Source organism: Pseudoalteromonas sp. SR41-7 (assembly GCF_014163935.1).
GTDB classification, from domain to species: Bacteria; Pseudomonadota; Gammaproteobacteria; order Enterobacterales; family Alteromonadaceae; genus Pseudoalteromonas; species Pseudoalteromonas distincta.
Genome location: NZ_JACJEF010000006.1, coordinates 26538 through 84208 on the forward strand (window position 1 = coordinate 26538; position 57671 = coordinate 84208).

Consider the following 57671-nt stretch of genomic DNA (forward strand, 5'->3'; position numbering starts at 1 on the left):
AGGACAACTGAATTTTTAGACTCGTTTCAGACGAGCTTTCTTAATAACACTACACTTCCCTATTAAAAATAAGTAAGTGGCGTCCCCAAGGGGATTCGAACCCCTGTTACCGCCGTGAAAGGGCGATGTCCTAGGCCTCTAGACGATGGGGACACATAAATGTGTCACTAGGACAGTTGATAAGTTTAACTCACATCATGAGCTTTAAGGTAAATGCGTTTAATACAAGTAAAGACTCGAGCTTTAATTGTGACGCTATTTTCTCGGTAAAACCGCCTTTAACTAATAAAAGTTAAGTGGCGTCCCCAAGGGGATTCGAACCCCTGTTACCGCCGTGAAAGGGCGGTGTCCTAGGCCTCTAGACGATGGGGACACAGAAAACTGCTACCCTAGGACAAAACACTAATTTTTGGTGGAGCCATGCGGGATCGAACCGCAGACCTCTTCACTGCCAGCGAAGCGCTCTCCCAGCTGAGCTATGGCCCCAACTTAATCAATACCCACCGTGATAAACACATCGTGTATCGCTTAGTGCGGGGCGCATTCTATGCACCACCCAAAATAAAGTCAACAGTTTTTTACCTAGCTTTATTTAAATGGTTTAATTTTCAACAAACTGGCTATCAAGCGTGCTAAAAAATACAATTTGAATAAGATTCAAGCCCTACTGCTTATAATAACATCACTATATTGCAGCGAATACTCAATAGCCCCCACTCCCCCATTTAATGAAACAAAATTGCATCAAAGCAAAGGTATACATTTATATGCAAATTAAACTTATCTATAAACTACCAATTAAGGCCCCGCCAATCGCCTTAATCTTTTAAAAGTTACAATTGCTTATAATAACCAAAACTTAAATGTGGGTTTGAGAGTACCCGCAGCCTTTACTTGCTTAATAACCAGCGTAACTCGTACTAAAAAATTCGATTATTGTTTGAAGAGCATTTTTAAAAGAGCACTGTTGCTTCGTAATTCTATGTATAAAACTTCAAGGCGCGTTGATCTTTGGTGGGTGAAGCGGAAGCTTTGCTCGGCTTTTACTTGGCCCACTAGGTTACAAACCTCGCGCCACGATTTAATCGTCCCTAGATTGAACAAATTTGAATCCACAAAGGTCAACACGCCCTAGTTATATGTGATCTATTTAGTCTTAACCCGAAGCTAGTAGCGAGGAATACGTATTTACGAGATGGCTAGGTTGGCTTATAAAAATAAAGTAAGTACAAAAATAGAGTTTAGAATGCTGAAATAGCATTTATTTTGGGAAGTTTAGATTAAATTCATTTTTAAAGGACCACTCTATTCACTAAATAACTCGCCCTAATATTAATCGATCTTGCTCATAATCATAAAAACGACTCCAGTAAAAAAACAATGAGTATCGTAAAACTAAATTTAAGGTTAATAAAATACAATTCCCTACTCACTTTTAGGTGCTTAATTGAACTGCAATATCAAATTTGATGATAAAATAGACTTCAACCATATCCTATTGTTTATAAAACCTTCATTCAGCACATTTTTATCATTCAAGTGTTGACACATTTCCAACTCTATCTATAATAGCGCCCCACAACAACGCAGCAATTCAATGTTGTTTAGATGTGGGTGATTAGCTCAGTTGGGAGAGCATCGCCCTTACAAGGCGAGGGTCACTGGTTCAAGTCCAGTATCACCCACCACTTTTTAGTTAAAGTGTTCACATCTAAATTCTATATGGGTCATAAGCTCAGTTAGAAAATAGAGAGCATTACCGCTACTAACAAGTAACGGCAAAGTTCACTGGTTAAAGTCCAGTACTATTTATTTAATAGTAGCGTTTTAAATTATATGTGGGTGATTAGCTCAGTTGGGAGAGCATCGCCCTTACAAGGCGAGGGTCACTGGTTCAAGTCCAGTATCACCCACCACATATAAAACCTATTACTATATTAATAGTCGTGTTTTAAAATTGTAATATGGGTCGTTAGCTCAGTTACAAGAAAAGAGAGCATCACCGCCTTTTATAAAAGATGGCGAGGTTCACTGGTTAAAGTCCAGTACTATCTATATCGGTAGTAGCATGTAATATGGGTCGTTAGCTCAGTTGGGAGAGCATCGCCCTTACAAGGCGAGGGTCACTGGTTCAAGTCCAGTACGACCCACCATTTTTTAAATGGTGCATATTACAAAAAATCTAAATGGGTCGTTAGCTCAGTTAGAAAAAGAGAGCATAACCGCTATTTACAAGTAACGGCGAGGTTCACTGGTTAAAGTCCAGTACTATTTATTTTAATAGTAGCGTTTTAATTTATATGTGGGTGATTAGCTCAGTTGGGAGAGCATCGCCCTTACAAGGCGAGGGTCACTGGTTCAAGTCCAGTATCACCCACCACATATAAACCTATTATTATATCAATAGTCGCGTTTTAAAATTTAATATGGGTCGTTAGCTCAGTTGGGAGAGCATCGCCCTTACAAGGCGAGGGTCACTGGTTCAAGTCCAGTACGACCCACCATTCCTAGAATGGTGCATATTAAAATGTAATTTGGGTGATTAGCTCAGTTGGGAGAGCATCGCCCTTACAAGGCGAGGGTCACTGGTTCAAGTCCAGTATCACCCACCAAATTACATCAAGCGGTTAATTGATAATAAAGAATTAAATAACAGGCATACCTATTATATGTGGGTGATTAGCTCAGTTGGGAGAGCATCGCCCTTACAAGGCGAGGGTCACTGGTTCAAGTCCAGTATCACCCACCACATATAAATACCATCAGATAACTTCTCTAGTAATAACTCTTTCTTTTCATATTAAATACATTTAAGAACTTTATAAAAACTCAATATAAAAATCGTATGTAATTAACTTAGTCGTAAGAAAAAGAGCATCACCACCCTTTACAAATAATGGCGAGGGTCACTGGTATCAAGCCAAGTAATCACCCACCACATATAAATACCATTAAACAATTTCTCTAGTAATAACTTTTTCCCATATTAAATACGTTTAACTCCTATTTTTACCTTAAATATATTTCATATTTTTATTAAAATCTAAATTTCCATATCAAAGCACTCATCAAATATAGCGTTTCCATTTTACTTATTTGGTTTTTAATTATGTTATTCGGCTCAGTACTTTCGTAGTTAGATAAACGTATTAGGCAAAGTTAAGTACCTAATAAATACAGCTATCATTTAAATTCCCTTGTAAGGAGTTAAACTGTTGATTATAGTCTGTGTTAAATACAATTACGCTTAAGCCAATGCCAACTAAGATCTATTCAAAAGCCAAAATACTTATAGTAGAGGAGCAGCCACTTGCTCAAAGCTATATGAAACAATCGTTAGAAAGGCTTGGCTTTCGGCAGTTGCGCTTTGCTGATCATGCAAACTCTGCAAAAGAGCAGTGTTTAAGTGAAGAATTTGATCTAATAGTTTGCTCATTCAACTTAAACAAACACCAAGATGGCTACCAGCTTTATGAAGAGCTACGTGTAAAGCAGCTCATAAAAAGTTCGACTGGCTTTATTTTTATCTCAGCAGAAACAAGTGGCTCACTCGTTCATAGTGTTCTTGAGCTGCAGCCAGATGACTTTTTAGTTAAGCCTTTTACAGTACAAGAGCTTAAAACACGCATTGAACGAATCTTAAAGCGTAAACACGACTTACAAACAGTGTATTCATTAATTGATGATGGTAACGATTCAAAAGCTATTAAATTTATTGATACCGCTCTGGATAAAAAAAATAATAATTACAGTCCTATCCTACTTCGCTTAAAAGGCGATGCCCTACTTCGCTTAAAGCGTGCTCAAGATGCAAAAGACTTTTTTAAGTCTGTTCTCGATATTCAAAAATTTGCTTGGGCAAAAGTAGGTTTAGTAGAGGCACTTATAGCGAATAACGAACATATTTTGGCGCAGCGAATGCTCAAGACAATGTTAGAGCGCCAAGAAACTCGTTTAGTAGCCCTTGATTTGTTGGGCAGATTAGAAATAAAGCTAAATCAGTTTGAACTAGCACAAAGCTTTTTAAGTCAAGCAGCAGACATTGCACCGCGAAACATCACACGCCAAAAATCGTTAAGTAATGTGTCGCTAATTAATCACGACTACGAAAAAAGCTATTTAACTCAAAAAGATATAGCCACCTTTGCAAAGCACTCAATACACGACCACCCCGATGTATATTTAAATGCAGCACGTGCCGGTATCGACTTTGCGTTAACGACTGATCAAACTGATCAAATTCAACGAATTTCTAGACAAACAAATCAGTACATTAATGATTTAAAAAAACAGTTTCCTAATAATGCAAATCAAGCGCAAATTGATGTACTTAATGCACGACTTCATTACTTAAAAGACGAGCATCAAAAAGCGAAAAAGCTAATTGAGCAGCTTGATGACGACGATACTCATATCCGATCGGTTGATGGAGCACTTGATAAAGCAAAAGCATTTCATGAACTGGGGTTTCATCAGAAGGCGCAAACCTTATTCACACAAATAATTAGCCACTGTGAAAGACACCCTGCAGTTAGCGACACAACTTACTTGCGTTATATTCAGCAGCAACAAAGTGAGCGACGCGATATTAAAATGGGTCCAAAAGAGCTTAATAACCATGCCGTTAATCAATTTAATAAAGGGCAGTTAAATACTGCGCTGGAAGCTTTTACGCAAGCATTTAGAGTAATGCCTCGCAATCAGAGTATTGCACTTAATTTATTACAGTGCCTATTTGATTCAACCAAGCAATCTGGCAGCTCATTTAATATGGATCTTGCTAGAAGATGCTACGCCCTTCTTGATAAAACTAAATTACAAGCAGATCAGACGCAGCGTTTAGATAAGATTTTACATATAGCAAAAGAAATGAATTTAGATATTCAAAGCGCTAGTAAATAAAATATTAGATCTTTTTCATTGCTGCGGCATTAACGCAATAACGTAAACCTGTTGGTAATGGGCCATCTGGAAAAATATGGCCTAAGTGCGAATCGCACACATTACAAACCACCTCTATGCGCTCCATACCATGACTTGTATCGTTTACATAACCAATCGCTTCAATTGTCGCAGGTTGCGTAAATGACGGCCAACCAGTGCCACTATCAAACTTTTCATCGGCATCAAACAATAGGTTATCACAGCAAATACACACATACTTGCCAGGTTCGAGTAATGTACAACTACCCGAGCTATCTGGGCGCTCTGTTCCTTTCTTACGTGTTACGTAATATTCATCTTCTGATAGTTGCATCCGCCACTGCTCGTCAGTTTTGACTACTTTTTTACTTGGGGTAGGATTGCCGTTGGTGGCAAAGTTAATAACATCATTCCACTTCAACATAATAGCCTCATTGAATAGTTGATTAACCGTACTTAATAAATTTATAAGAAGTACGGTTAATTATTACGTTATTTAATACACTAAAGATCAGCTAAAGAGTGTTGAGCGTTTAAAACTAAAACTCGTTCAATTTTAAAGGTAATCTCCTCAGCTAAAGGTAATATTTTGTTTTTCTGAGTCGGTAAGTATTCGTTTAATAAAACTATCTAGCTCTGCTTTTTTTACAGGTAAACTAACACTCATTTGGCGCTCGTTATTACTGTAAATAATTAGCTCATCATCCTTTGTTGTTATGCGTTCAATACTCTCAATAACTAACCAATTTGGACCATGCTTTTTATCAAAAAATCCCATCAAACTAAAAAGTAGTAAATGTTGGGCATCTCGCTGAATAAAATCCTCTAGCCTATTTCTTGATTTAAATAAGGGCGTTAGCCTATAAACGCTTGAGCAAAAAACAAATACCCACAACCCAAATAGCGCTTTAAACCACATAGACTCTAAAAGCTCAGTGCTAATCATTAAAATAATAAGCACTAAGCCTATTAACGATATAGCTATCGCTATTTTTTTATTTACAGCGTCCACAACTAATCCCTTTTAAGTCGCTTTTTTTCTTCTGATGCTTTTTCTGTCGGCTCAGGCCAATCATTAAAAAAAACGGTTAAATAACGGCTTTTCACCAAATACCACAATACCCATAAAACAATCATCATTTGTACTGCTAAAAATGATGAAAATCGATAATGGCTATGCGCTGCCTGAATACTTAACCATGTTAAATCAACAACAGCACATACAATAAGGGGCCAGCGCATATGCCGCCATATTTTTGCTAACTTATCGCTCGCACTGTGTGAATCTCGTGGTCTGCGTAAACAAAATAAAATAGTCGGTATTATTGCGATACTTCCAATTGCTATTGCAATAAAAAAATCATTTTTATTTTTAAAAAATAACGACATTAAATCAAGTTCAGGCCTGCGACTTAAAGCCGCAATCACCCAAATAAAATAGCCACGTAATAGCACAAGCAAACTTAAATTAAATGCAATAGGAGTTCGGTAACTTCCGTACTTATCCCAGTATTCTGGCCCATATCGGCTCATTGTTGCGTCCTAACCATTATGCTTTTTAAGCAGCTCAATTAATTCATCTTCCGTGAGTATGTCGATACCTAAATCTTGGGCTTTAGTCAGTTTTGAACCCGCTTTTTCACCCGCGACTAACGCATCAGTTTTCGCTGATACGCTACCAGATACTTTAGCACCTAGCTGCTGTAAGCGAGCTTTTGCGTCATTACGATTAAGCGTATTTAGCGTACCAGTAAGTACATAAGTAAGCCCAGCAAGCGGTTGTTCTTCTTCAGAAGGTGCACTCAACGCTGGCCAGTTTACGCCTTGCTCTATAAGCGCATTAACAACTGCTAAATTATGCTCTTCATCAAAAAAGCCACGAACATGCGTTGCAACTATTTCGCCTACATCACTTACCTGCGTTAAACTATCAATGCTAGCATTTATTATATTTTCAAGGGTAAGGAAGTGATTAGCTAAATTTTGTGCTGTTGCCTCACCTGCTTCGCGAATACCTAATGAATATAAAAACTTAGCAAGCGTAGTGCCTTTCGCCTCTTCAAGGGCTGTTACTAAATTTTTGGCTGACTTAGGTCCCATGCGTTCAAGTGACTCAAAATGTCCTTGTTTTAAAATAAACAAATCAGCGGGTGTTTTTATAAGCTCTCTGTCTACCAGCTGATCAACAATTTTATCGCCAAGGCCGTCTATATCCAGCGCTTTGCGTGACGCAAAGTGTTTAATTGCTTGTTTGCGTTGTGCAGGACATACAAGCCCACCCGTACAACGAGCGACAGCTTCGCCTTCAACCTTTTCAACATGAGAGTCACAAATAGGACAAGTTACTGGAAATTCGATATCGCTGGCATCATCAGGGCGGCGCTCAAGTACAACTTGCGTTATTTGTGGGATTACATCTCCTGCGCGGCGAATAATAACTGTATCGCCTACTTTTACGCCTAAACGTGCAACTTCATCACTGTTATGAAGCGTTGCATTTGATACGGTAACGCCACCCACAAAAACAGGCTTCAAACGTGCAACCGGTGTAATGGCGCCAGTACGACCGACTTGAAAATCAACATCAAGTAGTTGGGTTATTTCCTCTTGCGCCGGAAATTTATACGCAATAGCCCAGCGGGGAGCTCGTGCCACAAAGCCTAAACGCTCTTGTAAGGCCTTTTGGTTTATTTTTATTACTACGCCATCAATTTCATATTTAAGCTCGCCACGGCGCGTTAAAATATCGCTGTAGTACTCAAGCGCGGCTTTAGGACCTTCAACTAATTTTGTTTCTGGGCACAGTGGCAACCCCCAGTCAGTTAACTTTTCTAATTGCTGATAGTGATCCTCAGGAATACTGCCATCAGCTACAAGCCCGGTACTATAGGCATAAAACATGAGCGGGCGTTTAGCTGTAATTTTAGAATCGAGTTGACGCAAACTCCCCGCGGCTGCATTACGCGGGTTAACAAATACTTTTTCACCGCGTTTTTGCGCTTCAGTATTTAATTTATCAAAGCCAGCGCTGTCCATAAATACTTCGCCGCGCACTTCAAGCTCTTTTGGGTAATCACCACGTAACTTAAGCGGTACATTACGAATGGTTTTAACATTTTGAGTAATGTTTTCACCGGTAAAACCATCACCTCGCGTAGCCGCTTGTACAAGCACACCATCACGATAAATAATTGATACGGCTAATCCATCAAGTTTTGGCTCACAACAAAAAGTAAGCTCATCAGTACTCATTAAGCGCTCTTTTATACGACGATTAAACGCAGTGAATTCTTCTTCACTAAACGCGTTATCAAGCGATAACATGGGTACTTGGTGCGCTACTTGCTCAAATTTACTCAGTGCGGCACCGCCTACTTTTTGTGTCGGAGAGTCGGCGGTTAAAAATTCAGGGTGCTGCATCTCTAGTGCGCTTAATTCGCGTAATAACCTATCGTATTCAGAATCAGGAATACTGGGGGTGTCGAGCACATAATAGTTATAGTTGTGTTGCTCTAATGTAGTACGAAGATGATTAATTTGCTCACTAATGCTGCTAGACATTTAAACCTCAATAAACATAAAAAAAGCCACTTTGACGATTCACCGTCCAGTGGCTTATAAAAATATAATGTATGCGTTATTTACTCTGAAAAAGAACGAACCTGTTCAACATATTGCCTGATGCGCTCTACTGTCATTTCATTTCGCTCAGCATCTAAAATTTGTGCACCAAATTCATCCGCTAACTTTTTAGCTGCGCTGTGCAACATATTAAATGCCGCTAGACCATCGCCGTCGCACGGTAACGTCATAAATAAGCTTACCCCAGCGGTACTAAACTGTTCCATATTATCAATATCAAACGTACCTGGGTTATACATATTTACTAATCTAAATAAAACAGGGCCTTGGCCAGCCGGATCTAAGTGGCGATTAAAAAAACCTTCCTCAGAATATTTAAAACCTAAAGTATTAACTGCTGGTAATAATTTACTGCCCTGCATACTAAGCTCTTCTGGCATTTGAATATGCACAATAACAAAGTCAGACATTTGAGTAGGCGCTTCTTCAGCACTTTGATCTTTTGTTTCAAGATCATCAACTATCTCTAGGTCGTCTTCAATTGGTGTTTCTGGCACGCTTGTATCAATTTGCGGCTCATTTGCATCAAAGTTAAGCTCGCCAAATTGTGGCTCATCACGTTCGTCTTGCATTGGCTCTTTTGGCTCAGCCTCAGTACGAAACGGTTTAGATGAAGCTGGTGCGCTTTGTTGTAATGGCTCAACCCGTTTATTATCCGATACTTCTGGGCGGTCTTTTTTTCTGACTGACCACAATCCATGTATTAATAAACCACCAATGACAATTACACTGATAACGATTAAAACCCATCTTAATTGTTCGGCCATCCCCTCACCTTTTATTATTTGATATGCCTAAAACCTGTATATTAATGAAAAACTAATACACTTGTTATAAAAATTTATGCGTGTGCAAGTTGCACAGCTTGCTCTATATCTACAGCAACCATACGCGATACGCCAGGTTCTGCCATAGTAACACCTGTTAATCTACCTGCCATTTCCATCGCAATTTTATTATGACTAATATAAATAAACTGCACTGATTGTGACATTTCTTCAACCAAACGGCAAAAACGCACAACGTTGGCATCATCTAGTGGTGCATCTACTTCGTCCAGCATACAGAAAGGAGCTGGATTGAGCCTGAATATAGAAAACACTAATGATAATGCGGTCAGCGCTTTTTCTCCACCACTTAACAAATGAATTGTTGAATTTTTCTTACCCGGTGGTCGTGCCATTATACTAACACCACTTTCGAGTAAATCGTCACTGGTTAATTCTAAATACGCGCTCCCACCACCAAAAACTTTAGGAAATAGCTCAGCAAAGTCTTCGTTAACTTGATCGAACGTCGCTTTAAAGCGTGTTTTGGTCTCACTATCAATTTTACGAATTGCACCTTCAAGGGTACTTAACGCTTTTGTTAAATCATCTAATTGATTATCAAGATAATCACTACGTGCCTTGGCTAAATCAAACTCTTCTATTGCCGCTAAGTTTACTGCACCTAATTTATCTAACTGATTAGTAAATCCGGTTAACTGATTTTGTGCTGCACTTAAATTTAATGAATCTGGTAATTCATCAAGTATTGCTTTTAAGCTTTGTTTCAACTCTTCTAATGGCTCAAGCGCAACTTGCGCTTTTATTACTAAGCTTTGTTCTTCAATTGTTAGCTTTTGGTGCTGCTCTTGCAAGCCCACCAGCTCACCTTGTGAATTTTTAAGGCTTATTTGCTTAGTGTTTAAGCTCTCTTTCGCCTGAGCTAATTCTTTTTGTAGCAATACTAATGCCTGCTCACCTTTTTGATGCTGTGCTAAGAGCTGCGTAATTTTATCGCTAAGTTCTTGCTCTGGTATCAGCAGCTCTTCTATTTCATTTAGTAGTTCTTGCGCACCTTCTGATGCACTAACGTGCTCTTGCTCCGCATGGCTCAATTTGGTTTGGCTTAACTGCCATTCACTGCGTGCCTTTTGCTCTGAGAGCGTTGCCTTATGTGCTTGTGTTTTATATTGCTCAAGCATGCTTAATGCTTCGCTATAACTTTTATTACTTTGTAAGCGCAAGCTATTTGCAGCGTCTATTTCATCCGCTAAGTTAAGTTGCTGCTCATTTAACACTTCAAATTGCGCTACTTGCTCATCAAGCACGGTATTTAATTGTAAAAGCGCAGTGGTGAATTGCTGTTTTTGTTGCTGTAGCTTTTCTAGTTGTAACTTAAATTGTGCTACTTGCTGTTTGAGCATATCGCTGCGCGTACTGGCTACCGCTATATTTTGCGCAAGCTCATGTATGGCTTCTTTTAGCTCGCTTTGCTCGTTAACTAACTTTATTTGCTCAGCTGTATGTACGTCACGCGTGTGTGTTACTTGTTGTAGCTCGTCCTCGGTATTATTTAATTGCTGCGCTTTATCTTGCAATTGCTTATGCTTTAACAGTAATGAGTTTTCTGCATTACATTCGGCACTTACATGCCAGTTACGACCATATAAAGCACCGTTTTTATCCATAATGGCTGTATAAAAACTATCTTTTAGTATTTCTAAATCACCGCTTTCACTATAAGCAATACGTGCTAAATGCTCTGGATAAACACCGCTTGTTATATATGTAGCTAAGCTATTTGTTGGCATGCTTTTATCACTATTTGGCCACACACTGTTATCAGCTTGCTGCTCACTTACATTTAAATGCTCTAAAGATTTAAGTGCTTGCTCTATTAGAAGCTCAAAGCCTTCTTTAACACCTAGCTGATTAAACAAACCATTAGTACGTTCACTTTTCTCATCAAGCCCTAATGTACTTTTAAGCCCCGTTATACTGGCTTTTAACTCGTTTATTGTTTGAGTGAGCGTCGAATATTGTTTTTGTGAGTTATTAACAAGCTCATTTTGCACTTCAAGCTTAGCAGTGCACTTCGTATGTGCTGTTTGTGTAGCGGCAAGTTCTTGAGTTAAGGTTTGTGTTTGCTGTGTTTGCTGTATTAACTGCTGCTCTACATCACTACTTTGTAGCTCACTAAGCTGAACAGTTAACTGATCAATTTGCTCGTTAACATGATCAATTTGCTGATGAGTTTGTTTAATGTGACTACTATGTAGTTGCACGTTATTATTAAGCTGTTGCTGTTGCTCACACAAAGCTTGCCAATGAGTATGGTGGCGCTGCTTAAGTGCTAATAATTCCTCAAGTTCATGCGTTAACCCACTAACTTGCTCTTCACATATTAAGGCGTTTTCACTTACCTCTTGCAGGGCTTCATTAAGTTGCTCGCACACAATTTGCTGCTGCGATTTTACCTCAGCACTTTGAATTTGGCGTTGCTGTAATTTAATTAAACTTTGTTTAAGCGTTTGGGTTTGCTGCTTTACATTGATTTGTTGTTGCTCAGCGCGAGTAAGCTCGGTGTGTATTACATGTTGCTGATGCTGTGCATCGCTTAGTTTATCTTGCTGGGCTTGTACTTGCCCCTCTAGGCTTGCAAGTACATCGTCATGCCCTGAGTTAGCGGTTTTAAAAAACAAAATTTGATCATTAAGTTTTTTAATTTGGGCACTTTTTTCAAGTTGCTGCTGATGTAACTTTTGCCATTTTAAAACGGCAATTTGGCCTTTTAGCGTACGTTCTTGTACTTTTAATTCGCGGTATTTTTTTGCATCAACCGACTGCACAGCCAATTTATCGAGCTGGCTTTGTAATTCTTTACGCACATCTAACAAACGTTCAAGGTTTTCGCGAGTGCTCTTTATACGAGTTTGTGTTTCACGGCGACGCTCTTTGTATTTAGAAACGCCAGCGGCTTCTTCTAAAAATACGCGCAGCTCTTGTGGTTTACTTTCTATTAAGCGCGAGATCATCCCTTGCTCAATAATTGCGTAACTACGTGGACCAAGACCGGTGCCTAAAAATATATCGGTAATATCACGCTTACGGCATTTACTGCCATTTAAAAAATACAGTGACTGTCCGTCGCGCGTTACTAAACGCTTAATAGCAATTTGGTTTCGATCGGCAAATGTGTTTGAAGGACTTCCTTTATCGTTATCAAAAACAAGCTCTACAGAGGCTTGTGATATGGCTTTTCGATTAGTTGAGCCATTAAAAATAACGTCGGTCATGGCGTCGCCACGCAGGTTTTTAGCAGAGCTTTCACCTAGCACCCATCGTACTGCATCAATAACGTTAGATTTGCCACAGCCATTGGGGCCAACAACACACGTCATTTGATCAGGAAATGGAATTTTAGTGGGCTCTACAAAGGATTTAAAGCCCGCTAATTTAATAGTGCTTAAGCGCATCTTATTGTTATTACCGATTATTATTGTTATTGATTACAAACAATTTAACTCATTAACAGTTAAATTGTTAAGCTTGTCGTTTAAAATTATCTAAAATAATACCGGTCGCCATTGCAACATTAAGCGATTCTGCACCACCAAAAGCGGGGATGGTGATTTTATTAGTTACTAATTTTGCACATGTCTCGCGTATTCCATGCGACTCACTGCCCATTAGTAAAACGCCTGAGCCCGTAAATTGGGTTTTATGCACGCTTTGCCCATCTAAAAAAGCACCGTAAACAGGTAAATTTAAAGACTGTAGGTAATCAGGTAAATCTACTTGGCTTACCGATACCCTTACAAATGAGCCCATCGTGGCGCTAATTGTTTTTGGGTTGTAAGCGTCTGCGCTGTCGGTGCTAGTTACTATATGTTTAATACCGTACCAGTCTGCCACTCTTATTATTGTGCCTAAATTACCAGGGTCTGATACGCCATCAAGTGCGAGTGTTAAGCCATTTGCTTGTGGTAAAGCCGCCTTTGGCATATCAACAATAGCAATGGCTGCATTATTGCTAACTAGCGTGCTGGCTTTGGTGAGGGCTTCTTCATCAGCTTTAATAAAATTAGCGTGCTGATACTTACCTTGGTACGCATTTATAAATTCGTTTGTAGCAAAAATATTAACCACATTTAATGGGCTGTTTAATAACTCAAGTACGTTTTTCTCACCCTGTACAAGGTATTGATTATATTGCTTTCGGTACTTTTTTTGGCCAAGTTGGCGAATAAGTTTGAGTTGGTTTTTTGAAATCATAACAGCCCCATAAAATTATCCATCAAGTATAACAGATTTCGCTATAACATCTGAACTCGAAAAGCAGCGAATGGGGCTAATTTATCTTACTCGCACTTCTTTCAAAGGTCAGATTAATGCGAATAAACATGCCTTTTATTGCTTCTAATTGATTTGAATCGTCAACCGTCTGAGCCAATTCCCCATAAAGATTATCTGACGCTTGCTTAAACTTATTATTAAATTTGCCCTTGGTTGCCAACATAAATGCATCGGCTAATGTACGCTGCCACTCATTTAAATACTTTAGCTTTGTATTACCAGCCAAATTTTCACAAATTGAGTTTAATCGAACCGACGCATGCCCTAAATTTAGAGCGGTTAGTGCAAGATCAGTAATTACGCGTGAGTGTGAACCTTGATCGTAATTAGTTAGGCGAATTAACCTATCGGCCATGCGGCGGTTATACCAAATACTTGGGGTTGGATGGTTATTTATTTCGAGTAAATCTTTATAAGTGGCCTTAAAAACACGATGAACAAGTAATTGCACACTCGGGCCTGTGAATAACTGAAAAATCCAAAATAAAATACTCACCCCCGCAAAAATTGCCATTGCAGAGCTAAGTGTGTAATCGATTGAAAACGCAAGGCTCATATCGGTACTGGGTCTTACCAGAATCGTAAATGGGATACAAAACCCCAAGCCATATGGCAATGTTTGTTGATCAGCTAGCAGCAGTAAACCCAGAAAATAAGGCCCTGCTAATACAAGTAGCAATATTTCTAATTGCCCACCACTTTGTGATAATAAATTGAGTGCGTAAAAAATAGTTACAATAGCAGCAACCACCACGCCTACCAATAAACGCTTTATTACCACCTGTAAAATAGCTAACGGTATTCTCGCCAACATTATCGAAAATATGACCGGTAAAATCATAATTAATAATGCAGCAGAAGAGCCTGTATTAATCCAAATAAATGCGCCGATAGAAAATACCAAAGCAGTTCTAAATCCAACAATAATGCCAGCTAATGGGTCGCGATATGTAAGCATACTGGGTGCATTTAATAATGTTTTATCACGCTCTTCTAACGCTCTGTATGCGCGTAGTAAAATTGTTAAGTCGGCTGCTACTTCTAAGCTCACATTGAGCATGTGAGATTCAAATGGCGAATCACACACCGTATTTGCTCTATAGTCGGTTAGCTCTTTACGCAGCGTTTTAACTTGTTCGGCGCAGTAATCAAAATCGTCAGACTCTTTAATTTGCGCAAATACGTGCTTAAGTTTACTTATTAATTTATCTAAAGTAGGTGTAATAAGGTCTTCGTGGTTTCGCTGTAGACGGCCAATTATTTGAATTAAGGCCAATAAAGAAAGTACTTTTTGCGACAACTGATTTGCAGCACGCGAGCGTCCTGGACCTTTTGGTCCTTCGTACCTTACTGCGCTGGAATCTTCGTTTATTGATCCCAATGTTGCCATAATGCCATCTATTTGCTGATGACGGTTTTCGTGAGAGCCCTTAGAATCAAGCTCAATAACTAAATAATGTAACGTTTGATTTATAACCGACCGCGCTTGTGTTTGCAGTAAATGTTTAACCTTTACAGGCCAAAATAGATGACTCACAAGCCCAGCACATACAGAACCTATTATTATTTCGCTTACTCGCGCTTGTGCAATATCAAATATACTCTGGCTGCTCACCATTGCCGGAGTAACCATGACTAAAAGTACAATAATAGCGGCTGTTACACCTGCCATAGCAAACGCATAAACAAAGTTTGCTTGGCGTACCATTGCCGATAACGCAGAGTTCACCCCCAACCATAATGCCAGTGCACCGAGCGCTAAATAAGGGTAGAGAATTAACTGAGTTAAAAGCAATATGCCAAATAAACCGCCCACTATGGTGCCTATTATTTGGCAAATTGCTTTTTCAATAACCAATCCGCTTTGCGGGCGTAATTGCAAAAATATAGCCGAGACTAACGCCCAATAAGGCCTTTCAAGATTAAGCGACATAGCAATAGAGAGCGCCATCACCATGGCTATAACGCCCTTAGTCGCAAAAATAATTGCCTGTTTTTTAGGAAAAAACAAATTTTGTAATACTACGCCCACTGTATTCCCCTTAGCGCGTAGCGAGATGTATAGTGGCGGTCATTCCTGCGCTAAGCTGTGTATTTTCGGGCAATGAATCTAACTTAATATCAACAGGTATACGCTGAGATAAACGTACCCAATTAAATGTTTGTTGCACTTGCGGTAAAAGTTGTCCGTTACTTTGTGTATTCGTATTTGCAATGGCTTTACCTACACTCACTACATGCCCTGTTAATTGCTTACCACCACTTAAAAGGGCTATTTTAGCTTTTTGATCAGGATAAATAAGCGGTATTTTACTCTCTTCAAAGTAACCCGTTACATAAAATGAATCTGACTGAACAATAGCAAAGACAGGCGTGCCTTGAGCTACATAGTTGCCTTGGCGTAAATTCAAATTAATTATTTGCCCTGATGCAGGCGCAACAATTTTAGTTCTATCAACATTTAACTGCGCAATTGTTTGCTCTGTCTTGGCTAGGTTATAATTTGCCTCAGCAATTTTAGTATTGATACGTGTTGATTCTAAAGTTTCTTCACTTATTGCCTGTTGAGTGTTTAGCTCAACACGTCTTTCGTATTTATGTTTAGCAAGTTCCCATGTATACAATGCGTTTTCTGTGTTTGCTTTACTTTTATCAAGCGCTGCTTGATAACGCTTTTTATCAACATTAAAAAGTACTTCGCCTTTTTGTACGTTTTGACCATCTTTAATATTTAAAGCAGTTACCCAACCCGACACGTCTGGAGCAACCGTGACAATATCGGCTCGAATACGCCCGTCACGCGTCCAAGGAGTATGCATGTAGTCAGTCCATACCCAACGCCCAGCAAAAACGGCGGCTATAACAACCAAGATAGTAAAAGTAATACGCAGATATTTAATCATTCAATTTATCTTCCACTTAGTAATACCAACCCGCAATAATACTTGAGTAATTTGAGGGCTTAAACTTGACGCTAACTGTGTTAAATATTTCTGATATAGAATAACGAAATTTTTGCCTTGTTATCGACACGGTTTTCTTGCCTCAAAATAGCTCAATTAATTAAACAGATTGGTATAAATAGACGGCGAGTGCCAAGTAACAAACAAATAGTGACACCTCAAACCAAGCCACTTTCCAAATACGGTCATGCCAATCTAGTCGATGCAAAACAAAACGAGTCAACGCCGTTAAAATAAATGCAATTGGGAAGTAAACAATCAGCGGGCTAAACTCTAATCCCCCTAACACGACTGCTTGAAACATAATAAATATCCTAATGTTATTTAAAGCGGTGATAAAAGCTGTAAAACCTAAATAAATTTACATCCGCACTACTCTTACAATCTATTATTTTGGCATATAAATCAATTAGCTTAATTGTACGTAGGTGTGCTTAATACATAATTAATGCCATTACATTTAAGCAGCACTAAGTATGTATAGTAGCTAAATCGCATATTAATAAGCTAAAGACCCCAGTTACCAGCCAAATAAATAAACCAGCGAGGTTTATTTATAAAAAAGTATTAGAGTATTTAACTCAATATTTAAAACGCCTATTTATAGCTGTTTGCAGAAGGGTTGGATAATTATAAACATTGAATTTTGCACTAAAAATGGGTAAATTAACAAAAAAACAACATGGATATAATTTAATGGAATCAATACACCCTACCCCATCTGAAACAACCCCACCAATAAATGAACCTGCTGAACCAATTTTTAGCGGAAAAGTGCAATTTAGTGGTAAAGGTGGTGAGTTTTTTGGAATTTGGATTGTAAATATATTACTTAGCGTTATTACGCTTGGCATATATTCGGCGTGGGCTAAAGTACGTACGCATCGCTATTTTTACGGCCACACCCGTATAGATGGCCATAGTTTTGACTACCTAGCAACACCAATACAAATTTTAAAAGGTCGGATTTTAGCGGTTGTTGTATTTTTTATTTACACATTCTCAATTAGCTTTATGCCTATTTTAGGCCTATTTATTGCTCTTGGTTTTATCTTTTTAATGCCATGGATTATTAACCAAGGCTTACGTTTTAATCTGCGTATGACCCGCCATCGTAATGTTCGCTTTGCTTTTAAAGGCAGTTATGGCGAAGCCTTTGTTAACTTTATACTTTTACCTATTGCAAGCATATTTACGCTTTATTTATTAATGCCTTACGTTATAAAACGTATTGATAGTTATATCCATAGCAATATTAGTTATGGCGATAAACCACTTACTGTAAATCTTAAAGGCGAAACCTATTACCTAACAGCGCTTATTTGCTTTGTAGTGAGCTCTATCACCATGGTGGTATTTATGGGGATTTTAGGATTATTTGGCCTCAACTTAGTAGATATTGAAAACCAACAAAATTTAGAAAACTCTGCAGCGATGGTTATGCTTCCTATCTTTATGATGATTGCCTATGTGCTAATGATTGCCATTGTTTCTGCTGTATGGCACGCCGCTATTAGAAATCACATTTTTGATAACAGCCATTTTGAAGGCGTTGCTACATTTAAATCAGAGCTAAAACCAATTCCTTTCGCTGTTTTACTATTAACTAATATGTTGGCTATCGTATTTTCGCTAGGCCTTGCATACCCATGGACAAAAGTACGTACATCAAAAATGCTCGCTGATGTAACTAACGTCACTATTTATCCTGGTGCATTAAACCTAATCGATACCGCGCAAGAACAGCAATCATCATTTGCTGAAGAAGCTGCAAACGTATTTGATATTGACCTTTCTCTAACTTAAGAGCTCACCATGCATGTAAAGGGACATTTTTTCCCCATCGCATCGAGTAACTATCAAGTGTGTGTTGCCACTATTAGCGACACACACATTGAGGTTATCAACGATGAACACGTTATCGCTCGCCACGTAATCTCAAGTCTTAAATTAAGCTCGGGGATGGCAGGACTTGCCGACGAATTAAACTTTGAAGATGGCAGTCGTTTTATCCCTCAAGATGTAAGTTACAGATGGCCATTTAAAGAAAATAACCATCACATAATGGAGCGCCTTGAAAAAAGTAAATGGGTAATTTTAGCCGCAGTCATATTTACACCACTTTTTATGTGGTTAGTACTTTATAAAGCGGTACCGGCCATTGCTGTTTATAGTGTTGATACCCTGCCACGTAATGTTGTGGAACAGATGGGGGAGCAAAGTTTTACACTAATTAAAAAGATTGCGCTTGACCCAAGTGAGCTGCCCGCAGAGCAGCAAACTAAAGTACAAGCACATTTTACAAGTATGCTTAATGCGTTATCGCTTGATCAATCGGTTTATAGGTTATCGTTTTATAAATCAGACAGCTTTGGTGCTAACGCGTTTGCACTACCCCATGGCCGTATCGTGGTAACCGATGATTTAGCAAATTTACTTGCCGATAAACCCAATGCACTAAAAGCGGTATTGCTACACGAAATGGGCCATGTAGTCCACCAGCATAGCGTACGTATTACAGCACAATCTGCCGCAAGTACGATTGTACTAGCAGTTGTATTTGGTGATTTAGAGGGAGTTGCAGAGGTTGCATTAGGTACGGGTGCATCGTTTGCTCAGCAAGGGTTTTCACGAGATATGGAACGCGAGGCAGATAGCTTTGCACTCACCCAATTAGAATCGCTTGGGTATTCGAGTAATGACTTTGCTGATGCAATAGAAGCGCTGCAAGAAAGCCATACCAGCGAAAACGAACACCTAGAAAAAGTAAATGACTTATTAGAGTACTTATCTAGCCACCCAAGTGCACAAGAGCGTATTGACAATGCTAGGAAATAATCGCGGTTATATTCAACTTGCTCGCTACATAGTGAGTTTAAGTTGGATATATCACGGCTTTTTCCCAAAGCTTTATCACGTAGCACCACTTGAAAAATTAATGACTGGCAGTGCTGGTTTTTCAGCCGAAGTGTCTGATTTAATTACACGTTCGGCGGGTGTTGCCGAAATTATATTTGGCTTGTGTTTATTTGTGTTTTATAAACATAAGCATTTGGTAGCTTTAAATATATTGGCGCTTATGGGGCTTTTACTTGCTGTAGTTGTAATGCAGCCACAATTGCTTATTGAAGCATTTAACCCTGTAACTACTAACCTGCCGCTTATTGGGCTAAGCGTTATTTGGTTAAAAGAAATTGAGCAGTTGAATAATCGATACCTCTAAATAAAAAAGGGTATGCAAATGCATACCCTTTTTTGTAGTACAAAATTTATAAAATTAGTACTTATTTTTATGCGTCCACAAATGCAGTAATTCGCTCGCAATGGTTGCTGCAGCAATTGCGGTAAGCTCACTTTGGTCGTACGAAGGTGATACTTCTACCACATCCATACCCACCATGTTTATGCCTTTTAGCGCACGCAGTACTTTAAGTACTTTATCTGACGTTAAACCACCACACACAGGAGTGCCTGTACCAGGCGCAAACGCAGGATCTAAACAATCTATATCAAACGTTAAGTAAACAGGTAGGTCTCCTACTCGCTCAAGTATTTGCGCTGCAATATCATTAGCATGTAAATCGTTGGCTTGCATTGCATCAATCACAGCAAACTCATGTTTACTTTGATCAAAGTCTGTACGGATACCTATTTGTATACTGTGCTCAACATCAATCAGCCCTTCCATTGGTGCATGATAAAACATAGTGCCGTGATCAAAACGCGAGCCATTGCTATAGGTATCGGTGTGCGCATCAAAATGTACTAACGCCATTTTGCCATGTATTTTTGCGTGAGCACGTAATAGCGGAAGCGTTACAAAGTGATCGCCCCCTAAACCTAATAGTGTTTTACCTTGGCGAAGTATTTGATCAGCAGCCATTTCTAGTTGCGCAGTAAAATACTCAGGATCCCCGACAGGGTAAGTAAAGTCCCCTGCGTCTGCCACTTTTAAGCGCTCAAACAACGGGAACGTCCACGGGTATTTAGTGTCTTCCCATGCTAAATGAACCGATGCACGACGAATTGCATCAGGGCCTAAGCGCGCACCAGGGCGGCCCGAGGTCGCTAAATCAAATGGTAAGCCTAAAACCACTACGTCTGCATCAATTGCATTAATGTTTTGCACCATAGGACGACGTAAAAACGTCATCCCATTTGAGTACAATGAGTGATCTGCGTGACCAAACAAAGTTGACATTGCTTATAACTCTTCTAAATAAGTGTAGCCATCAAGGCCGCTTTGCAACTCGTCTAAAACGCTTTGCTGTTCGTGTTTTTCAATTTTAGTGCTTACTAACTGCTCGTATGATTGCTGAAAACTTTCAACATCTAAATGTACATAGCGCATCATATCGGCAACAGTGTCACCTTGGTTTATCTCGGTAATACTTGCAACGCCTTGCTCATCCATATTAACAATTGCGCTGTGCGTATCGCCAAACAGGTTATGCATATCACCTAAAATTTCTTGATAAGCGCCCACCAAGAAAAAGCCCATTAAATAAGGTTTATCGGCACTAAATTCTGGTACAGGTAATGTGCTTTCAATACCTTGTCCATCTACGTAATGCTCAAGTGCGCCATCTGAATCACAGGTTATATCAAGTAATACAGCACGTTTTTTTGGTGCTTCAGTTAAGCCACTTAATGGCAATACCGGAAACACTTGATCAATGCCCCATGCATCTGGAAGCGATTGAAATAACGAAAAGTTTACAAAAAACTTATCGGCTAAACGTACGTTTAACTCGTCAATAATAGGACGATGAAAACGGTTTTTGTTATCCATGTGCTTGTTAAGTTCATAACAAATACGAATATTAATTTGTTCAGCCCACGCACGCTGCGCTAAGTCTAATAAACCGAGTGCAAATTGGTTATGCGCTTCAGCTAAATCACCTTGGCTGTCGTGATAAATTTCAATTAATGCACGGTCATCCGTTAAATCAGTTAATTGTACAAACGATGCCCACATGTTTTTTAATAAAAGTGGTGCATCTGCCGCTGGCGCTACTAACTCTTCTGGCGTGTAACTTTCAGTACCAATAACATTAGAAATAAGCACAGCATGATGCGCCGTAAGCGCACGACCCGACTCAGAAATAATAGTCGGCATTGGTTGCTCATATTGCTTACATGTATCGCCAATGGTGTACACAATGTTATTCGCATATTCAGCTAAGCTGTAATTCATAGAGTTATGCGATTGGCTACGCGTGCCGTCGTAATCAACAGCTAAACCACCGCCTACATCAAGACAATCAATTTCTGCGCCTAGTTTACGTAGCTCACAGTAAAAACGCGCAGCTTCGCTTACACCTAAACGTACGTCACGAATGTTCGCCATTTGTGACCCTAAGTGAAAATGCACAAGCTGCAATAAATCAAGCTGGTTTGCGCCTTTTAAACGATTAACTACATGTAAAACTTGCGATGCGGATAAACCAAATTTTGATTTTTCGCCACCACTCGCTTGCCACTTACCTTTACCTTGCGACGCTAAACGTACACGAATACCAATGCGTGGTTTTACGTTAAGCTCTTTTGCTTGGCTAAGCACCATGTCTAGCTCAGAAAGCTTTTCAAGTACGATATACACTTTATGACCTAGCTTTTCGCCAATAAGTGCTAAACGTACGTATTCTTTATCTTTGTAGCCATTACATACAATAACAGCGCTGGTTTTTTCAGCTAATGCTAATACTGTGAGTAGTTCTGGCTTGCTGCCTGCCTCTAAACCAAGTTGCTTTTTTTCTACTTGTGCTTGGCTTGCTACTATTTCTTCAACCACTTCACGTTGTTGGTTTACTTTTATCGGGTAAACTAATAGATAGTCTTTAGGGTAACCATAGTTTTCAATCGCAGTATTAAATGCGCCGCATAAGCTGTGTACACGATGGTGTAAAATTTGCGGAAAACGAACTAAAGCAGGTAAGCTTAAACCTTTATCTTGTAGTTGCTTTGCGATATCTGTTAATGCAATGGTTTGCTCTGGTGCATGAGCCTTGGGCGCAACATACACATCACCTTGATCATTAATACCAAAAAAACCTTGGCTCCAATGACGAACATTGTAGCTCGTACGAGCTTGTTCTAGTGATGTTGTCTCTTTCATTTATCTTTCTCTTTTGTTTAATTAATGCCGGCTCGGCTAGTGCCGCGCATTAAAAGAAAAATAGAGATTCAAGTCCAACAAGTATTTTTGCTCGTAACGAGTGATTTTTGATGTTAAAAAAATAACCAAACAACTATTGCCCGCTAGCATATATAAAACAGGACTTTGATGATTTTTAAAGATAAGAAAAGTTATAAAAAATGGCTGTTTTTAAATGACTCATTATAAATTTTATTAGCAAAAATGAGTTAGCTCATTCAATAAAATTCATCTTGAGTTACTTTGTTTATAAAATTTACTTTTGATGGATTAGAGTAAGGTGTTCTCAACACCTCAAATTACTGCTATTTGAAGAGTAAGGTGTTCTCAACACCTCAAATTACTGCTATTTAGCCAACGTGTTGTGACCAAGTATTACCTATGTATTCTGCAAAGTGAATAAAAACTGCACGTCAAAAACGCTTAGCATACATCCACCAGCACCAATAACCGCACACAACTACTTATGAGTATTGTATAACTGACTCTTTATTTAACTATTATTGGCTTTTTATCTATCTCTGTCATATTTTCAACCGTAGATAAACCATACCCACCAAACAGTAAAGTCGTAGTAATTAACCTCAACTTGTAAGTATTGCCTATTGTAGATAATTTATGTGGACTAACTTTCCAGAGTTTTTTATAGTCATTTGCATAAAAGGCCGTATTATTATCAGCTAAAGTAACTACTTTATTTCTTAAAATAACAGTTTCAAGAAAGTGTCTAAAACATGTATTTTTATCAATAAAAACAAATACAATTTCACCTTCAATACATTTTTGCTGCAGGGGTTTTGGTAGTCTATAAATTAAAAATGCAAAAAATAGGAAACTAGCTGCTATAAATATAAAAATAATCACAAGGTATAATATATTCAATCTTTTATTCCATTAAAATATGAGTGCTGGTTTGGTATTACAATTTGCGATGTTTTAATAAGGGTAAGGTAGCCATTCCTGCCAATTAAAACTTTCGCTATACATTTCATCAACTATATCCATATACTCAGATTTTGTAGCTAGGAGGTACGCTTGCCTCTCTTTTGGGCTCATATAAGCAAGCCAATAAGGGAGATAACCTGGATAGTCTACTCCAAACATATCTTCAAAAAATCGGCTTTCGGGTAGTTCAAGGGTAATTTCATTATGAGTAAGCTTTGGCATGCATTTGAATTAAATAGACTTTGGGGCGAACATAATTATTGCCATACCTAGCAGTGCTACTAAACCACCGATAATATCCCACATAGTAAGCTTTACGCCATCTACAACCCATAACCATAATAGCGCAACGCAAATATATACGCCGCCATAAGCTGCATATACACGTCCGGCAGCAGTAGGGTGTAAAGATAGCAACCATGCAAATAGTGCCAAACTTAAAGCCGCAGGAATTAAAAGTAAAATGCTTTTATCTTGTTTTAGCCAAAGGTAGGGCAAATAGCACCCCACTATTTCAGCTAAGGCTGTAATAATAAAAAGTGCGATTGTTTTTAATTCAAACATAATGCTCCGCGCAAAAATAACAAGCATAACAATCAATACAAATTGTTATGCTTAGTATTCGTTATGAATCTGCGTTTTTATTCGCTAAGCGCCATGGTGGCAAGTTTCATTGTGCTTTCAAACGACTTAGTGCCCGCTATAAATAAGCCATTATGGCAAAACACTGCGTCATCAATACCTGTTTCATCTACGAACGCTTGATCAGATAAACCAGACCATGCTTTAGGAAGCGGTTTTCTATCTTCAAACGAGCCAGGCTCAACGGGTACTGTTTGTAATATCCATTGCCCAGAATGCGATGGGTAAACCATGTATAGCGCCTCACTTGATAAAATATGCACTGTTTTTTTCCACGGTGTGTACTTTTCAAGCACGATTACTCTGGCATCGTCTGCATTTTCAATTGCTCTGGCGACAATCTCTTTTGCATTAACACTACCGTGAGCTGAGGCGATAAAACGAATGAGCATACGTGCTGCAAATTCAACGGCTTCATCAAAACAGGTATCAAAGTTACTTTCTTCTTCCCATGTAGGGTTAAACATTGAAATTGTTTGGCTCAAGCTTATCCCTTTTGATACACCTTCAACATGACCACAATCAATGGCGTCAATAGTTGAAACTAAACCTGAATCCACTCTATCAGCAACGGCCTGGTTATCATCACACAGTGCTAAGCCGTATTTTTTCCACACTAAACCAAATGATGAAAAAGGAATGCCATTTTCTCGCTCGCCTGCACCACCACGTTGATGATGATCAAAGCGATTAGTTTCAGGATCGTATTCCCCACCTACATCTATTACGTAGTCGGCACTTTCTATAAGCGCTTTATCGCGTGTGCGTACCAATTTAAACGTTGGCAAAACATGCTTAAGTACCGCAATACTAAAAACGTCATCTGCATGAAAATTACCATTGTGGGTTACTACTGTTATTTCGCTCATTTGTTTATTGCTACTTTTAGAAAAGATAAAAATTCTCGCTTTGTAAGTTAGTCACTAATTATCGAGGCAGATTTTATACGAAGACAGGTGTTAAAAACAGTGAAGTATTTTTGCATCACTATAAAAGCTGCTTTTATAGTTACTAGTTTGAGTATGACTTTTATTACAAGATAATAATGAAGGAAGATATTTACGACACATTAAGCTTTAACATGTCGCAGCGTTAATGAACTTATTTACTAAGCCCTAATTCCATAAAAACACTTTGTGGATTATCTACATATGAGCCAAAACTGCTACAGCGTTTAAAGCCTAAATTTTCATATAAATTGATTGATTTTATTTGTTTTGGGCCTGTTTCTAAGCGTATTAACGGGATTTGTTTTTCGCCAGCTTGATGCAATAAAATCTGCATAATACGTCTTGATAGCCCTTTACCACGATGACTTGGTTTTACATATAAACGTCTTATTTCGCCGTAAGGCTGGGTATCAAATTTCTCTACAATCGCACCGCAGGCAATAATACCTTCTTCAGTTTTTAAACCAATAGCGTACACATTAGGTAAGGTTAATTCGTTTAACTCCAGAGACTGTGCGGTAGCCACAGGATATAAAGAATTTATAAGTCGGTCTATATCATCAAATACATTTACCACGTCGGGATCATTCGGGTTCAAATCGACTAACTGCATAAAGCTTCCATTCATTGTTATAAGTTTATTAAGCTTTAAATAATATATTTAAGCGGTCATAGCTTAGCATTGTTTAATTAAAAAATCTTTACTCCTTATTTAGCATATGGGTTATGACATTTCACCAGCTAAAAGAGCAAAAGTGGCCTAGCAAGTGTATAAATTTTGCTAAATTATTACTAATTAATAAATAGTAATGTTCAAGTATTATTGCGCATTAGTATTAGCGCTATGCCATTTTGCATAGCCTTCTTTATCCATCGGCCTTGCAATTAAGTAGCCTTGCATGGCGTCAATATTCATTTTTTTAAGTAAGTCATATTGTTCTGTTGTTTCTACGCCCTCAGCAACTACCTCTAAGTTTAAGCTTTTTCCTAGGCTGATAATTGTTTGCGCAATATTAAAGCCAACCGTGCTATCTAAAATTTTATCAATAAAGCTTTTATCTATTTTTAATTCTTTAACAGGAAACGCACTTAAGTACGCTAAGCAGGAGTAACCGGTTCCGAAATCATCAATCGAAAATAAAAAGCCAGCGGCAATGAGTTCTTTCATTTGCCTAATTGTATAATCTATATCGCTTGAGAGCATTGACTCAGTTATTTCTAACTTAATTTGCTGTGCCCGAATATCAAATTTATTGATAGTGCTAAACAGCTCTCCTTTTAAATTTGATGAATTAAACTGGCTTTGACTAATATTAATTGAAACACTAAACGAGTCGTCTATTATGTTATCTGCTTTAAGTTCGTTTATTAAAATACATATATCATGTAAAACAATATTTTGTAGTTTTTGAATAAGCCCGTATTGCTCTGCAATTGGTATAAATTCGTTTGCCGCTATTAACCCTTTTTGAGGATGGTTCCACCTAATGAGTGCTTCAGCACCAATAACATCACCATACGTATTTACCTGAGGCTGAAAATAAGCACAAAACTCATCAGATGCAATCGCCCTGACTATATCGGTTTCTAGTTCAGTTTGTTTTTCAAGCAGTGTTTGTAAGGCTGGATCGTAAAAGCTACTGCTATTCCCCCCTTTATTTTTAGAACGATACATAGCCGTGTCTGCAAATTTTAATATATTGCCTGCCTGCGCATTTACGCTATCAATTAGACAAATACCTATGCTGCAGCTTACTTGAAATGCAAGGTTGCCCACTTCAAATTTATCATGAAAAGCTCTTTGAATCTCTTTGGCTACTATTTTGCACTCGATGCTCGCCTGCTGTGTATTTTCTCCAACGTGTTTTAGTAAAATAATAAACTCATCGCCACCCGCTCTGGCCAACGTATCAGAGCCTTTTATTATTGCGCTTAACCTTTTTGATAATTCCACAAGTACTTCATCACCCGCACTGTGCCCAAGTGAATCATTAATACGCTTAAAATTATCTAGGTCTAAAAATAATAACGCCCCTATATTTTTATCACGCTTAACACTCTCCACACACATGCTTAATTTGTCGCTAAGCATTCTTCTATTTGGAAGATTCGTTAATGGGTCGTAAAAGGCAAGCTTATGTACTTCTTGTTCGGCCTTTTTCTTTATTGAAATATCTCTGGCCATCCATACTACGTGCCTTTTTGTAGGACTATTGGGGTGGTAATGATCTAATGCAGCAGCCCTGCCTTCAAAAACTATATTGCCCTTTGGTACAGCTAATTCATATTCAAAAATTTGCGTCTCGTTAGTCGAGAGTGTTTTTTTAATAACGTCCATTATCATTTGTGCATCGTCTTGGGAGAGCAGATCCTTAACACTTTGACCAATAAGGTCCTTGCTTGAATCAAGCAGTAACTCATTAGAGGTACCATACACATCGGTATAAATTCCCTCTTCACTTAAAATAAGAATGAGATCAGGCATTACCTTAGTGAAGGCTTTAAACTTTTCATTACTTTGCTGTAAATTCGCGAGCAGCTGTTTTGCTTTGTTAAATTCGTTACTTTTTTCAAGAGCGATACTAGAAAAGTGTACAAAAAAATCGATTAACTCTAAGTCTTGCTTTGATGGTGATTTAGGAGTGCTGTGATAGATAGCAAAGGTGCCTAATAAATCGGCTTGAGTTGAAAAAATAGGCGTTGACCAACATGACTTAAGACCAAACTTTAGTGCTAAGTCTTTAAAGTCCTCCCACAGCGGTGAAGTTTCGATATTTTCAACAATAGTGCGCGATTTCGAAAATGCAGTAGTACCACATGAGCCCACTTTTGGCCCTATATAGACTCCATTAAGCAAACTACAGTACTCTGGATGAATATTAGGAGCTGCGCAATGAAAAAGCTGCTGGCCTTTAACTGATAAGATTGAACACCTAGCGGATTCATCATCAATAATCTGCTCGATTGATGAACAAATTTCAGTAAGCACCTCAGTTAAAGGTACCCCTAATGCAATTTTAGATAAAATGCCTTGCTGGTGAGATAATAACTTTTTTAACCTATCCGTACCCATTTTCCTTTACCCGTATTATTTATACACATTGAAACAACAAAAGCTTTAATCAAGCGCTTTTTTCTTACGCAGTAAAGTTCAGTATAGTCATGATTAGTAAGTTTTTTATTTTATTGGCAAAAAATAATCGGGCCTGTCTTAAATAATCATAGTTGCATATTACTGAACACCTATTGTTACTATATAAACAAAACCACAATATTAAAGCTAACACTTTGTTACTTAAAAGTACTGTTCAAAATTTTTAAGCTATTTATACTATAAGTAATGGTAAATATTTTTTGAGGTTACAGTGCAGATCACACAAGGTATGGAATACTTTTTTTCGGGGTTTAAATTAATTAGCCAAAAAGGGCTAAAGCGTTTTGTCCTTATTCCGCTATTAATTAATATTTTGCTGTTTGGTAGCTCGCTGTTTTTTTTAGTTGGCTGGTTAAGTGATAGTTTTAGCTACATAAACAACATGCTCCCCGAGTGGTTAAGCTGGTTAGAGTGGCTAATGTGGCCTATTGCCGTATTAGTTGTTTTGTTTAGCTATAGTATGCTCTTTACAGTTATCACTAATTTTATTGCAGCCCCTTTCAATGCGCTCTTGAGTGAAAAAGTTGAGCTTTACCTAACAGGTCAAAAAATTAACGATGACGGCTTTGCCGAACTAGTTAAAGATATACCTCGCATGCTTGCCCGTGAGTGGACAAAACTATGCTACTACCTTCCTCGCGCAATTGGCTTTTTTATATTGTTATGGGTTTTACCGGTCATTGGTCAAATACTATGGGTGTTATTTACTTGTTGGATGTACGCAGTTCAATACGAAGACTATGCGTTTGATAATCATAAAATTGACTTTAAGCAAATGAAAGACGATTTAAAATCTAAGCAAGGTTTGTCATACGGATTTGGTTTTGCTGTTATGTTGTTAACTGCTATCCCTTTTATAAACTTAATAGTTATGCCAGTCGCAGTGTGCGGTGCAACACGTTTATGGGTAGATAACTATCGTCCAAAATATCGCAGTTAATTAAAAGGTTGCTGACTTTTCAATATTCGAAGGACACCGCATTCTAGATTAAAAAGCACCTAAGGTGCTTTTTTTAATCTATTTTTAAAGCAATAAACTCAAGCGATGCACGCCTTGGTAATGCACCGCTTTGTTTATCTACTTCTTCAAATTTTTTAATCAAAATACTAAAGCGCTGATTATTAATATTAACGGCTGTAACTTCACCAATTTTTATACTGTAGTTTTGCTGCTGATCAAACAGCTTTAGTATTTGACCTTTTACACGCTCTACGTATAAATAAGGTGTTTGGTCTGGCATCTTTAAACGAATGACATTGATTTTACTTAGTTCATGTACCGCGACCCAATTCTGACTCTGCATTAACGTATTATAACGACTAATACCTTCAGGCTGATAAACAACATCTTGGCTTATAACGCATGTATTACAGTCCTTTACTGATTCAATTCGCCAGTCAACAGCTGTATTTTTATAATACAAATTATCATTTTTTAGTAACCACTCACGTGCATTGTTAGTATCGCTACACGCTATTAGTAAGCTAAAAAAACTACTCAAGATAATAAACTTAGTGCTGAGCATCGGCTTCATACTATTGCTCTTTAATTGCTTTTAACTCAGCAATAATTGCACTACTTGGCTGTGCTTCTTTTATATAACTGGGCAGCGTTTCAATATTAGTAGGCGAGCTTTGTAAATTATGCACCTTACTGTTATTTGTATTTGGCACGCCAAATCGATTACCTGCACTTTGCATATAAAACTGTAAATTAAGCATGCTCCACTCATCTACATCACTCAGTATTGATATTGTATTATCTTGGTTAGTATCAAAGCTGGTTAAGCTTTCGGTGTTAATTGCATTACAATTAAAATCAACTGGTAGTGAGCTATTTCTATTTAACCCCTGTATTTCAAGTATGGTGCTTTCATTTAAATCTGCTGAACTACCATTTGAATAATCAATAATAAAATCATCCGTAGAGCCTAAATGACTATTAGTATTTGGTGCAATATCGCAACTAGCATTGCCTGGGTAAAAACGCTCATAGTAGCGATCGCCTTCGTTATTACCTATTGTTGATAAACCCGCTAATTGATATAAATAGTTCATAGAGCTTAAATGATTAGGCTTAAAATTAACTTCTTCATCACCGCCATGGTATAAACCTAAGTTATGACCTAACTCATGAAATATTGTTGATGCTTGATAATTATAAGTTACATTGGTTGCTACTTGCGTATCAAGCGTTAAACCCCAGCCCCCCATAGTTACCATTAAATCATTACCGCTTATCTCAGCAATACCCGAACCACTAATACTACCGTCTTCGTTACCACTACTTGCCATTAATAAATAATGGAAAATGGGCCTGCGAGTTATATCGCTATATTCCATTTTATAAGCAAATAAATTAGGGCTACTTAAATCGTATTCAAACGGGGTATAGCTATTAAAAGGGACAAGATTTCCGCCACCTAAATCAAAGTTTTGCGGTGCTGTATTTGTATTTTGATCAAACAAATCACCTACGTCAAAGTGGACTGTATAGCCTTTTTCTGCAAAAACAGTGGCTACTTTTTCAAGTGCTGTTCGATGTGGAGTAATACCTACATCACTGCTGTCCATATAATCAACTTCAATAAATATATCTTTTTGTGAGGTACGCGCCCCCCACTCATAAAGTGGTAAACCCGCGAATGTTGTACCCTGTTGCTCAGCGCAATCAGGAATACCATCCTCATCATCATCTATTGTGCAATTTATATTGTTTGGCCCAGCGGGTGTGTTAAACACAGAATAATTCCAATCAGTACTTTGATTAGTGTCTGTCGCATTAAGCTCGCGCTTTAAGCTGCCTCCTTGCTCGGAGATGATTTGCTCTGCGTTACCACCTTGCCATTGTGATGGCGTTACTGGTTCTTGTACTGAGTTACCAAATTTTACAAAGTCGATTGTTTGTGTACCTGCACTATTAAGTAATTCTACAAAACCGTTTATGTACCAATAAGGTCTAATTTCATCACTAGCATTACCCACAAGCGCTATTTTAGGGTTGTTAACTGACGCATTTACTAAAAAATCATCCCCAAACTTACTTTGTAAAATAAGGTACTCACCATTTTCAAGCTCTTTATTGGGCAGTGAAAAAGTTGTCTCTGCACTAGTCGAGCTATTAATCATATTAATACTGCGGGTTTTAAGCGAATAACTCTGTAAGTTTACAGCAGCCCCTGTGCCGTTATAAATTTCAATCCAAGTTAGGTCGTTACTAAATTGCACAGAAGAAACTTCAGTTATTTTTATATCTTGGCTAGAGGTAGTAAAAGAAGTAGCTGTTTGCGTTTCAATGGCCGTATCATCAAAATTAGTTAAATCAGCTGTAACACGGACAATATATTGGGTATCTTCATTAAAGCTTGCGCTTACATTTACAGTATGAAAATAAGTACTTGTGTCACTAGTAGTACCCGACAAACTTTCAATATTTAAGGCCAAGCAAGTAGTAAAATCATCTGCTGACACTTGTACACTTCCTGTACAAGCACCACTACTAGAATTAACTGCTAAAGTGCTCGTTAGCATAATATCTGAAAATGTAATACTAACAGGGCTATCTACAAGAACTGGGTCATTATTACTTTGGGGTGTTACATTACTAATTGTAGCGGGCGTTGAATCAACCACCGTAATATTCAGTGTAAATTCGGTTGTGTCTTTTGAATCAGACGCTGTTAACGTATAGCTTTGTGAAGTAATACTGTTTGCAGGAGGCGTGTAGCTAAAAAGTAAGGCTTGTGCATCAATAACACTAATTTGTGCACCATTTAAATCATCACCAAAATCAATCTGAACGGTATCGTTATCGGCATCGCTAACAACTAAACTAAATTCAGTGGCTTGATTATATTGCACGCTAATACTTACATCATCTGCAGTTGGTGGATTGTTTGGTGCTAATACTACAACTGTTTTTTGAGCGCTATTTGTAGCGTTATCGTCATCGGTTACAGTAACCACAAATGTAACATTGGTATTTTGTGAAACAGTGGGCGCATTAAAGCTAATGCTTGTTTGTGTTTGAGTAAGTTCAACTACAGGACCACTTATTTGCTGCCAAGTTATGCTATTAATACTACCATCGCTGTCTTGTGCATCTGCAACTAAGGTTACACTGTCACCTTTTTCAGCTTCTTCAGGGCCTGTAACAATGACTGTTGGCGCGCTATTTACTTGATTAATTAAAACCGTTTTACTCGCTTGAGCGCTTTTACCTGCATTGTCAGTTACGGTTACGCTAAAACCTAGTGTTGTATTTTCAGATACATTAGGGGCGGTAAAACTAAGGACTCCATCAGTTTGTGAAAACTCAACATTGTCCCCAGCAGACTGAATCCAATTAATATTACTTATAGTGCCATCTGTATCTTGAGCGTTAGCAACTAAACTAACTTGTGTGCTGGCAAGTGCACTACTTGGGCCTGTTATATTAACTGTAGGAGCATTATTTTGAGAGGTGATAGTGCCTGAAAAAACTTGTTGTGCAGTAGCACCTGAGTTGTCAGTAACTGTAACCGAAAAGCTAAAGGTCGTATCGGTTGTTACACTAGGTGCAGTGGCTGTAAGCGTGTTACCGTTAGAGGTAAACGTAAACTCAGGCCCGCTAAGTTGTTGCCATTGATAGCTGGCAATTTGCCCGTCGCTATCACTTGCAAGCGCTGTAATAGTAAATGATTGATTAGAAGTAATAACGTTACTGCTAACCGAAAGCGTAACACTGGGCGCAGCGTTACCAGGGGCCGTAGTTGTATCACTACTTTCGCCTCCCCCGCCACAGCCTGTGATTAAAAGTGATAAAAAAAGTAAATTTAGCCATTTATTAATATTGTTTTTTACCACTTTTAGCCTCTACATATTAACTATACAAATTTTGTGGCACCTTAGTAACGTTTAAATGAACGGTTATTTCCTCACGATCATGATATAGATGTTTAGCTTGCAACTCGTAATTGATACCTTGTTTCTCAAGCTCTTTTCTGATCATCGAAAGACATTCATAAACACTATCAAAGCGTTTTTTCATAGGCAACTTTAAGTTAAATATAAACTCTTTTGCGTATGCATTTACTGCCCAGTCAATCATTAGCGTAGTCACTTTGGTCGGTTTTTCCACCATATCGCACACTAACCAAGTAATATTTCTTTTTTCTGGGCGATATTTAAAACCGTCGGCTCTAAAATGTTTAACTTGCCCAGTTTGCATTAAATCGTCATTCATTGGGCCGTTATCAATCGCACTTACAAACATACCACGGCGTACAAGCTGATAAGTCCAACCACCAGGGCATGCACCTAAATCAACACTGCGCATACCGGCAGCTACGCGTGACTCGCGTTGTTGCTCAGGTATAAATACGTTAAATGCTTCATCGAGTTTTAACGTTGAGCGACTCGGTGCATCGCTTGGCATACGAAGGCGCAAAATACCCATGAAAAATGGAGAATTATTAAAGCTATACGAGTAACCAACATAAGCCGTATTGTTTGTTAAAAACATGACATGCATTACTGGGCGATTTACTTTTGGCTCACGTAGTACAGTATTTTGTTTTTCGAGGGCTTTTTTAAGCGGTGTTGAGATTTTTTTACAGAACGTTAAAAGCTCTTTGCCTTCGTTTGTGTCTGGCGTTTCAACGCGCAGTTCTGAGCACAATGTAAAATCTTTAGCAGCTTCAACTACTGCGCTCACACGGTCCTCTACTGGCATGTTTTCAAGTAATGTGCCGGCAAACCATTGACGTGTAAACACCATGTTTTTAAAATCAACTTTTTTGATTATTTCATCGCTGTGATGCGCTTCAAAACATTCGTAAACAACATAACCTGTATTTGGTTTTGCTTTTACATACCCTGCAAAACCTTGCTCTGCAGCATGAAACGTTATTTCAGCAGCGGCATCGTTTTCAAAACCACTACGACAAAAAATCACAACACTAGACATATTAACCCTTAAACTCTTTAAAACTTAAATCGTGCAACTTGCACTAAAATAACAATCCAACCAATAATAAAGCACAACCCACCAAGCGGTGTTATAGGCCCAAGCCACTTCATTCCTGTTAGAGCGAGTAAATATAAACTACCACTAAAAAGTAGTGTGCCCATTATAAAAAAGCCACCAGCCCAACTCAGGTTTATGCCCCATTTAATTAAAATAGCCACCGCAATAAGTGCAAGTCCATGTACCATTTGATACTCAGCAGCCGTTTTAAAAACGCCTAATGAATACTCCGATAAGCGGCTTTTTAAACCATGGGCAGCAAATGCACCTAACATCACCGAAAGCATACAAAAAATACTACCGGTCATTAAAAATAATTTAATCATCTAACCCCCTGCTCGAGTCTTAACGTATCTCAATTTGTTGCTTAATAAATTCAACAGCACTTAACGCTGCTGTTTCTCTATTTTGTAGTTCAGTTACGCCACTTTTTTTACGTGGTTTTAATGAGTGATCGCCATCACTCAGCCAAGTAAACAAAGGCTGCTTTGGCATTTTCATAGTAAGAAGTTCTTCACGTGTACCAAATGTATCTCGCTCGCCCTGTAATACTAGAAAAGGGCAAACAATATCAGCAAAATGATCGGTGCGTAATTTTTCTGGCTTACCCGGCGGATGAAATGGATAACCAAATGCTATAACACCTGAAAGGCTTTGCTCTGTACTACATGCAAGCATTGATGCCATGCGACCGCCCATCGATTTACCGCCTATAAACAACGGTAAATCTGGCTGCGCATTCGTTAGCACTCGTTCATAATAAATAAGTAACTTTGGTGCTCGCTCAGGAGGCCTGCGTTTATTAGTTTGTTTAGCGATTTGCATATATTCAAAATCAAATAAACCAACATCAACCCCCTGCTCGCTTATTAATTTTGCCATGTGCTGCATAAAGTCAGAATCGCTACCAGCACCTGCGCCATGTGCAAATATAAACTGTGCTATTGCAGGTTGCTCCGTGCTTTTAAACCATTCAATCATTATTAATACTCATGTTCTTGCTCATGCTCTACTAAGCTCAGCATCCACTCTTTAAACGAAACTATTTTACCAAGCTCTGTTTGCGACTCACGAAGCACTAAGTAATACGCATTTTTACTCTCTAGGCTATGATTAAACGGAATTACCAAACGCCCTGCGTCTATGTCGGGTTTAGCTAATACACTATTGCCAATTGCCACACCTTGTCCATGTACAGCTGCTTGTAACACCATAGAGGAGTGGCTAAATATAGGCCCTTGATTTACCTGGATGTTACGCACGCCTGCGGTTTTCATCCACGTTTTCCAGTTTTTACGTGTAGTGTCGTGTAATAGTGTGTGATGCGCTAAATCACTAGGTTGATCAAGCGGCTTTAACCCGCTTAATAACATAGGACTACAAAGTGGTACTAAATATTCGGTATGAAGCTTGTACGCTTGTACGCCATTCCAATGACCCCTTCCATAATAAATAGCAATATCTACGTCATCCGTGAGTGAGTTTTCATCTTGGTCTTGTGCTTTTATTCGCACGTCTATCTCTGGATGTAACTCATTAAACAAACTCAAACGAGGCACTAACCACTGAATAGCAAAACTAGGGGTTAGGCTTACCGTTAGTGAGCCCTTAGCGCCACGAGCTAATAGCTTTTCAGTTGCATCAATAAGCTGAGTAAAAATCTCTTTAATATCTAAAAAATAGCCTTGGCCTTCTTCAGTTAACAATAAAGAGCGGTTTTTACGTAAAAACAACTTCAGCCCTAAATGCTCTTCAAGTGTTTTTATTTGATGACTTACTGCCGCCTGCGTTACATAAAGCTCTTCTGCAGCTTTTGTAAAACTTAAATGGCGTGCAGCCGCTTCAAAGGCTTTTAATGCGTTTAATGGAGGTACCCGTCTTGACATAATAACCAAGCTTAGAATTAGTTTTTCTTATGCGTGAGATTATATACATCATATAAGTTTGTGTATATTAAAGGCATAAAAAAAGCGACCTGAGTCGCTTTTTAATAAACATCATGCTTAATTATAAATCGCTTGCACTTGTATCAAGTGGGGCAAAGCTTTTAATTAAATCATCAACCGCTTTCATTTGCGTTAAGTAGCCTTCTAACTTACTAAGCGCTAGCGCACATGGGCCATCACATTTAGCTTCGTTAGGATTTGGATGCGCTTCGATAAATAAACCAGCAATACCCAACGCCATACCGCTGCGCGCAAGCTCTGCTGCTTGTGCACGACGACCATCAGCAGAGTCAGCTCGTCCACCAGGGCGTTGTAACGCATGTGTTGCATCAAAAATAACAGGTGCCATTGCCTTCATGTCATCCATACCCAGCATATCAACCACAAGGTTGTTGTAACCAAAGCTAGAACCACGCTCACAAAGGGCTACGTTGTTATTACCAGCTTCATTAAATTTAGTAATGATATGACGCATTTCATGTGGCGCTAAAAACTGTGGTTTTTTCACATTAATAATTGCACCTGTTTTAGCCATCGCCACAACTAAATCTGTTTGACGCGCTAAAAAAGCAGGTAACTGAATTACATCAACAACTTCTGCAACAGGTGCAGCTTGATGCGGTTCATGTACGTCAGTAATTAGTGGAATTTTAAACGTGTTTTTAATTTCTTCGAATATTTTTAAACCTTCTTCCATACCTGGACCACGGTACGAATTGATTGAAGAGCGATTAGCTTTATCAAATGAGGCCTTAAATACATAAGGAATATTTAGTTTCGTCGTAACTTCTACGTAATGCTCTGCAACACGCATTGCTAAATCGCGAGATTCTAATACGTTAATACCACCAAACAGTACAAACGGTTTATTGTTTGCAAGTTCAATTTCATTAATTTTAATAATTTGATCTTTCATTTAAATTCCTTAAGGTGCAACTGCTTGCATCATTAATCCACAAATATAAGCCATATAAGTACCCACACCGTAGCCTAGTACAGCTAACAAGACTCCAACAGGCGCTAATGATGGATGAAACGCTGATGCTACAACAGGTGCTGACGCTGCGCCCCCCACATTAGCCTGAGAACCCACAGCCATATAAAATAACGGTGCTTTAATCAGTTTAGCCACAATTAACATAATGCTTGCATGCACTAACATCCAAATTGCGCCCACTAAAAATAGCCCGGGGTTATTGAAAATAGCGGTTACATTCATGTGTAAGCCAATCGATGCAACCAAAATATATAAAAAGCTAGAAGCTACTTTTGAAGCGCCAAACGCTTCTATTTGCCTCACTTTAGTAAACGATAAGCCTATGCCAATCGTTGTTGATATAACAATTAGCCAAAAGAATTTACTGTTTAAGCTGTATTCTTTTGCCCATTCATAAGTAGTGCCAAAGTACGGCCCCAAAAAGTCAGCGCAAAAGTGTGCTAAGCCAGTTATACCAAATGCAATTGCAATCAGCGTCATGTAATCATTAAGAGTTGGGATGCGTGCATGTTCTGCGTGATATTCTTCCACACGCTTTTTCAAGTCTTCAATTGCGCTTGTATCAGCACCCGTCGCTGCATCAATCTTTTTATGATTTGCTGCCATTAACAATAAAACAGCCATCCAAATATTAGCGACAATTACATCGACTGTAATCATTACAGAAAATATATCACCACCAACTTCAAACATTTCTTTCATTGATGCTTGGTTAGCACCGCCGCCAATCCAGCTACCTGCAACAGTTGTCATACCGCGCCATACGGCATCTGGGCCATGCCCACCAACAATACTTGGGTCAAATGCGCTCACCACTAAAATAGCTAATGGCCCACCAATAACAATGCCTAAAGTACCCACTAAAAACATAATAAGTGCTTTAGGGCCTAAGTTAATAATCGCTTTTAAATCAATACTAATGGTAAGTAGTATTAAACAGGCAGGTAGTAAGTAGCGCGAAGCCACATAATAAACATTAGATTTATTACCATCTACAATACCAAAGGTATTTAATAACGAAGGTAAAAAGTAACACAGCAATAAAGCAGGTACGTATTTATAAAATCGTTTTAAAGCTGGACGCTCACTGTTTGAGGTTTTAAAAATAAACCCCAAAATAATAGCAAGCAAACCAAGCACAACGGCATCATTTGTAATTAATGCGCTTTGAGTTTCAACCATAATTATTCCTATTCTTAATGGTGCGTTTTATTATTATCTTCTAGTTCTTCTATTTGGTGTTGAATAATCTCTATTGCAGGATCGTCCGGACACTCATCTACAAAAAACTGTAAATCATCACGTGCCATTTTAGGGCAACCGAGCTGATTTAATAAGTAACCTCTGTCGCGTCTCTCATACGGGTCGTCGCCTATTAACTCCATTAGCATCTCTACACAGGTTAAAGCATGACCAAATTTATTTTCGCTAATGAAAGACCATTTTTGCTGAGCTAAAAATAACTTATATACTTCGTCATCAAAAATCAGTTCTAGTGGCTCTTGCTCTTGACCATCATCTTCATCTGCGTTTTCAGGGATAATATACCAACTTTGTTGTCCACTGCTTGGCTCTATTATGTAGCCTTCTTCGTCACTAATCGCCACATGTACGCCAACATCACCTTGGGTAAGACTAAGGTTCGCGTCACAGTTAGCTTGTTGTAAAAAATGACAAAGTATAATTGCCAGTGTTGTAGGTGAACCACTGCGCATAGAAAGCGTATAGCTTAATGTATTTAATTTATATTCAGGCACTTTTAAACCTGATGCACTAAATAGCCAATCACTGTAAAACATATCTAATAATTTTTCGAGGCGATCGTGCTCATCACTCACTTTTAAACACAGCGCTGAAATTTGCTGTTCAAAGTCAGTTAAAGTTTCATAACATGGTGTTAAATCTATCTGAGGGTCCCACTTTGACTCTGCTTTAATACAGCGGTAAATCGCTGGAGGTGTAAATTCATCGTAAGCATCATCAAGATAAGATTCATCGTGTTCGTCAAACCCGAGGGTAGTCATTAATACTGCAACATTTTAGAAAACGAAGGCGTAGTTTACCTAACTTTAAAGCTATATACCAATATAGAGGTGTATTTGAATATTTTCTGAGAGGGAGTTGTATTTGAGCTTTACAAAACAACTATAAAGCTCAAATAGTCAGGTATTACTTAAAGCAAAAAAGCTGATTTAGACGTCGCTAAATAACCTATCGCTAAAATAACAGCGGTATTAACTAAAACGTAAGCAACTTTAGCCGTCATTTTAGTTTGTCTGGCGCTTTTAGCCCCAATACCGATGTATATAACCACTAAAACTATTTTTTCTAATAGCCAATATTGTTCAAACGGATTAATTTTAGCCATAAATATAAGCGTAAGTGCAGACACTAATAACAAAGTATCTATACTGTGACTACCAATCATTACTGCTTTATTTTTTGCTAATTTACCACTGCCCATTCGCGAAAAAGCGCGAACATAAAATAATATTACACTTAACATCGCAATTGCCATGTGCGAGTGCTTTACTGCTAAATAATCCATATGCCCCTGTACTTCTGTTTTATAAAAATCTAATCAGGAAAACGGCTAAGAACCGCCTCTAACTCATCAAGCTTTTCGTTAAATACTTCAACCATTTTTGGTTCAAAATGTGTGCCTTTTTCAGCATTAATTTCATCAACCACATTTTGTAATGTCCAAGGCTCTTTATAACACCGTTTATGGCGAAGTGCATCGTATACATCAGCAAGTGCGACTATGCGACCAAATACATTAATTGCGTTTCCGCTTAGACCTTGTGGGTAACCAGACCCATCCCATTTTTCATGATGCTCTTTTGCAATAATTGCACCTGTACTCACAATTTCATGGGGAGAGTCTTTTAAAATAGTATAGCCTTTATCAGTATGGGTTTTCATCACTTCCCATTCTTGAGGTTCTAACTTTGCTGGTTTGTTTAAAATCGCATCAGGAATACCCACTTTACCTACATCATGAAGAGGAGACGCCAACCTTACTAAATCTGCATCATGTTTAGATAAACCATAGCCCTCAGCTAAAATATGACAAATATGTGCTACACGTTTAACATGATTACCTGTCTCGGTTGAGCGCTGCTCTACTGCTTCACTTAACCTATAAACAAGCTCTTGTTGTGTCGCTTCTATTTCAGACTGAAGCTGCACATTTTCAAAGGCAAGTTGCACATTTTGAGAAAATATTTTGATTAAATGACGCTGAGTATCCGTTAAATCCTTTGGGACACCTGATATGAACAGCATTGAGTTATGATTGTACTCACTACTGCAGTACGCAAATAAGTAATTATCTTTATAAATAATACTTTTATCATTAAGCGCCTGATGACACGCACTTAACTGCTCAGCTTGTAATACCTCATCAAGCTCTTTACCTTCACTTTTTTCAAAATCGCCAGTGCCAGAGCAAACTATTAGTTTTTTATTTTTTTCATGTTCTGGGTTTTGTGCAACTAAAGTGGTGGCATACATAGCTTGATCAGCAATACCCAATAAAGATGTTAATTGCTGCATAACGCCTTCAATAAAGTGCTCTATTGAATGCGCAGAAAAAATATCACGAGACGCTATAATTATTTTCTCAAGCCCTTCGCGTGATTGCTCAATCGAAATAATATCCCGATACGAGCGTAGGCTCGACATAATAACAGTAAATAATTTTTGAGCCGTTAGCTCCGTTTTCGATTTGTAATCGTTAATATCATAATTAATAATGACTTGACGTTCAGGTGCCTGGCCAGGTTGGCCTGTTCTTAAAATAATCCGTATATGATTATTTTTAGCTTCTTCACGAATAAACTTAGCAACCTGCAAACCAGCGTCGTCGGTTTCCATTACCACGTCAAGTAGCACAATAGCGGCATCTGGATGCTCTTTTATGAGCTCTTTCGCTTCAGCACCTGAGTAGGCACTAATAAACTCTAAGCGTTTATTTTGAAATTCAAAATCACTCAGTGCTAGTTTTGTAACAGCATGAACTTCAGGTTCATCATCAACGATTAATACTTTCCAGGTACCGTGTTCAATCTCATCGATTGTTTCTTCTGGTTCATCTGAAAATAAAAAATCACCCATCATAGTCGAAATTCCTTCATGGCATTATTTAACGCACTAGTAGGCAATTATTATTCTCTAGGGCCACAGTGCAAGTGTTACACGGTCATTGTTACCAAGGTCTTTCACTGTTTTAATATTAACAAACGCCATTTTTTCAAAAAAATGACGAACAGCTTCACCTTGCTCAAAACCGTGTTCTATTAAAAGATAGCCATTAGATGACAAATAGTCACGTGATTGTGTAATTATTTGTTTAATATCAGACATTCCGCAATCATCAGCCACTAATGCCGATAGAGGCTCAAAGCGCACATCACCCTGATTTAAATGTATATCACTACTTTCTATATAAGGAGGGTTAGTGACAATTAAATTGAATTTTTCGCCATGCAACTCACTAAACCAGTTACTTTGTTTAACATGTACATTATTAATCGCTAATCGCTGCTGGTTACGTGTAGCAAGTGCAACTGCATCGCTTACTCTATCTACTGCAGTAATTTGCCAATTAGGCATTTCACTACCCAGTGCCAACGCTATTGCACCAGTACCTGTGCCTAAATCCAGCACCTTTGCTGTAGCGGGTAGCGCTATTTCAAGTGCTTGCTCGACTAATGTTTCAGTATCTGGTCGAGGTATTAGGGTCGTTGCGTTAATTTCAAGCGATAAGCTCCAAAATTCACGCAGCCCAGTTATATGGGCTACGGGCTCACCTTTTAAACGTCTTTGGATAAATACATTAAACTGCGATTGTTGCTCATCACTAAGCGCATGTTCTGGCCAAGTAAAAAGGTAACTGCGAGGTTTTTGAAGTATATGAAGAAGTAAAACTTGTGCATCTAATTTAGCACTTTCGCTGCTAAGTGCTAATAAGTCAGCACCTGCAGCAATTGCTTGTTCAAGAGTGTGAGCCACAATTACTCGTCGCCCATGGCCGCAAGTAAGTCAGCTTGATGCTCTTGCATTAATGGGTCAATAATCGCACTTAAATCACCGGCTACCACTTCGTTTAAACGATAAAGTGTTAAGTTAATACGGTGATCGGTAATACGACCTTGCGGGTAGTTATAAGTACGAATACGCTCAGAACGATCGCCACTACCTACCAAGTCACGACGTTCAGAGGCTTCTGCCGCATGGCGTTTTTCATCTTCAGCCTGTTGCAAACGTGCTGCAAGTACCGACATCGCTTTAGCACGGTTTTTATGCTGCGAACGCTGATCCTGACACTCAACCACAACACCGGTAGGTATATGTGTAAGTCGAATAGCAGAATCAGTTTTATTTACGTGCTGACCACCTGCGCCTGATGCACGAAATGTATCAACTTTTAAATCTGCTGTATTAATTTGTATCGCTTCAGCTTCTGGTACTTCTGCCATAACCGCAACAGTACACGCTGAGGTATGAACACGACCTTGTGATTCAGTCTCTGGCACACGTTGTACGCGGTGTACACCTGATTCAAACTTTAATTGACCGTAAACGCCTTCGCCACTGATATTTGCAATAACTTCTTTGTAACCGCCATGCTCACCTTCATTGGTGCTTACAACTTCTACTTTCCATTTTTTATTTTCTGCGTAGCGGCTGTACATACGAAATAAGTCACCAGCAAAAATAGCCGCTTCATCGCCGCCCGTCCCTGCACGTACTTCAACAAACACGTTGTTGTTATCTCGCGGATCTTTTGGCAACATTAATACTTGAATTTGATCTTCAATCACTAGTATTTGTGCTTTTGCTTCTTTATATTCTTCTTGCGCCATTTCACGCATTTCAGGGTCAGAATCTTTAAGCATTTCTTCTGCACTGGCTAAATCGTCTTGCGTTTCTTTATAGTTTAAAAACGTTTTTACAATCTCTTCAAGCTCAGAATACTCTTTTGAAAGCGCACGAAAACGGTTTTGATCACTAATGACCGACGGGTCGCTTAGCAGCGCTTGTACTTCTTCATAACGCTCTACTAAGGTTTCTAATTTATTATAAACAGACTCTTTCATTTAACGGTTATTCCTGATCAATACCTAACATTTTTTTCAACTGGTTTAGCTGCGCCACTTCACCTTTTTTCGCTGCATCTTGTATTGCACGGGTAGGCGCGTGCATTAAGCGATTGGTTAATTTATTGGCGAGCTCTAATATAATTTTTTCTGCATCTTTACCTGTATTGAGCTGACTAACAGCACGCTCTACAAGCTCAGACTTAATTGTTTGTACATCGTTTCGATAATGGCGGATTAAATCTACCGAATCGAGTGAACGCATCCACATTGCAAATTCTTTGGTGCGTTCAGTAATAATTATTTGCGCTTGCTGTGCAGCTTGCTCGCGCGCTGCCATATTCTCGCTTACAATGGTTTGTAAGTCATCAACGGAATATAAATAGGCAGCATCTAGCTCCCCAACTTGGCTTTCTATATCACGCGGAACCGCTATATCTATAAATAGCATAGGTTTGTGACGTCGCTGCTTTAGCGCCTGCTCAACCACCCCTTTACCAATAATAGGCAAAGTGCTGGCTGTAGAACTAATCACTATATCGGCTTTATGCAAACGCTCAGGCAATTGCGCCAAAGCAATCACATCTGCCGACACTTCATCAGCTAAGTTACGAGCTCGCTCAATAGTTCTATTTGCAACAGTGATATTTTGAGGCTCATTTTGGTATAAATGTTTAGCAACCAATTCAATGGTTTCACCTGCGCCAATTAATAACACATTGGTCTTATCAAGCTTGCCATAAATATGCTTTGCCAAGTTAACTGCAGCAAACGCTACCGATACAGCACTTGCGCCAATATCGGTTTCAGTTCTAACTTGTTTCGCTACTGAAAATGTTTTTTGAAACAACCTATCAAACGTAACACCTACAGCATCGTGGTTTTTAGCACTAAAAAACGATTGCTTTATTTGCCCCAAAATTTGCGGTTCGCCCAACACCAAAGAATCCAACCCACACGCCACGCGCATTAAGTGATTAATAGCATCGTTATCTTCGTAGCAATAAGTGTTTTTGCTCAGTTCATGTTCATCCAAACCATGGAAACTGGCAAGCCAGCTCAACAGTGTTTGGGAATTTTGCTGAGCGAGGCTACAATAGATCTCGGTTCGATTGCAGGTAGACACAATAACCGCTTCATTAAAGTCGGCATGGCCACTTAATTGTTGCAACGCCTCTGAAATTTGCTCAGGCGAAAAAGCCACTTTTTCACGTAATTCTACGGATGCGGTTTTGTGATTTATACCTAGTGCTATTATGGTCATATTTGCCAAATATTGCTGAGCCCTACTTCAAAGGCGGTAATTTTACCAAAAATCAGCGGAATATGGAAAGTAAGGAACAACATTTGATTCGACAATATTTGATTTTATTCATGTTTTTTTTGTTTTTAGGTGGCTGTGCTCATCAAATTGATACAAAAACAACACTTTATGATGATTGGAAACCACGTTTAGCTGCTCAAAAAACTTGGCAAGTAGAAGGTAAACTTGCATTTATTAGCCCAGAAGAGCGTCAATCTGCAAACTTAAATTGGCAGCAAACAACAAATTCCAATAATTTAATACTGACTACTTTTATTGGTACTCGTATTTTGTCGCTTAAACAAACAGCTAACGGTGCTGAATTAAAGTTTGACGGTGAACAATACTTTGATACTAACGCTGCAGAGCTTTTAAAACGATTAACGGGTTTTACACTACCGGTTGGTAATGCCGATAACTGGCTTAAAGGCACTATTGACGATGAAAGTTTAATTGTTGATGAGCTTGGGCGTGCAAAGCAAGTATTATGGTTTGATAATACAGGCAAAAAATGGCAAATAGATTATGGCGCCTATGTACAAAACGCAGGTTACTGGTTACCTACTAAACTGACGTTAAAGCACCAACAAATAAAAATTAAAATTCAACTATACGATTGGCAGTTTAAATAAGTATGAATAACAAAACCTCTTTTTCACTTATTGCTCCGGCAAAACTCAATTTATTTTTACATATTAATGCTCGCCGAGAAGATGGCTATCATGAACTTGAAACCTTATTTACTTTTTTAAATTTTGGTGATGAGCTGCATTTTGAGTTAACAACAGATGGGAGTATTTCTGTCGGTGGTGATACTAAAGACATCCCTCTAAATGATAATCTCATCTATAAAGCTGCTTTATTATTACAAACACACTGTAAAACCTCTTTGGGTGTAAAAATAAATTTAATTAAGCGCTTGCCGATGGGGGGCGGTGTTGGAGGAGGTTCATCTGACGCAGCGAGTACTTTATTAGCCCTAAATAAGTTATGGAAATTGGCACTAAATTTAGAAACACTAGCTCAACTAGGGCTCAAGTTAGGGGCAGATGTTCCAGTGTTCATACAAGGTCAAAGCGCCATAGCGCACGGTATTGGTGAAAAACTACACCACGTAACACTTGAACAAAAATGGTACTGCGTTGTACACCCTAACCAACATGTAAGTACCGCAAAAATATTTACACATCCAGATTTAAAACGCGACACACCAAAAATAATAGGCGACTGGAAACACCATACTTTGACCAACGATTGTGAGCCTTTAGTTAAAAAGCTTTGCCCCGAGGTTGAAAAAACCCTCCAGTGGTTGCTAAAATACGCACCGTCGAAGATGACCGGAACAGGTTCATGTTGTTTTGTCGAATTTGCTAGCCAAGTTCAAGCACAAGATGTACTTGAAAATCTCCCCCATACTTGGCAGGGTTTTGTGGCTTCAAGCGCAAATGTCTCACCTGCTCATACGGAGTTAACCGCCATATTCGATCAATGAAGTAACGTACAAGTAATCATAAGTTAACCCGCAGTGAAATTTATCATTGCCCGTTAGTCCAAATATTCAGTGCCTGAGGAACCCTACCGTGCCTGACATGAAGCTCTTCGCTGGTAACGCAACACCTGAGTTAGCTCAAAAAGTTGCAAAACGTTTATATATTGAATTAGGCGATGCTGTTGTTGGCCGTTTTAGCGACGGTGAGATCAGTGTTCAAATAAATGAAAATGTTCGTGGCTCGGACGTTTTTATCTTGCAATCAACCTGTGCCCCTACAAACGATAACCTGATGGAACTTATCGTTATGGTTGATGCTCTACGTCGTGCATCTGCAGGTCGTATTACTGCCGTCATTCCTTATTTTGGTTATGCGCGCCAAGACCGTCGTGTACGTTCTGCTCGTGTTCCAATTACCGCTAAAGTTGTTGCAGATTTCTTATCAAGTGTTGGTGTTGACCGTGTTCTTACGGTTGATTTACACGCTGAACAAATCCAAGGCTTCTTTGATGTACCTGTAGATAACGTATTTGGCAGCCCTGTATTACTTGAAGATATGAAAGAACGCGACTTTGAAGACGTCGTTGTTGTATCTCCAGATATCGGTGGTGTTGTACGTGCTCGTGCAATTGCAAAACTACTAAACGATACCGATTTAGCAATCATTGATAAACGTCGCCCTCAAGCAAATGTTTCTCAAGTAATGCACATTATTGGTGACGTTGAAGGTCGTGATTGTATCATCGTAGATGATATGATTGACACCGGTGGTACATTGTGTAAAGCCGCAGAAGCACTTAAAGAACATGGCGCTAAGCGTGTATTTGCATACGCAACGCACCCTATCCTTTCAGGTAAAGCAGCCGAAAACTTACGTGACTCAATGATTGATGAAGTAATTGTAACTGACTCAATTCCGCTATCTGATGAGCTTAAAGCCCTTGATAAAGTTAAGGTACTTACGCTTGCTGACATGTTAGCAGAGACTATTCGTCGTATTAGTAACGAAGAATCTATCTCAGCGATGTTTGAACACTAAAATTAAACATTCCTGAATATAAAAGCGTCTTTTGGCGCTTTTTTTGTAAGCGATGTTTATTTTATCTGGGCGTGGTGGTATGATAGCGCGCCTTTTGGCTAGGGACCTTGGTCGCAAAGGCCCTACACATTTAAATAACTGGAGACATCATGTCTAACAAAACTTATACGTATAACGCTGAACTTCGCGTAGAAACTGGTACTGGTGCGAGCCGCCGCCTACGTCGCGAAGACAAAGTTCCTGCAATCCTTTACGGAGCTGATAAAGAAGCTTTATCTCTTACTTTTGCTCATAAAGATATGATCAAAGCTCAAGAAGACGAAGGTTTCTACACGCATATCCTTACGCTTAACGTTGATGGCGAAGCTGTTGAAGTAATCTTAAAAGATATCCAACGTCACCCATTCAAGCCTAAGCTTACTCACCTTGATTTCCAACGTGTAGATGCTACTCATAAATTTCAAACTAAAGTTCCTCTACACTTCATCGGTGAAGAGATTGTAACTAAAGCTGGCGCAACTGTTGTTCACCAGTTAACTGAAGTTGAAATTACGTGTCTTCCAAAAGCACTTCCAGAATTCATTGAAGTAGATGTTTCTAAGTTTGTTGTTGGCGATTCAGTTCATATCTCTGACCTAACTTTCCCTAAAGGCGTTAGCTCTGTAGATTTAGCTAAAGGCGAAGGCCATGATCAGTCTATCCTGACTATCAAAGCAAACAAAGCAGCTCCAGTTGAAGACGACGCTGCAGCAGCAGAATAATATTTAAGGTCTCGCAACCTTGAATTCTATTCAAATGCTTGTGGGCCTGGCTAATCCAGGCCCCGAATACGCAAACACACGCCACAATGCAGGTGCTTGGTTCATCGAGCAAATCGCTGCACGCTATAACTGCACTCTAAAACACGATCCTAAATATCACGGCCTTACAGGCAAAGTGATCATTCAAGGCCAAGAATTCAAATTATTGATCCCCACTACTTACATGAATTTAAGTGGTAAAGCGGTCAGTAGTTTAGCTAATTTTTTCAAAATCCCTGTCGAGGACATTTTAGTTGCCCATGACGAATTGGATTTAGACCCAGGCGTTGCCAAATTAAAAAAAGGTGGCGGGCATGGCGGTCATAATGGTTTAAAAGACATTATTGCAAAAATGGCAAATCAAAAAGACTTTATGCGCTTGCGCATTGGTGTAGGTCATCCGGGGCATCGTGAAATGGTAACTGGTTGGGTGCTTGGAAAAGCGGCCAAAGAAGACCAAGAAAAAATGGATGCTGCTGTTGATGAAGCAGTTCGTTGCATGGAAATACTTGCAAAAGATGGTGTGTTAAAAGCACAAAACAGACTACATTCGTTTAAACCCTAGTAACTTGGGTCCAAGTACACCGTTTAAACGAATTCTAAACAAGGTATCTTACTATGGGTTTTAAATGTGGCATCGTTGGCTTGCCTAACGTAGGTAAATCAACGCTTTTCAATGCACTAACTAAAGCGGGTATTGAAGCCGCTAACTTTCCTTTTTGTACCATTGAGCCTAATACAGGTGTGGTACCTGTGCCAGATCCTCGTCTAGACGAACTTGCTAAAATTGTTAATCCTCAACGAGTTCTTACCACTAGTATGGAATTTGTAGACATTGCTGGCTTGGTAAAGGGCGCATCTAAAGGTGAAGGCCTTGGTAACCAGTTTTTAGCTAACATTCGTGAAACCGATGCAATTGGCCACGTAGTTCGCTGTTTTGAAGATGAAAACATCATACACGTAGCAGGCACTATTGACCCTGCTGACGATATTGACGTAATCAACACTGAGTTAGTACTTGCTGATATGGATAGCGCTGAAAAAGCCCTTTTCCGTAACGCAAAAAAAGCAAAAGGTGGTGATAAAGACGCCAAAGAGCAAAATGCCGTACTTGAAAAAGTAAAAGTGCATCTTGATGAAGGCTTAACTTTACGCGCTTTAGCATTAACTAAAGAAGAAAAAGCAGCAATCAGCTCTATCAACTTCTTAACTATTAAACCAACTATGTATATTGCAAACGTTGCTGAAGATGGTTTTGAAAATAATCCATACCTTGACCGTGTACGCGCTATTGCTGCAGCAGAAGATGCGATTGTTGTTCCTGTATGTGCTGCTATCGAATCTGAGCTTTCAGAATTAGATGACGAAGACAAGCTTGAGTTTATGGCTGATCTTGGCTTAGAAGAGCCCGGCCTTAATCTTGTTATTCGTGGTGGTTATGAATTACTACAATTACAAACTTATTTCACTGCGGGTGTTAAAGAAGTGCGTGCATGGACAATCCCTGTAGGTGCAACAGCGCCACAAGCAGCGGGTAAAATCCATACCGACTTCGAGCGTGGCTTTATTCGTGCGCAAACGATTGCTTTTGACGACTTTGTTGCCTTTAAAGGTGAAAGCGGCGCAAAAGAAGCAGGTAAGATGCGTCAAGAAGGTAAAGAGTACATTGTTAAAGACGGCGATGTAATGAACTTCTTGTTCAACGTATAAGTCAAATGAAACCAAGTTAGTATTGGTAATAATTTTAAAGGCTCGTTTTTACGAGCCTTTTTTGTACCTCCAACGTTATAAACTTATAAAATTGATTTAGCCCCAACCTAAATGCCTACGTTTAATTTAAAAAAACACACTGCGCAGAAGATCAAACCTCAATAATAAGTACCTCTTAAACAAATTAATGTTAAGATTTAACCAGAGCGTAATAATTTGTCGAATAATCAAACAGCTTCAAACTATTGGTTTTTGCTTTTTTTATTTAGCGACAAATTTTGTATGTGAATTGCACTCAAAAAATCATCATTTTTATTAAAATTTAGCCGCTTAGCTTAATTTTCCTGCAAACAAACACAGTTAAGTGTTTTTTTGCAAAAAAGGTGTTGACGAATTTGGGTCATATCAGCATAATACGCCCCGCACTCAGCGATGAAGTGCTAACAAAAAAAGATGGCTAAGTAGCTCAGCTGGTTAGAGCACATCACTCATAATGATGGGGTCACAGGTTCAAATCCCGTCTTAGCCACCATATTTTTTGTTGCTCAATGAAGAGTTTAAAATAACTACCTTGTGTGCGGGAGTGGCGGAATTGGTAGACGCGCTGGATTTAGGTTCCAGTATCTTAGGATGTGAGAGTTCAAGTCTCTCCTTCCGCACCATAATTCTTGATAAGAATTAAAACTATCAATTGTTATTGTTGGGATATCGCCAAGCGGTAAGGCACCAGGTTTTGATCCTGGCATTCCCAGGTTCAAATCCTGGTATCCCAGCCAACAATGGCTAAGTAGCTCAGCTGGTTAGAGCACATCACTCATAATGATGGGGTCACAGGTTCAAATCCCGTCTTAGCCACCATTTCTATTTTTAGAAGTGGCTCTGCAAGAGTTAAATTGCACTCAATGAAGAGTCTAAAATAGCTACCTGTGTTTTATAACACAAACGATGCGGGAGTGGCGGAATTGGTAGACGCGCTGGATTTAGGTTCCAGTAACTTCGGTTGTGAGAGTTCAAGTCTCTCTTTCCGCACCATGTTCTTGATACGAACTAAAAATATCAATTAGTTCTTTGTTGGGATATCGCCAAGCGGTAAGGCACCAGGTTTTGATCCTGGCATTCCCAGGTTCAAATCCTGGTATCCCAGCCAACTTCTTCTACCAAGGAAAGTTGGATAAAAGAATGACTCTTGCTTAGAGTTTAAATGAGCAAATTAGTGATGCGGGAGTGGCGGAATTGGTAGACGCGCTGGATTTAGGTTCCAGTATCTTAGGATGTGAGAGTTCAAGTCTCTCCTTCCGCACCATGTTCTGATAAGAACTAAAATTATAAAAGAATTCTTTGTTGGGATATCGCCAAGCGGTAAGGCACCAGGTTTTGATCCTGGCATTCCCAGGTTCAAATCCTGGTATCCCAGCCAACTTCTTCTACCAAGGAAAGTTGAATAAAAGAATTACTCTAGCTTAGAGGTTAAATGAGCACATTAGTGATGCGGGAGTGGCGGAATTGGTAGACGCGCTGGATTTAGGTTCCAGTATCTTAGGATGTGAGAGTTCAAGTCTCTCCTTCCGCACCATGTTCTTATTAAGAACTAAAATTAATATCAAATTTATAGTTGGGATATCGCCAAGCGGTAAGGCACCAGGTTTTGATCCTGGCATTCCCAGGTTCAAATCCTGGTATCCCAGCCAATTTGACTTCCTCCTCTAAAACTTCTCAATATTCATTAAATTCAGCTTACTTTTTCTGTACTTAAATATACATTTATAAATTCGTCTATATTTATTGGTTTGCTATATAAATACCCTTGTAAATAATCACAGTTCATACTCAATAGCGCTTGCTCTACTTCTTTGGTTTCTATTCCTTCAGCTACTACATCGCAATTTAATCGGCTCGCCAAAAACAACGTAGATTCTACAATAGCGTAATCAGGCGGATTAATGAGCATGTCTTTGATAAACGATTGATCTATTTTTATCTGGTTTATGGGCAACTCCCTTAATAACGACAGTGACGAAAACCCCGTACCAAAATCATCAACACTAAATTTAAATCCACGCATACTTAACTGCTGCATCATTTTTCTTGCTGCGGGTATGTTTGTCATCATTGCCCCTTCTGTAATTTCAAATATTAGTGAATCACTTAAAGTCGGGTCAGTAGTAAGTAAGCTAATTATAAATTCGTAAAACTCGCTGCTTTCAATATCTTTCGTTGATAAGTTGACATGAATAGTACCGGTAAACCCAAACAGTTTAAGTTTTCTAATATGGTTAACTGCTTCTTGTACAACCCATTTCGATAAAACAAAAATAAGCCCTGTACGCTCAGCTACACTTATAAACTTTTCAGGACTAATAAAGCTACCATCAGCTTGCGGCCATCGGACCAGCGCTTCTAGGCCATGCAATTGAATATCTTTGGAGTTCATTATTGGTTGTAAATAAAGCTCGAACTCACCTTTGTGTAACGCGGCTTTAATTTTGACTGATAAATCAAAAAAGTCCTCAGCTCGTTTACCTATTTCAGATGAGTAATTTACTAAAGGTTGAAATGTCTTTTTTGCTTCATGCAGTGCCAAGTTGGCTTTTTTTAGTAACTGGTCGGGTAATCGGCTATCATCTGGGAAACGGCTTACGCCTATACTTAATTGTATTTTAACCATTTGCTCATGTGTACAAAACGGAGCTTTAACGGCTGAGTTTATAATATTTACACAGTGAGCCATGCTTTCATCAGTATCGGTATTCAGTAAAAACGCAAACTCATCCCCCCCGATTCGATATAACTTAGCAATGCCACATAGTTCTTTGCTTAACTTATTAGCAAAAGCAGCCAGTAGTTGATCACCACATTGATGACCAAACGCATCATTAATTTGTTTAAAATTATTTAAATCAATATAAAATAATGCAAATGAAGAAGGGTAATCGACTTGTTTACTCAAGGATTTAAAAAAGTTATTGCGGTTGGGTAAGGTTGTTAAGTTATCGTGCTCAGTTTGATATTTTTGATACTGCGTTGCTTGCTCTATTTTAAGGATGCTTTTCAAACTCAGTTTGACAACTAAGAAAACAAACCCTGAACCACCAAATAATATTGTGGCAACTGCATTTCTTATTATTGGTGCCGTATCGTAATTTGAAAAGTAATAAAGTATCCACCAATACCCTAAAATAAAACAGACAATAGCGCATAACAGTACACTCCACGCTCTTTGCGATGTTTTTTTACAAACTTTAAAGGTTGTTTTTAAGCTAGCAACTAGCAGTAGCGCACCTAAAATAATTATTACTGAAAAAAAATTATCCACACATAGGCTCTTTAAAATTATTAAATTGCGGTTTAGTGATATAACCCTAGTCAAATTAAAATTTTATTTAATATAACTGGGTCACTATTTGTCCACTTAAAAACAGACATAAAAAAAGGCTCATAAATGAGCCTTTTTAATCTCTACTTTAAATTTAGCCTAAATCACCGCTAATTGCGTATTTTAAAACCCAGTTTTTTATAGGGCCTGTATTATTAGCCATTTTTAAAAACTGGCTACGTGCCCATTTAAGTGGCGCAACTTGGTTAGAAAAGCCAAAGTAACAGGCATCCATCATGCTCATCATTAATAAATTAGCCTTACGGCGAGCTCGCTCGTATTCTTTAAGCGTTAACGGGCGCCCTATATCCCCTGCATTGTCTAAAACTTCAGCAAGTGCCACTACATCCTGAAAACCTAAATTTACACCCTGCCCTGCAAGGGGATTTATTGTATGTGCAGCGTCACCGACTAAAACTAAGCGCCCTTGTGAATAGTTGTTAGCATGTTGGCGAGTAAGCGGAAATATTGCATGAGTTTGTACTTCAAAGTCTCCAGCAAGTTCAGGAAATTTATTAAGTATGTGCATTTTTAGCTCAGCTGGGTTTAGCCCTTTAAATGCTTGCAGTGTATTTGCATCATCGTACCAAATTAAATTAGCGTATGGTGCATGCATTGGCAAAAATGCGAGTGGCCCACTTGGCGTAAACTGCTGCCATGTTTTTATTTGTTGCGGCGCATCGAGTTTAATTAATACCCCCATGCAATGCTGCTGATACTGCCAGCCGGTAATTCCTATATTAGCTTTAGCACGCAGCTGCGATTGTCCGCCATCGGCTGCAATCACTAAATCAGCGGTATAGGTTTGAGCTCCATACACAAGCGTAATTAAATCATCCGTTTGCTCTATTTTAGTAATAGGTGTGGCTTGCTCAATAACCTCAATTTTATAATGATCAAATTGCTGCCATAAACTTGCTTGAATTAAACTATTTTCAATTAAGTGGCCTAAATGCGTGGTGTTTATATCGGCGCAGTCAAACAATAAATTATCACCACCGCGCTCAAATGCCTCTAATTGTTGATAAGGCGCTATGCGGTTTTGCCTTAAAAGCGGCATTGCTCCTAATTCATCAAGTAAATTTTCTGAAAAACGATTAATAGCCGACACTCTAATATCAACCTTATCACTACTAAGAATCTGTGATGGGTCTATTAGGTGTTTTTCGATTATGCGTACGCCAAAGCCCTGTTGAGCAAGCTTTATCGCCATAGCCGCGCCAACCATGCCACCACCAACTACTATCACATTATTTTTAGTCATGTTTTTCATCATTTTATTATTACTTGAGTCTGTTTTGATTGTATCAAAATTAATTTGTTTTATACCAGAGGATATCCCTAACCGCTGATTAAACTCGCCTCGTATTGATTTGAGATCACAAACATGAAAACTATACTTGGATCTGGACGGGTATCCAGCTAAAATACGCCTCCTTTAAGTGAGCATGCTTGCTCCTTAATCCTGTTTCAAGCACATTTTTGTGCCACTATCGAATTGAACACGAGGCTATATTTCAATGAGCAAAAAGCTGCATATTAAAACCTGGGGTTGTCAGATGAACGAATACGACTCTCAGAAAATGGCTGAACTTTTAGATGCCACCAACGGCTACCAGCTAACTGAAGATGCAACAGATGCCGACGTAATCTTACTTAACACCTGTTCAATTCGTGAAAAAGCACAAGAAAAAGTATTTCACCAATTAGGTCGCTGGAAGTTATTAAAAGACGACAAGCCAGATTTAATCATTGGTGTAGGTGGTTGTGTTGCCTCACAAGAAGGTGACTCTATTCGCCAACGTGCGCCATTTGTAGATGTTATTTTTGGTCCACAAACGCTACACCGTTTACCAGAAATGATTAAACAAGTGCAAGGCGACAAAGGCTCATCGGTTGTTGATATTTCATTCCCAGAGATTGAAAAATTTGACCGTCTGCCAGAGCCAAAAGCAGATGGCCCATCTGCTTTCGTATCAATTATGGAAGGCTGTTCTAAGTACTGTACTTTTTGTGTTGTACCTTATACTCGCGGTGAAGAAGTTAGTCGCCCAGTAGATGACGTACTACTTGAAGTTGCACAACTTGCAGAGCAAGGCGTACGTGAAGTAAATCTTTTAGGTCAAAACGTAAACGCATACCGCGGCGATACGCACGATGGCGAAATTTGTTACTTCTCTGATTTAATTCGTCTTATTGCAGCTATTGATGGTATTGACCGTATTCGTTACACCACATCGCACCCGGTAGAATTTACCCCAGATATAATCGACGTTTACGCCGATGTGCCAGAGCTTGTAGATCACTTACATTTACCAGTACAAAGTGGTTCAGACCGTATATTAAACCTAATGAAACGTGGCCATACGGCAATTGAATACAAATCGACAATTCGTAAGTTACGTAAAATTCGTCCTAACTTAAGTATGTCGTCAGATTTCATTATTGGTTTCCCAGGCGAAAGCAAAGAAGACTTTGAAGCAACCATGAAGCTTATTAGCGACATAGGTTTTGATATGAGCTTTAGCTTTATTTACAGCGCACGCCCAGGTACGCCAGCGGCAGATTTGCCGGATGACGTAACAGAGCAAGAGAAAAAAGAACGCTTATACTTACTACAAAACCGTATTACACAAATGGCGCAGCAAATTAGTCGTCAAATGTTCGATACAGAGCAACGTATACTTGTTGAAGGTCCTTCTAAGAAGAACCCTATGGAATTACGTGGCCGTACAGAAAACAACCGTGTAGTAAACTTTGTTGGCCCGCACACTGTGATCGGACAGTTTGTTGATGTACGTATTACCGAAGCACTACCTAACTCTTTACGTGGTGACTTAATTCGTACAGAATCAGAAATGAACTTACGACGTGAAGTCGCTCCTTCAGCTATTTTAACTAAAGCTGCAGCTGCAGAGCCAAAACCAGACACTGTTAACGAAATTGGCGTAGCTACTTTCGTTCCTTAGTCACACAATTAGCGCCAGTTAACGCTGGCGCAGTACTATAGGAAGCAATTTTGAGTAATCAGTTAAAAACATTAGAGATTTATTTAGAACCTGCCGATAACAAACGCCTATCTTCTTTATGTGGCCCGTTTGACGAAAACATCAAACAAATTGAACGCCACCTGGCTGTTGAAATAATTCACCGTGACAACTTTTTTAAAGTAACCGGTAAACTACACAACTGCGCCGGCGCTGTAGAAATCTTAAAAAACCTTTATGTTGATACTCAGCCAGTTCGTGGTGTTTTAGGCGAAATAGAACCCGACGCCGTTCATTTAGCTATTACCGAATCAAAAGCCTTAGAGCAAGATGCATCCAGCAGCGCTTATGGCAAAGAAATGGTTATTAAAACCCGCCGTGGTGTTATTAAACCACGTAACGACAACCAAGGTGTTTATGTGGCTAATATTTTAAACCACGACATTACCTTTGGTATTGGCCCTGCAGGTACTGGTAAAACTTACCTTGCAGTTGCAGCCGCCGTCGACGCTCTTGAGCGCCAAGAAATACGCCGTATATTACTAACGCGCCCTGCTGTAGAAGCTGGCGAAAAGCTTGGCTTTTTACCAGGTGATTTAAGTCAAAAAATAGACCCATACCTGCGCCCTCTTTACGATGCTCTTTTTGAAATGTTAGGTTTTGAAAAAGTAGAAAAACTCATCGAAAAAAATATCATCGAAGTCGCACCGCTTGCTTACATGCGCGGACGTACTTTAAACGATGCCTTTATTATTTTAGATGAAAGCCAAAATACCACCGCCGAGCAAATGAAAATGTTTTTAACCCGTATAGGGTTTAACTCAAAAGCGGTGATTACAGGCGATATTACACAGGTCGATTTACCTCGTGGCACACGCTCAGGCCTTCGCCATGCAATTGAAGTGCTTGATGGCGTAAACGAAATTAGCTTTAACTACTTCAAAGCCCACGACGTAGTACGTCACCCTGTTGTAGCACGCATAGTTGAAGCCTACGAGCGAAACGACGAAAGCGAGCGACTTAAGCGCATTGAAAAGCAAAATGCAAAAGACGCACTCGCTGCTCTTCAACAGCCTACTACTAAAGAGTAATACTTTGACAACCGAACTTGATTTACAAATAGCCTGTGAGTTTGACAACCTCCCAAGCGAGGAACAATTTGCACTATGGGCCGACAAAGCCCTTAGCCAATACCGTGACGAGTCCGAACTCAGTATCGTTATTAGCGACGAAGCGCAATCGCAACAACTTAATAACGACTATCGCGGTAAAAATAAACCGACCAACGTACTGTCGTTCGAATTTGAAGCACCACCAGGCATAGATATTCCTTTGGTTGGTGATTTAATTATTTGCCCAGCCATTGTATTAGCTGAAGCAATTGAGCAAGAGAAGTCATTTCATGACCACTTTGCTC

Annotated in this window: 48 protein-coding genes and 20 tRNA genes (1 of these 68 only partly in view); 31 read left to right on the forward strand and 37 right to left on the reverse strand. The window is 38.9% G+C overall.

Going from position 1 to position 57671, the window contains the following annotated elements; all coding sequences use genetic code 11:
• Positions 1–77: 77 nt before the first annotated feature.
• From H5092_RS09715 to H5092_RS09725, 3 genes are all read right to left on the reverse strand, one after another.
• Positions 78–153 (reverse strand) — tRNA-Glu (locus H5092_RS09715).
• 144 nt (positions 154–297) lie between these two features.
• Positions 298–373: transfer RNA gene (locus tag H5092_RS09720), tRNA-Glu, on the reverse strand.
• 37 nt (positions 374–410) lie between these two features.
• Positions 411–486, reverse strand: a tRNA-Ala gene (locus H5092_RS09725).
• A 1126-nt stretch (positions 487–1612) separates the two neighbouring features.
• Between H5092_RS09725 and H5092_RS09730 the strand changes: the two genes are divergently transcribed.
• The 8 genes from H5092_RS09730 to H5092_RS09765 all read left to right on the forward strand — a co-directional run bounded on the left by H5092_RS09730 (position 1613) and on the right by H5092_RS09765 (position 4902).
• Positions 1613–1688, forward strand: a tRNA-Val gene (locus H5092_RS09730).
• Positions 1689–1840: 152 nt separating this feature from the next.
• Positions 1841–1916 (forward strand) — tRNA-Val (locus H5092_RS09735).
• 161 nt (positions 1917–2077) lie between these two features.
• A tRNA-Val gene (locus H5092_RS09740) sits at positions 2078–2153 on the forward strand.
• Between the two features lie 151 nt (positions 2154–2304).
• Positions 2305–2380, forward strand: a tRNA-Val gene (locus H5092_RS09745).
• A 48-nt stretch (positions 2381–2428) separates the two neighbouring features.
• Positions 2429–2504, forward strand: a tRNA-Val gene (locus tag H5092_RS09750).
• A 32-nt stretch (positions 2505–2536) separates the two neighbouring features.
• Positions 2537–2612, forward strand: a tRNA-Val gene (locus H5092_RS09755).
• 61 nt (positions 2613–2673) lie between these two features.
• Positions 2674–2749: transfer RNA gene (locus tag H5092_RS09760), tRNA-Val, on the forward strand.
• A 506-nt stretch (positions 2750–3255) separates the two neighbouring features.
• The gene (locus H5092_RS09765) at positions 3256–4902 is read left to right on the forward strand and encodes a tetratricopeptide repeat-containing response regulator (protein ID WP_033020645.1); all 1647 of its coding nucleotides are present in this window, start codon (positions 3256–3258) and stop codon (positions 4900–4902) included.
• 4 nt (positions 4903–4906) lie between these two features.
• Here H5092_RS09765 and msrB read toward each other — a convergent pair whose 3' ends face one another.
• The 10 genes from msrB to H5092_RS09815 form a co-directional block, all read right to left on the reverse strand.
• Complete coding sequence (gene msrB / locus H5092_RS09770; protein WP_024605441.1) at positions 4907–5347, reverse strand: peptide-methionine (R)-S-oxide reductase MsrB; 441 nt, start codon at positions 5345–5347, stop codon at positions 4907–4909.
• A gap of 147 nt (positions 5348–5494) precedes the next feature.
• Positions 5495–5935 carry a hypothetical protein gene (locus tag H5092_RS09775; RefSeq protein ID WP_138489371.1) on the reverse strand — a complete coding sequence of 147 codons (441 nt, stop codon included), beginning with the start codon at positions 5933–5935 and terminating at the stop codon, positions 5495–5497.
• Between the two features lie 2 nt (positions 5936–5937).
• A complete protein-coding gene (locus tag H5092_RS09780; RefSeq protein ID WP_138489372.1) occupies positions 5938–6456 on the reverse strand; it encodes a DUF2919 domain-containing protein in 519 nt (172 codons plus the stop codon).
• Positions 6457–6465: 9 nt separating this feature from the next.
• The gene (gene ligA, locus H5092_RS09785) at positions 6466–8484 is read right to left on the reverse strand and encodes an NAD-dependent DNA ligase LigA (RefSeq protein ID WP_182733427.1); all 2019 of its coding nucleotides are present in this window, start codon (positions 8482–8484) and stop codon (positions 6466–6468) included.
• 80 nt (positions 8485–8564) lie between these two features.
• Positions 8565–9332 (reverse strand): cell division protein ZipA, encoded by a 768-nt coding sequence (gene zipA / locus H5092_RS09790; RefSeq protein WP_182733428.1) that lies wholly within the window; start codon positions 9330–9332, stop codon positions 8565–8567.
• 74 nt (positions 9333–9406) lie between these two features.
• Positions 9407–12808 carry a chromosome segregation SMC family protein gene (locus H5092_RS09795; RefSeq protein ID WP_182733429.1) on the reverse strand — a complete coding sequence of 1134 codons (3402 nt, stop codon included), beginning with the start codon at positions 12806–12808 and terminating at the stop codon, positions 9407–9409.
• A gap of 67 nt (positions 12809–12875) precedes the next feature.
• On the reverse strand, positions 12876–13607 hold the full coding sequence (locus H5092_RS09800) for an RNA methyltransferase (RefSeq protein WP_182733430.1): 732 nt from the start codon (positions 13605–13607) through the stop codon (positions 12876–12878).
• 76 nt (positions 13608–13683) lie between these two features.
• The gene (locus H5092_RS09805) at positions 13684–15720 is read right to left on the reverse strand and encodes an FUSC family protein (RefSeq protein ID WP_182733431.1); all 2037 of its coding nucleotides are present in this window, start codon (positions 15718–15720) and stop codon (positions 13684–13686) included.
• Between the two features lie 10 nt (positions 15721–15730).
• Positions 15731–16591 carry an HlyD family secretion protein gene (locus H5092_RS09810; RefSeq protein ID WP_138489375.1) on the reverse strand — a complete coding sequence of 287 codons (861 nt, stop codon included), beginning with the start codon at positions 16589–16591 and terminating at the stop codon, positions 15731–15733.
• A 160-nt stretch (positions 16592–16751) separates the two neighbouring features.
• The gene (locus H5092_RS09815) at positions 16752–16955 is read right to left on the reverse strand and encodes a DUF1656 domain-containing protein (protein ID WP_002958577.1); all 204 of its coding nucleotides are present in this window, start codon (positions 16953–16955) and stop codon (positions 16752–16754) included.
• A 392-nt stretch (positions 16956–17347) separates the two neighbouring features.
• Here H5092_RS09815 and H5092_RS09820 point away from each other — a divergent pair, with 392 nt between their 5' ends.
• Genes H5092_RS09820 through H5092_RS09830 form a run of 3 tightly spaced genes read left to right on the forward strand, consistent with a single transcriptional unit; the run spans position 17348 to position 19874 of the window.
• Positions 17348–18457 carry a YjgN family protein gene (locus H5092_RS09820; protein ID WP_002958576.1) on the forward strand — a complete coding sequence of 370 codons (1110 nt, stop codon included), beginning with the start codon at positions 17348–17350 and terminating at the stop codon, positions 18455–18457.
• 9 nt (positions 18458–18466) lie between these two features.
• Positions 18467–19489 (forward strand): M48 family metallopeptidase, encoded by a 1023-nt coding sequence (locus H5092_RS09825; RefSeq protein WP_182733432.1) that lies wholly within the window; start codon positions 18467–18469, stop codon positions 19487–19489.
• Complete coding sequence (locus H5092_RS09830) at positions 19476–19874, forward strand: DoxX-like family protein (RefSeq protein ID WP_182733433.1); 399 nt, start codon at positions 19476–19478, stop codon at positions 19872–19874. Before H5092_RS09825 ends, H5092_RS09830 begins: the two co-directional genes overlap by 14 nt.
• 54 nt (positions 19875–19928) lie before the next feature.
• On the opposite strand, the gene speB is transcribed toward H5092_RS09830, so the two are convergent.
• The 8 genes from speB to H5092_RS09870 form a co-directional block, all read right to left on the reverse strand.
• Positions 19929–20852 carry an agmatinase gene (gene speB / locus H5092_RS09835; RefSeq protein WP_024597470.1) on the reverse strand — a complete coding sequence of 308 codons (924 nt, stop codon included), beginning with the start codon at positions 20850–20852 and terminating at the stop codon, positions 19929–19931.
• 3 nt (positions 20853–20855) lie between these two features.
• Positions 20856–22769, reverse strand: a complete 1914-nt coding sequence (gene speA / locus H5092_RS09840; RefSeq protein ID WP_182724593.1) for a biosynthetic arginine decarboxylase — start codon at positions 22767–22769, stop codon at positions 20856–20858.
• Between the two features lie 528 nt (positions 22770–23297).
• The gene (locus H5092_RS09845) at positions 23298–23690 is read right to left on the reverse strand and encodes a hypothetical protein (RefSeq protein ID WP_182733434.1); all 393 of its coding nucleotides are present in this window, start codon (positions 23688–23690) and stop codon (positions 23298–23300) included.
• Between the two features lie 54 nt (positions 23691–23744).
• Complete coding sequence (locus H5092_RS09850; protein ID WP_024605430.1) at positions 23745–23975, reverse strand: hypothetical protein; 231 nt, start codon at positions 23973–23975, stop codon at positions 23745–23747.
• Positions 23976–23984: 9 nt separating this feature from the next.
• Complete coding sequence (locus H5092_RS09855) at positions 23985–24317, reverse strand: YnfA family protein (protein WP_096794091.1); 333 nt, start codon at positions 24315–24317, stop codon at positions 23985–23987.
• Positions 24318–24394: 77 nt separating this feature from the next.
• Positions 24395–25264 (reverse strand): MYG1 family protein, encoded by an 870-nt coding sequence (locus tag H5092_RS09860; protein WP_154903389.1) that lies wholly within the window; start codon positions 25262–25264, stop codon positions 24395–24397.
• A 232-nt stretch (positions 25265–25496) separates the two neighbouring features.
• On the reverse strand, positions 25497–25958 hold the full coding sequence (locus H5092_RS09865; protein ID WP_002958569.1) for a GNAT family N-acetyltransferase: 462 nt from the start codon (positions 25956–25958) through the stop codon (positions 25497–25499).
• A gap of 207 nt (positions 25959–26165) precedes the next feature.
• Positions 26166–28418: an EAL domain-containing protein gene (locus H5092_RS09870; protein WP_182724592.1), complete on the reverse strand. Its 2253-nt coding sequence runs from the start codon at positions 28416–28418 to the stop codon at positions 26166–26168.
• Between the two features lie 310 nt (positions 28419–28728).
• On the opposite strand from H5092_RS09870, the gene cysZ reads away from it, so the two are divergent.
• Positions 28729–29439, forward strand: a complete 711-nt coding sequence (gene cysZ / locus H5092_RS09875; RefSeq protein ID WP_182671383.1) for a sulfate transporter CysZ — start codon at positions 28729–28731, stop codon at positions 29437–29439.
• A gap of 73 nt (positions 29440–29512) precedes the next feature.
• Here cysZ and H5092_RS09880 read toward each other — a convergent pair whose 3' ends face one another.
• The 14 genes from H5092_RS09880 to hemA form a co-directional block, all read right to left on the reverse strand.
• Positions 29513–30034, reverse strand: coding sequence for a hypothetical protein (locus tag H5092_RS09880; RefSeq protein WP_182733435.1), 522 nt, complete (start codon positions 30032–30034; stop codon positions 29513–29515).
• A gap of 1 nt (position 30035) precedes the next feature.
• On the reverse strand, positions 30036–33344 hold the full coding sequence (locus H5092_RS20825) for a PKD domain-containing protein (protein ID WP_182733436.1): 3309 nt from the start codon (positions 33342–33344) through the stop codon (positions 30036–30038).
• A 16-nt stretch (positions 33345–33360) separates the two neighbouring features.
• A complete protein-coding gene (rlmM, locus tag H5092_RS09890) occupies positions 33361–34446 on the reverse strand; it encodes a 23S rRNA (cytidine(2498)-2'-O)-methyltransferase RlmM (protein ID WP_182733437.1) in 1086 nt (361 codons plus the stop codon).
• A 17-nt stretch (positions 34447–34463) separates the two neighbouring features.
• Positions 34464–34832 carry a DUF423 domain-containing protein gene (locus tag H5092_RS09895; RefSeq protein ID WP_024595287.1) on the reverse strand — a complete coding sequence of 123 codons (369 nt, stop codon included), beginning with the start codon at positions 34830–34832 and terminating at the stop codon, positions 34464–34466.
• Between the two features lie 19 nt (positions 34833–34851).
• Positions 34852–35487, reverse strand: coding sequence for an alpha/beta family hydrolase (locus tag H5092_RS09900; RefSeq protein ID WP_024605424.1), 636 nt, complete (start codon positions 35485–35487; stop codon positions 34852–34854).
• A 2-nt stretch (positions 35488–35489) separates the two neighbouring features.
• Entirely contained in the window at positions 35490–36392 is a 903-nt protein-coding gene (locus tag H5092_RS09905; protein ID WP_002958561.1) for a transcriptional regulator GcvA, read from the reverse strand.
• Between the two features lie 121 nt (positions 36393–36513).
• Positions 36514–37368, reverse strand: a complete 855-nt coding sequence (kdsA, locus tag H5092_RS09910; protein ID WP_002958560.1) for a 3-deoxy-8-phosphooctulonate synthase — start codon at positions 37366–37368, stop codon at positions 36514–36516.
• A 9-nt stretch (positions 37369–37377) separates the two neighbouring features.
• Positions 37378–38631: a DUF819 domain-containing protein gene (locus tag H5092_RS09915; RefSeq protein WP_024595290.1), complete on the reverse strand. Its 1254-nt coding sequence runs from the start codon at positions 38629–38631 to the stop codon at positions 37378–37380.
• Positions 38632–38645: 14 nt separating this feature from the next.
• On the reverse strand, positions 38646–39473 hold the full coding sequence (locus H5092_RS09920) for a tetratricopeptide repeat protein (protein WP_002958558.1): 828 nt from the start codon (positions 39471–39473) through the stop codon (positions 38646–38648).
• A gap of 149 nt (positions 39474–39622) precedes the next feature.
• Positions 39623–39997: a SirB2 family protein gene (locus H5092_RS09925; protein WP_007583965.1), complete on the reverse strand. Its 375-nt coding sequence runs from the start codon at positions 39995–39997 to the stop codon at positions 39623–39625.
• Between the two features lie 29 nt (positions 39998–40026).
• Entirely contained in the window at positions 40027–41571 is a 1545-nt protein-coding gene (locus tag H5092_RS09930; RefSeq protein WP_024595292.1) for a response regulator, read from the reverse strand.
• A gap of 54 nt (positions 41572–41625) precedes the next feature.
• Entirely contained in the window at positions 41626–42465 is an 840-nt protein-coding gene (gene prmC, locus H5092_RS09935) for a peptide chain release factor N(5)-glutamine methyltransferase (RefSeq protein ID WP_182733438.1), read from the reverse strand.
• Between the two features lie 2 nt (positions 42466–42467).
• Positions 42468–43553, reverse strand: coding sequence for a peptide chain release factor 1 (prfA, locus tag H5092_RS09940; RefSeq protein ID WP_002958554.1), 1086 nt, complete (start codon positions 43551–43553; stop codon positions 42468–42470).
• A gap of 7 nt (positions 43554–43560) precedes the next feature.
• On the reverse strand, positions 43561–44817 hold the full coding sequence (gene hemA / locus H5092_RS09945; protein WP_024594740.1) for a glutamyl-tRNA reductase: 1257 nt from the start codon (positions 44815–44817) through the stop codon (positions 43561–43563).
• 83 nt (positions 44818–44900) lie between these two features.
• On the opposite strand from hemA, the gene lolB reads away from it, so the two are divergent.
• The 16 genes from lolB to H5092_RS10025 all read left to right on the forward strand — a co-directional run bounded on the left by lolB (position 44901) and on the right by H5092_RS10025 (position 51582).
• On the forward strand, positions 44901–45488 hold the full coding sequence (gene lolB, locus H5092_RS09950) for a lipoprotein insertase outer membrane protein LolB (protein WP_182733439.1): 588 nt from the start codon (positions 44901–44903) through the stop codon (positions 45486–45488).
• Positions 45489–45490: 2 nt separating this feature from the next.
• Complete coding sequence (gene ispE / locus H5092_RS09955; RefSeq protein WP_154903382.1) at positions 45491–46348, forward strand: 4-(cytidine 5'-diphospho)-2-C-methyl-D-erythritol kinase; 858 nt, start codon at positions 45491–45493, stop codon at positions 46346–46348.
• Between the two features lie 88 nt (positions 46349–46436).
• Positions 46437–47384: a ribose-phosphate pyrophosphokinase gene (locus H5092_RS09960; RefSeq protein ID WP_002958550.1), complete on the forward strand. Its 948-nt coding sequence runs from the start codon at positions 46437–46439 to the stop codon at positions 47382–47384.
• Between the two features lie 149 nt (positions 47385–47533).
• The gene (locus tag H5092_RS09965; RefSeq protein WP_002958549.1) at positions 47534–48145 is read left to right on the forward strand and encodes a 50S ribosomal protein L25/general stress protein Ctc; all 612 of its coding nucleotides are present in this window, start codon (positions 47534–47536) and stop codon (positions 48143–48145) included.
• Between the two features lie 19 nt (positions 48146–48164).
• A complete protein-coding gene (gene pth / locus H5092_RS09970) occupies positions 48165–48749 on the forward strand; it encodes an aminoacyl-tRNA hydrolase (RefSeq protein WP_002958548.1) in 585 nt (194 codons plus the stop codon).
• Between the two features lie 53 nt (positions 48750–48802).
• Positions 48803–49894: a redox-regulated ATPase YchF gene (gene ychF, locus H5092_RS09975; RefSeq protein WP_002958547.1), complete on the forward strand. Its 1092-nt coding sequence runs from the start codon at positions 48803–48805 to the stop codon at positions 49892–49894.
• Between the two features lie 455 nt (positions 49895–50349).
• Positions 50350–50426, forward strand: a tRNA-Met gene (locus tag H5092_RS09980).
• A gap of 45 nt (positions 50427–50471) precedes the next feature.
• Positions 50472–50556: transfer RNA gene (locus H5092_RS09985), tRNA-Leu, on the forward strand.
• Positions 50557–50595: 39 nt separating this feature from the next.
• Positions 50596–50670: transfer RNA gene (locus tag H5092_RS09990), tRNA-Gln, on the forward strand.
• A 5-nt stretch (positions 50671–50675) separates the two neighbouring features.
• Positions 50676–50752, forward strand: a tRNA-Met gene (locus tag H5092_RS09995).
• Positions 50753–50841: 89 nt separating this feature from the next.
• Positions 50842–50926: transfer RNA gene (locus H5092_RS10000), tRNA-Leu, on the forward strand.
• A 40-nt stretch (positions 50927–50966) separates the two neighbouring features.
• Positions 50967–51041 (forward strand) — tRNA-Gln (locus H5092_RS10005).
• Positions 51042–51112: 71 nt separating this feature from the next.
• A tRNA-Leu gene (locus tag H5092_RS10010) sits at positions 51113–51197 on the forward strand.
• A 39-nt stretch (positions 51198–51236) separates the two neighbouring features.
• Positions 51237–51311, forward strand: a tRNA-Gln gene (locus H5092_RS10015).
• Between the two features lie 71 nt (positions 51312–51382).
• A tRNA-Leu gene (locus tag H5092_RS10020) sits at positions 51383–51467 on the forward strand.
• 40 nt (positions 51468–51507) lie between these two features.
• Positions 51508–51582, forward strand: a tRNA-Gln gene (locus tag H5092_RS10025).
• A 41-nt stretch (positions 51583–51623) separates the two neighbouring features.
• Here H5092_RS10025 and H5092_RS10030 read toward each other — a convergent pair.
• The gene (locus tag H5092_RS10030; RefSeq protein ID WP_182733440.1) at positions 51624–53207 is read right to left on the reverse strand and encodes a bifunctional diguanylate cyclase/phosphodiesterase; all 1584 of its coding nucleotides are present in this window, start codon (positions 53205–53207) and stop codon (positions 51624–51626) included.
• Positions 53208–53361: 154 nt separating this feature from the next.
• The gene (locus tag H5092_RS10035; protein WP_259397927.1) at positions 53362–54531 is read right to left on the reverse strand and encodes an FAD-dependent monooxygenase; all 1170 of its coding nucleotides are present in this window, start codon (positions 54529–54531) and stop codon (positions 53362–53364) included.
• A gap of 256 nt (positions 54532–54787) precedes the next feature.
• On the opposite strand from H5092_RS10035, the gene miaB reads away from it, so the two are divergent.
• The 3 genes in view from miaB to ybeY are tightly spaced (at most 50 nt apart) and all read left to right on the forward strand, a layout consistent with a single transcriptional unit that may run on beyond the window.
• Positions 54788–56236, forward strand: a complete 1449-nt coding sequence (gene miaB / locus H5092_RS10040; protein ID WP_002958544.1) for a tRNA (N6-isopentenyl adenosine(37)-C2)-methylthiotransferase MiaB — start codon at positions 54788–54790, stop codon at positions 56234–56236.
• A gap of 50 nt (positions 56237–56286) precedes the next feature.
• Entirely contained in the window at positions 56287–57345 is a 1059-nt protein-coding gene (locus tag H5092_RS10045; protein ID WP_002958543.1) for a PhoH family protein, read from the forward strand.
• A gap of 4 nt (positions 57346–57349) precedes the next feature.
• On the forward strand, positions 57350–57671 hold the 5' portion of the coding sequence (ybeY, locus tag H5092_RS10050; protein WP_182671337.1) for an rRNA maturation RNase YbeY. The gene runs 137 nt beyond the window's last position; only the first 322 of its 459 coding nucleotides appear in the window; it begins with the start codon at positions 57350–57352; the stop codon falls past the right edge of the window.

Coding starts and splice junctions, on each gene's coding strand:
- H5092_RS09765 (WP_033020645.1), top strand. CDS start 3,256: ATGCCAACTAAGATCTATTCAAAAGCCAAAATACTTATAGTAGAGGAG.
- msrB (WP_024605441.1), bottom strand. CDS start 5,347: ATGTTGAAGTGGAATGATGTTATTAACTTTGCCACCAACGGCAATCCT.
- H5092_RS09780 (WP_138489372.1), bottom strand. CDS start 6,456: ATGAGCCGATATGGGCCAGAATACTGGGATAAGTACGGAAGTTACCGA.
- ligA (WP_182733427.1), bottom strand. CDS start 8,484: ATGTCTAGCAGCATTAGTGAGCAAATTAATCATCTTCGTACTACATTA.
- zipA (WP_182733428.1), bottom strand. CDS start 9,332: ATGGCCGAACAATTAAGATGGGTTTTAATCGTTATCAGTGTAATTGTC.
- H5092_RS09795 (WP_182733429.1), bottom strand. CDS start 12,808: ATGCGCTTAAGCACTATTAAATTAGCGGGCTTTAAATCCTTTGTAGAG.
- H5092_RS09800 (WP_182733430.1), bottom strand. CDS start 13,607: ATGATTTCAAAAAACCAACTCAAACTTATTCGCCAACTTGGCCAAAAA.
- H5092_RS09810 (WP_138489375.1), bottom strand. CDS start 16,591: ATGATTAAATATCTGCGTATTACTTTTACTATCTTGGTTGTTATAGCC.
- H5092_RS09815 (WP_002958577.1), bottom strand. CDS start 16,955: ATGTTTCAAGCAGTCGTGTTAGGGGGATTAGAGTTTAGCCCGCTGATT.
- H5092_RS09820 (WP_002958576.1), top strand. CDS start 17,348: ATGGAATCAATACACCCTACCCCATCTGAAACAACCCCACCAATAAAT.
- H5092_RS09825 (WP_182733432.1), top strand. CDS start 18,467: ATGCATGTAAAGGGACATTTTTTCCCCATCGCATCGAGTAACTATCAA.
- H5092_RS09830 (WP_182733433.1), top strand. CDS start 19,476: ATGCTAGGAAATAATCGCGGTTATATTCAACTTGCTCGCTACATAGTG.
- speB (WP_024597470.1), bottom strand. CDS start 20,852: ATGTCAACTTTGTTTGGTCACGCAGATCACTCATTGTACTCAAATGGG.
- speA (WP_182724593.1), bottom strand. CDS start 22,769: ATGAAAGAGACAACATCACTAGAACAAGCTCGTACGAGCTACAATGTT.
- H5092_RS09850 (WP_024605430.1), bottom strand. CDS start 23,975: ATGCCAAAGCTTACTCATAATGAAATTACCCTTGAACTACCCGAAAGC.
- H5092_RS09855 (WP_096794091.1), bottom strand. CDS start 24,317: ATGTTTGAATTAAAAACAATCGCACTTTTTATTATTACAGCCTTAGCT.
- H5092_RS09860 (WP_154903389.1), bottom strand. CDS start 25,264: ATGAGCGAAATAACAGTAGTAACCCACAATGGTAATTTTCATGCAGAT.
- H5092_RS09865 (WP_002958569.1), bottom strand. CDS start 25,958: ATGCAGTTAGTCGATTTGAACCCGAATGATCCCGACGTGGTAAATGTA.
- H5092_RS09870 (WP_182724592.1), bottom strand. CDS start 28,418: ATGGGTACGGATAGGTTAAAAAAGTTATTATCTCACCAGCAAGGCATT.
- cysZ (WP_182671383.1), top strand. CDS start 28,729: ATGGAATACTTTTTTTCGGGGTTTAAATTAATTAGCCAAAAAGGGCTA.
- H5092_RS09880 (WP_182733435.1), bottom strand. CDS start 30,034: ATGAAGCCGATGCTCAGCACTAAGTTTATTATCTTGAGTAGTTTTTTT.
- rlmM (WP_182733437.1), bottom strand. CDS start 34,446: ATGTCTAGTGTTGTGATTTTTTGTCGTAGTGGTTTTGAAAACGATGCC.
- H5092_RS09895 (WP_024595287.1), bottom strand. CDS start 34,832: ATGATTAAATTATTTTTAATGACCGGTAGTATTTTTTGTATGCTTTCG.
- H5092_RS09900 (WP_024605424.1), bottom strand. CDS start 35,487: ATGATTGAATGGTTTAAAAGCACGGAGCAACCTGCAATAGCACAGTTT.
- H5092_RS09905 (WP_002958561.1), bottom strand. CDS start 36,392: ATGTCAAGACGGGTACCTCCATTAAACGCATTAAAAGCCTTTGAAGCG.
- kdsA (WP_002958560.1), bottom strand. CDS start 37,368: ATGAAAGATCAAATTATTAAAATTAATGAAATTGAACTTGCAAACAAT.
- H5092_RS09915 (WP_024595290.1), bottom strand. CDS start 38,631: ATGGTTGAAACTCAAAGCGCATTAATTACAAATGATGCCGTTGTGCTT.
- H5092_RS09920 (WP_002958558.1), bottom strand. CDS start 39,473: ATGACTACCCTCGGGTTTGACGAACACGATGAATCTTATCTTGATGAT.
- H5092_RS09925 (WP_007583965.1), bottom strand. CDS start 39,997: ATGGATTATTTAGCAGTAAAGCACTCGCACATGGCAATTGCGATGTTA.
- H5092_RS09930 (WP_024595292.1), bottom strand. CDS start 41,571: ATGATGGGTGATTTTTTATTTTCAGATGAACCAGAAGAAACAATCGAT.
- prfA (WP_002958554.1), bottom strand. CDS start 43,553: ATGAAAGAGTCTGTTTATAATAAATTAGAAACCTTAGTAGAGCGTTAT.
- hemA (WP_024594740.1), bottom strand. CDS start 44,817: ATGACCATAATAGCACTAGGTATAAATCACAAAACCGCATCCGTAGAA.
- ispE (WP_154903382.1), top strand. CDS start 45,491: ATGAATAACAAAACCTCTTTTTCACTTATTGCTCCGGCAAAACTCAAT.
- H5092_RS09965 (WP_002958549.1), top strand. CDS start 47,534: ATGTCTAACAAAACTTATACGTATAACGCTGAACTTCGCGTAGAAACT.
- ychF (WP_002958547.1), top strand. CDS start 48,803: ATGGGTTTTAAATGTGGCATCGTTGGCTTGCCTAACGTAGGTAAATCA.
- H5092_RS10035 (WP_259397927.1), bottom strand. CDS start 54,531: ATGACTAAAAATAATGTGATAGTAGTTGGTGGTGGCATGGTTGGCGCG.
- miaB (WP_002958544.1), top strand. CDS start 54,788: ATGAGCAAAAAGCTGCATATTAAAACCTGGGGTTGTCAGATGAACGAA.